Genomic DNA, 56,700 nt, shown 5'->3' with positions numbered 1-56,700 from the left:
GGTGACCCGGCCGTCGCCGCGGCGGTGGACGAGGTCATCGAATCGGCACGCGCGGCCGCCCAACGCCGGATTGCCGAGCTCAGCGACGAGCTCGAATCGGCGCGGGCAGCACTGGCTCGCCTCGAAGGACGCTGACGCCGGCAGGTCGCCTTGCTACTGTGAGCTCACCTTCGGAGGGAACAGACTTGAAAAGACTTGTATTTGTCGTGGCCACGATCGCTGCCGTGATGGCAGGCGTGGGCGTGGGGACCGCGTCGGCCGTGCCCGTGGCCGTGCTGGGGGGCGGCTCCGGAATCATGACCGCGGACTCCACCGGCAAGGGAAAGTTCGAATGCACGCTCACGACCATCGGTTACGACGCCGGTGGGCGGCTGGTCGGTTTGACGGCCGGTCACTGCGGCGTCCCCGGTGACCTCGTGGGAGCCGAGTACTCGCCCGATTCGGGCGTCGTGGGCCGCATCGTCTCGTCGGTTCCCGGCCTCGACTACGCGGTCATTCAGTTCGACCCGAGCCGCGTGGCCCCGACCAATCGGGTCGGCAACGCCACCATCACCGGTCTCGGTTCGCCCGCGACGTTCCCCGGCGTGATGTGCAAGGAAGGCCGCACCACCGGCACCACCTGCGGAATCACGTACGGACAGTTCTTCCAGAACAACAAGACGTACACGCAGATCTGCGTCGTGCAGGGCGATTCCGGTGGCCCGGTGCTGGCCGGGACCACGCTGGTCGGCATGGTCAACGCCTACCTCGGACCGTTCTCGTGCATCGGTCCCGAGGTGGGGACCGACATCGGGGCAGTTCTCGACGACATCAACCGCGGTGGCGGAGTGGGAACAGGCTTCGCGCCGATCCCGTAAGCACACGGACAGAAAGATGGCCGCCGTCCTCTCGGACGGCGGCCATTTTCGTGGGTGTGGCGTGTCAGCCCAAGCAGGCCTGCAGGGTGACGAGGCTGCCCGCGAAGCCGGGGCCGTCGCAGACGGCGCCGAGGTCGCTGATGCTCACGGTGGAGCCGGGGGCGGCGATGGCGATGGACAGGCCGGGGGCCGTGCCGGTTGCCGTGGCGACGGAGTCGATGCCGTAGGCGATCGCGGCCGGCGCTGCACCGTTGCTGCCGGTGGCGGATGCGTCGCCGCCGGTGAAGCCGAGGGCCAGGGCCAGTGCGTTCAGGTCGGCGGCGGCGTCGCCCGTTCCGTTGTATCCGTACGCTGCTGCGGCGCTGGTGGCGTCGCTGATGCTGTTGCAGCCCGAGAGGGCGTCGGTGAGCGTGCGGGCCGGAGCGCCGGCGGGGCTCAAGCAGGTGGTGGGTGCGGCCGAAGCGGCGCCGGGTGCAATCACGGCGAGTGCGATAGCCGTTCCCACTACCCCGATACCGCCGATCATTCTGGTCGAGAGAGACATCGAAGAACCTTTCGCGTGCGCTGACACGACAACAGGGCTGCTGCCGCTTCGTCGGTCGGCGTGCAGGAACCATTAAGCCTGCTGACGACCTCCTGAACGCAGTGTTCCCCGTGGAGGCGTCGAGCAACACTCGCCGAGATAACGTGAAGATCACGATAATGTCACGAAGGGGTCTCGACGGGTTTCCGGCCTCGATGGTCCGTTTTTCGGCGGAAGCGGCTCACCGCACCGTCGCTTGGGATCATCTCCACTGCGCACCAACCGTTTTGGTGGTCGAACCCAACTGCGACGGTCCGGCGTGTAACGACGGACACAAAGAATTGCAGATTGTAAAGCAGCCTTTCTAGGCTTCTCTGCACTGCTCGCGGTGTGTCGCAAGCAGTTCCAATCGGGGGGACACACATGACTCTGCTCGCGATGACGCCTGTCCAGGAAATGCCGAGGCCGTACGCGAAACGTTGGGCGGCACTGGGGGTTCTGTGCCTGAGCCTGCTCGTCGTCGTCATGGCGAACACGTCGCTGCTGGTGGCAGCGCCGGCGATGACGATGGACCTACAACTCTCGAGTGCCGATCTGCAGTGGGTCATCGACGGCTATACCGTGCCGTACGCCGCGCTGATGCTGCTGTTCGGCGTCATCGGAGACCGATACTCCCGGCGGGGCTCGCTGCTGCTGGGACTAGCGACCTTCACGGCAGGCTCGATCGCGGGTGCGATGACCGACGCCACCGTCGGCGTGATCGCGGCACGCGTGGTGATGGGGGTGGCGGCGGCAATCGTCATGCCCGCCACACTGTCGCTACTCGTCGCGACGTTCCCCAAGAACGAACGCGCCACCGCCGTCACGATCTGGGCGGCGACGTCCGGCCTCGCCATCGCTGCGGGCCCGCTGCTGGCCGGGTGGCTTCTCGAAAGCTATTGGTGGGGTTCGAGTTTCCTCATCAACGTGCCCATCACGGTCTGTGCGATCGTCGCTGCCATCGTGCTGGTGCCACCCTCGCGTGCTGCCGATCCCGGCCGGATCGACTGGCTGGGCGGGCTGCTGTCGGTCGTCGGTGTCGCATCGCTCGTCTACGCGATCATCGAAGGGATGCACTCCGGCTGGGACGACGGACCTCGATTGTTCGCGGTGGTCGGCGCCGCCGGTATCGCCGGCTTCGTCGCGTGGGAACTGTGGCATCCGTCGCCGCTTCTCGACGTGCGCGCGTTCGCCTCGCGCGTGCTGAGCGGCGCGACGCTTGCGGTGCTGTTGTTCTTCCTGGTCACGTTCGGCGCCATCTACTATGTGGCGCAATACCTTCAGTTCGTTCTCGGCTACGGCCCGGTGGCCACCGGCGTGCACCTGCTGCCGCTCGCCGGCGCGGTGTTCGTCGGCTCGGCAATGACACAGTGGCTCACCCCCAAGCTCGGTATGCGGTACACCGTCACGGCGGGCATGCTCGTGGGGACGCTCGCCGTGGCGTCGATGCTCCGAATCGACACCGGCGCAACGTTTGTCGACTTCATCCCGGCGCTGACCATGCTGGGTCTCGGAATCGGCCTTGCCGTGTCGCCGTGTACCGACGCCATCATGGGCGAGTTCCAGGAGAACAAGCTCGGCGTGGCCGGCGGGTTGAACGACACCGCGCTCGAGCTCGGCGGATCCTTCGGAATCGCCATTCTGGGTTCGGTTCTCGCGACGTCGTACCACGCCGGCATCGCAGATTTTCTGACCGGCTTTCCGGGCAGGGGTGCCGACGGTCAGCCGACGGCGCAGGCCGCCCAGGCGATCGAGGCGTCCGGCGACTCGGTGGCGGGTGCGGTGATCGTCTCGGACATCATGCGCCGGAACGGATTACTTGCCGGGTATGCGAACACCCTCGAAGCCAACGCGATCGAGGCGTTCAACCGAGCGGTCGTCCATACGTCGACCATCGCCGCGATCGTCTTCGGGGTCGGCGCGGTCGTGGTCTGGTTGCTGCTGCCCGGCCGAAAGAGAGTGTCGGACGACGCTGCCCGCGAGGTCGCCGAACTCGAGCATCTGCTCGAACAACCGTCCGCGCCCTCGACTTCCGCTGTGCTGCAGACGAGTTCGGTCACCGACTCGTCGGCGGAAGCGCGACCGAACATCTACCAGCTGGCCGCGAAGGTCTCCAAGCTGGAGGCGGCGATCGCGGAGGAAGAAGCGCTGAGCGACACAGGACAGCTGAACCTCCTCCGGCTGGCCCTGGGCGACGTGGCCCGTGCCCGACGCAAGACCGCCGAGAACGAGCTCCACGCCGTGCAGTTCCTCGCCGAACGCCCACTGCTGCGGCCGGCGCCGTGGCCGAAAGCCGTTGCGCCGCAGCCGAACATCTACCAGTTCGCCGCGGCCGGTGACCGTTCGTCCACCGAGACGGACGAACGGTCGAGCTCGGCGTGGGCCATGCCCCTGTAGAAGGCCGGTCGGTTACAGCTAGCCGCAGACGGCGCCTTGCGAGGCCGAGCCCACCAGCTTCGAGTACTTCGCCAGCACGCCGCGGGTGTAGCGCGGGGGCGCGGGTTCCCAACCCTGCTTGCGGCTCTCGAACTCCGCATCGTCGATCAGCACGTCGAGGGTGCCCTTGGCCACGTCGAGGCGAATTCGGTCGCCGTCCTTCACGAATGCGATGGGTCCGCCGTCGACCGCTTCGGGGGCGATGTGTCCCACGCAGAGGCCGGTGGTGCCGCCCGAGAAGCGTCCGTCGGTCATGAGGAGGACGTCCTTGCCCAGGCCGGCGCCCTTGATGGCGCCGGTGATGGCGAGCATCTCGCGCATACCGGGCCCGCCCTTGGGTCCCTCGTACCGGATGACGACGACGTCGCCGGCGGTGATGGTGCCGTCTTCGAGTGCGTCCATGGCGGCGCGCTCGCGCTCGAACACCCGCGCGGTGCCCTCGAAGACGTCGGAGTCGAATCCGGCGGACTTCACGACGGCGCCGCCCGGCGCGAGCGAGCCCTTCAGGATCGTGATGCCGCCGGTGGGATGGATCGGCTCCTTCATTGCGCGCAGCACCAGGCCGTCGGGGTCGGGCGGCGCGATGTCGGCGAGGTTCTCCGCCACGGTCTTGCCGGTGACGGTCAGGCAGTCGCCGTGGAGCAGGCCTGCGTCCAGCAGCGCCTTCATGATCACGGGAACGCCGCCGATGCGGTCGACGTCGGTCATGACGTGCTTGCCGAAGGGCTTGACGTCGGCGAGGTGCGGCACACGCGCCCCGACGCGGACGAAGTCGTCGAGCGTCAGTTCGACGTGGGCTTCGTAGGCGATCGCGAGCAGATGCAGCACGGCGTTGGTGGAACCGCCGAACGCCATGACGACGGCGATGGCGTTCTCGAAGGCTTCCTTCGTCATGATGTCGCGGGTGGTGATGCCCCGGCGGAGCAACTCGACGACGGCCTCGCCGCTGGCGCGCGCGAATCCGTCGCGCCGCTTGTCCGGTGCCGGCGGTGCGGCGCTACCGGGGAGCGACATTCCCATCGCTTCGGCGGCGCTGGCCATGGTGTTGGCGGTGTACATACCGCCGCAGGCGCCTTCGCCGGGACAGATGGCGCGTTCGATGGTGTCGACGTCCTCGCGGGACATCAGTCCGCGCGAGCAGGCGCCGACTGCCTCGAACGCATCGATGATCGTGACCTGGTGCTCGCTGCCGTCGGACAGAGTTGCAAATCCCGGCAGGGTCGATCCGGCGTAGAGGAAGACGCTCGCGAGGTCGAGTCGCGCCGCCGCCATCAGCATGCCGGGCAGTGACTTGTCGCAGCCCGCGAGAAGAACGGAGCCGTCGAGACGCTCCGCGCTGATGACCGTCTCGACGCTGTCGGCGATGACCTCACGCGAGACCAGCGAGAAGTGCATGCCCTCGTGGCCCATGGAGATGCCGTCGGAAACGGAGATGGTGCCGAATTCGAGCGGGTAACCACCGCCCGTGTGGACGCCTTCCTTGACCGCCTTCGCGAGACGGTCGAGGGAAAGGTTGCACGGGGTGATCTCGTTCCAGGACGACGCGACACCGATCTGCGACTTGCCCCAGTCGGCGTCGCCCATCCCGACGGCGCGAAGCATGCCGCGAGCAGCGGTTTTCTCCAGTCCGTCGGTGACGTCGCGACTGCGTGGCTTGATGTCGTTCTCTGCACCTTCGCTCATGGGAGAAAACCCTAGACCGGTTCCGGGCGACCCCTGTCGGCGTGGTCCGGCGAATCGACTGAGGTCCGAAAACCTCGTTACCAATCCGTTATCCACCAGTGACCGTATCGCGACACAGGCGATGCGGTACCGACGGGTAGCGCTGGCACGATCGGGTAATCGACCAATACATCAGTAGGGTCGTGAATCGAGGTACCTGCTATGAATTCGTCACTCGCACAACGTGACTCGACCATCGATGGTCGAATGCAGTACTCCGTGGCCGAACTGTCCAGTCTGCTCGAAGCTATCGGGCGCGGTGACCGTGAGGCCTTTGCTCAGTTCTACGACGCCACCTCCTCCCGCGTCTACGGCGCGGTTCTCCGCGTTCTGCGTGATCGCGGGTTCACGGAGGAGTGCGTCCAGGACGTCTACCTCGAGGTCTGGCAGAAGGCGCCGTCGTTCTCACGCGCCAGTGGGTCTCCCAGTGCGTGGCTGATCACCATGGCGCATCGCCGGGCCATCGACCGAGTTCGGTCCGAACAGTCTCGGTCCGACCGTGAATCCCGGTACGCCATGCTCGACGACGCGCTGGGTGCACCGAACGACGCGTCGGCGAATTTCCTGGACCGGCGACCGGTCATGAGTGCGCTCAGCGGTCTGTCGCTCCGGCAGCGGGAATGCCTGTTCATGGCCTTCTTCGAAGGGCTCACCTACGCCGAGGCCGCCGATCGCATGGGAATTCCGGTGTCCACCATGAAGTCACGCATTCGCAGTGCTCTGGCGAATCTTCGGGCGGATCCAGGAATTGTCTGTCTCGCAGAGTGAGCATCGTCCGTCTCGCAGAGTGATCAGCGGGTGAGTGGTGGCCCGCCCACGTCGCAATGGGCCCCCGACGCGGTAACCGGTCGCGGCGATCGAATCATGATCGCTGCGATCGCGGCCCCGATCAGCAGCAACCCCGCACAGATCAGCATCGACACGGTGAAGCCGGCGTCGAACACGTTCGGCCGGTCGTAGTCGGCCCCGGCGATCCCTGCCAGAGCCGGCAACGCCGCGACGGCCAGCAGCTGTGACGTGCGGGCGACGGCGTTGTTGACCCCGGACGCTGTTCCGGCGTGCTCGGCCGGTGCTGCCGCGAGTACCGCGGTGGTCAGCGGGGCGACGAGGATCGACAGCCCCAGACCGAAGACGACCACAGCGGGCAGGACCGTGCCGATGTACGACCCGCCCGACCCGATACGCGTCATCAGCACGAGTCCCACCGCGGCGACCAGTGGCCCGATGGTCAACGGAAGCCGCGGTCCGATCCGCGACGCAATGGCGCCGGCGCGAGAGGACAGCACCAGCATCAACGCGGTGATCGGCAACGTCGACAATCCTGCCGCGAGCGGCGAGAAGCCGACCACGATCTGCAACTGCAGAAGCAGCAGGAAGAACACCCCGCCGAGCGCCGCGTACACCGCGAACGTCACGAGATTGGCGGCCACGAACACACGGGACGAGAAGAGCGTCGGCGGCACGAGTGGATGGTCGCTGCGGCGCTCGAGCCAGACGAACAGAACCAGGGCAATCAGGCCGACCACGGCCGGGGCGAGCAATGTTTCGATCAGCCCGTACGTCAGACCCGCAAGGGCCACCGCGCCGACGGCGGCGCCCGCGAAGTCGAGCTTGCGCGGTGCGTGCGGGTCGAGACTCTCCGGAACGTGACGTGCGGCGACGAACACCACCGCGATCGCGAGCGGAACGTTGATCAGAAACACCGTTCGCCACCCGGCGATCTCGACGAGCCACCCACCGAGCAGCGGGCCGGCCGCCGACGCGACGCCGCCGAGGCCGGACCACAGGCCGATCGCCGCTCCTCGATCCTCGGGATCGATGGACGCCGAGATCAGCGCCAGGCTTCCCGGCGTGAGGAGCGCAGCGCCGACGCCCTGCAGGACGCGGGCAGCGATCAGGATGTCGATGTCCGGAGCGAGCCCGCACAGCAGAGACGCGGCCGTGAACCACACCGTTCCGAGCACGAATATGCGTCGACGACCGAACCGGTCACCCAGCGATCCGCCGAGAAGGATGAACGCGGCGAGCGTCAGCGTGTATCCGCTCAGCGTCCACTGCAGACCCTGTACCTGCGCGTCGAGGTCGGTCCCGATGTCGGGCAGCGCAATGTTGACGACGGTGGCGTCGAGCATCGCGAGCGAGGATCCGAGGACCGTGGCGGCGACGATCCAGCGGCCGCGCGCGGTCTTCAGAGGAACGGTCACAACTCCTCGACGCACACCACGAAGTTGCGCTCGTCGTGCGTGTACCCGGAGTTGGCGGGGTCTGGACACGCGTCCACATCGGACGTGCCCTGCAGAACGTCGATGACCTTGACGGGCTCGATCCCGCTCTCGGTGCAGTCGATGCGGGTGGGGTCCGGGGTTCCCATATCCATGCATCCACCGACGACGAAGTCGATGTCGAGGCACAGAGCGCCCTGCTCGACGCCGCGGAGCGTCTCGTAGTAGTACTGGTCGACGTCGGACCCGCACAGATCGCCGGACGGCACCTTCGCGACGACCCTGTAGTTGGACTGCTGGGACCCACACTCGGCGTTGTCGATGGTCGCGTCCTGGACGGTGCCGCCCAGCTCGACGCAGTCACCGATCTCGACGTCGATGTCCACGTCACCGCCCTCGTCGACTCCGGTCAGCGGCGGCATCGTGGTCCGCGGTTCGGACGTGCTGCTCGGCGAACTCTCGGTCGCCGGAACGGTGCCGGACTGGGCGACCGGGTTTCCCTCGATCGTCGACCCACACCCCGCCAGGAGAAAGACGAACGCGACGGCGACCACCGCACGCGTCGGTCGGAACGAAAAGCTCATCGCGCACTCCATGTTCTTCGGCAGGGCAGTCGGTTCGAATTATGAGGTATGCCGCCGTTCTCCGGTACCGGTACATCCGCGACGTGACAGAATTGCACGGTGGATCTACCTGTGATGCCGCCCCTGCAGCCCATGCTCGCCAAGGCGGCGAAGGTGGTTCCGCCTCAGCCCGACACGGGTGATCCGGTGTGGTCGTACGAGCCGAAGTGGGACGGGTTCCGCACCATCGTCTTCCGCGATGGCGACGAGGTGGTTCTCGGTTCGCGCGGAGGCAAGGATCTGGCGCGCTACTTCCCGGAGATGGTCGACGCCGTCCGCGCCGAGCTGCCCGAGAGGTGCGTCGTCGACGGTGAACTGGTGGTCGCCCTGGAGAAGGACGGGTCTTCGCGCCTGGACTGGGACTCGTTGTCGGAACGAATTCACCCGGCGGACAGCCGCGTTCGTATGCTGGCGGAGAAGACCCCGGCGCAGTTCATCGGCTTCGATCTCCTCGCTCTCGGCGACGACGACTACACCTCGCGCCCGTTCGAGGAGCGTCGTGCGGCACTGCTGGACATCGTCGGTCGGAATGCGGCGGGCAGGCCGGAGGCCGGTCGGAATGGGGCGGGCAGGCCGGAGGCCGGTCGGAATGGGGCGGGCAGGCCGGAGGCCGGTCGGAAACTGATGTGTCATGTCACGACGGCCACGGCTGATGCGGCGGTGGCCACCGACTGGTTCGAGCGGTTCGAAGGCGCAGGCCTCGACGGTGTCGTCGCAAAGCGTCTCGACGGAACATACCTGCCGAACAAACGCGAGATGGTCAAGGTCAAGCACGCCAGGACCGCCGACTGCGTCCTGATCGGCTATCGAATTCACAAGTCCGGCAACGGCATCGGATCGATGTTGCTGGGGCTGTATCAGGGAGACGATCTCCAGTTCATCGGCGGAGCGTCGGCGTTCACCGACGCGAAACGGCTGGAGTACCTCGCCGAGCTCGAACCGCTGCGCGTCGGAGACGACGTGGTGGCCGACGGCGAACAGACGAGGTGGCGCAACGGAATCGACCGCACCTGGATCCCTCTTCGGCCCGAGCGTGTGGTGGAGGTGGCCTACGACCAGATGGAGAAGCATCGGCTGCGGCACGCAGCGCGGTTCCTGCGGTGGCGTCCGGACCGAGACCCGTTGTCCTGCACCTACGATCAACTCGACGTGCCGACGAAGTACGACCTGTCCGACGTACTGGAGGGCCGATGACGCCGGCCAAGGCGATCGAGATCGCCGCGCCCACACCCGACGGGGGTGAGCGATTGGTCCGCGTGACCAATCCCGACCGTGAGATCTACCCACCGACGGATCGGACACCGTCGGTGACGAAGAAGATGGTGGCCGAATACGTTGTGGCAGTGGGTGAGCCGCTGCTGCGGATCCTCGGCAATCGGCCCACCGCGCTCGAGCGGTGGCCCGGAGGCGTCCACCCGGGCATGCATCTCGCCCTCGGGCCCGGAGACAAGGACGCCGACGGCTTCTACCAGAAGCGCATGATGAAGGGCGCTCCCGATTACGCGCGCACGGCGTCGATCACGTTCCCGTCGGGCCGCACGGCGGCCGAGCTGTGCCCCACGGAGATCGCCGTGGCCGTCTGGTGCGCCCAGATGGGAACGATCGCGTTCCACCCCTGGGCGGTGCGCAAGACGGACGATCCGGCGAGCCTGGATCAGCCGGACGAGCTACGCATCGACCTCGACCCGCAACCCGGCACCACGTTCGCCGACGTCGTCCGTGTCGCCGGTGTGGCGCGGGAACTGCTCGCTAACCTCGGAATGACGGGCTACTGCAAGACATCCGGCAATCGCGGCGTGCACGTGTACGTCCGCATCGAGCCGCGGTGGGATTTCGTCGACGTACGGCACGCGGCCATCGCGTTCGGTCGGGAACTGGAGAAGCGTGACAGCGGCACCACCACAGCGTGGTGGAAGGAAGAGCGCGGCGAGCGTGTCTTCGTCGACTACAACCAGAACTGCCGCGACCGATCGATCGCCGCGGCGTGGTCGTTGCGCGCGGTTCAGGGCGCGACGGTGTCGACACCGCTGACGTGGGCGGAATTGGCCGAAGTCGAGGACCCGCACGAGTTCAACCTGTTCACGGTGCCGGACAAGGTTGCGCGCGACGGTGATCCGTGGATCGACATGGATTCGACGTTCCACTCGATTCAGCCGCTGCTCGACCTGTGGAACGAGAACCCGATCGAGCTCAACTACCCGCCCGACTACCCGAAGATGCCGGGTGAGCCGCCGCGCGTGCAGCCGAGCAAGAAGGTGGCCGCGAACTGGGACGAGGACGGGTCGCGCGCCTGACACACGACGAAGCCGCGTCCCCGGAAGGGAACGCGGCTGTCGGTATGAATCGGAAGGTCAGGCCTTCTTGGCCGCTTCCTTCTCGCTCGTCGCGCCTGCGGTGGAGAGCTGGCCACCGGCGTTCTCGAGGTGCGCACGCACGAACCAGTGGAACAGTTCCAGCTGGCCGCTCTGGCCGATCAGCAGATCCTCGGTGACCGGGTCGACGTCGCCGGTCTCCTCGATGGCGTTGCGGTGATCGGCGATCACGCCGGTGTAGACCAGATCGAGCGCGCCGAGGTGATCGATTGCGGGCGCGCGGCCGATCGAGTAGTCGTCCCACTTGCGCTCGTTGACGATCGTGCCCGGTGTGCCCTTGGCGGATCCACCGAGGGTGGCGATGCGCTCGGCGACCTCGTCGGCGAAGCCGCGCACGGCCTCGACCTGCGGATCGAGCATCTCGTGCACCGAAATGAAGTTCGGACCGACGACGTTCCAGTGGATGTGCTTGAGCGTCAGGTGCAGGTCGTTGAGAGCGTTCAGGCGATCCTGCAGAATCGCTGCGACCTTGCTGCCGTCTTCGGTCGACATCCCGGGAACTGTGTACGAAGCTGTCGTGTTAGTCATGACGGAGGTATTGACGCAGGGGCCGAAATTCAAACAGTCGAGCACGTCACATCGGCGACCGGCGCGGTTGAATGTCGGCGGGTTGGGTATCCCGACCCGCGCACCTGCTCCGATGGGTCGGTCGTCCTTCCTCCCTCAATCTTCAAGAAAGGTCCCCACCCATGCGTGACTTCGTCTGCCGCAAGTGCGGCCAGCGACTCTCCTTCGAGAACTCGGTGTGCCTGCACTGCAACTCCCCGCTCGGCTTTCATCTCCCGTCCCGCGCGCTGCTCGTGCTCGACGACGCGTCCGAGGTCTCCGTCGACGAGACGGTGTGGCACATCTGCGCCAACCTGTCCGTCGCCGCGTGCAACTGGCTCGTCGACACCAGCACGGGCGACATCCTGTGCACCTCGTGCAAGCTGACCCGCACTCGTCCCGCCGACGACGACACCGTCGCGATGGCCGAGTACGCAGCCGCGGAGACCGCCAAGCGTCGGGTGATCCTCGAACTCGACGAGCTGGGCCTGCCGATCATCGGTCGCGACGAGCAGCCCGAGACCGGACTGGCGTTCGACCTGCTCTCCAGCGCGCAGCAGCAGGTGATGACCGGACACGACAACGGGTTGATCACCCTCGACCTCGCCGAGAGCGACGACGTGCACCGCGAGCAGCTGCGCGTGTCGATGAGCGAGCCGTACCGCACGCTCGTCGGGCACTTCCGCCACGAGATCGGGCACTTCTATCAGATGGTGTCGATCGGCACCGGTGAGTACCGCGCCGATTTCGAGGAACTGTTCGGCAACCCCGACGACGACTACCAGGCCGCGCTGGATCGCCACTACAGCGAAGGTGCGCCGGCCGGCTGGGAGCAGAACTACGTCTCGTCCTACGCGACGATGCACCCCGCCGAGGACTGGGCGGAGACGTTCGCGCACTACCTGCACATCCGGGACACCCTCGACACCGCCGCCGCCTTCGGGATGGCACCGGCCGGATCGACGATCGAGAGCCCGCTTCCCGGTGACGTCGGTTTCGATCGCCTGATCGAATGGTGGTTGCCGCTGACCTGGGCGTTGAACCAGATCAACCGATCCATGGGCCACCAGGATCTGTATCCGTTCGTGCTGCCGGACCACGTGCTGACGAAGATGCGCTTCGTGCACCGGGTCATCGAGACGGTGGACGTAGCGCTGCCGGCCTAGCCAGCTGAGTTAGCTGCCGCTTCGCTCCGGAGGTAGGCGCGAGAGCAGCGACCGGGCGCACTCGACGGTCAGGCGGGGGTCGTGCGAGAGCACGTAATCGAACCGCCTGTCCATGTCGGGGCCGGTGTCGCCCACGTCTCGCGCGGCCAGAACGGCCGAGAAGTGCGGCGTCAGAACAACGACGTCCCACTCTGCTCGGACGGGATCCTCCGGCGCCAGCGACGCGCCTCGGACCTTCGGCGCCGGCTCGGTGACCATGCCGTCGGCAAGCGCCCCGACGAGGGCGGCGTTGGTGGCCATGAGCTCCCAGCGTCGCCCCGTCAGCGGGGTGAAGTGGTACACGTCCTGGAACGTGCCGAGCATCAGGGCGGTCTGTTGACTGTCCGTCGCCATCGCTTCGAGGTTCTTGCTGATCTCGATGAGCAGGCGCTTCGACGCACGTCGCACGTCGCGCCCGGCAGCGGCCAGCTGGTACGGCGACGACATCGGGATCGCGCCCCGATCGGACGACGAGTGGAACTCCAGCGGAGACCCCACCGGACGGTCCTCGGCACCGAGGTGGGTCGTCGAGCCGAAGAGTGAACCCTCGCCGACGCGGGCGCCCATCGCCTCGGCGTTCAGACGAATACGTTCGGTGTCGATACCCTCGGCCATCACGATCGCACCGGTCCGCTCGACCTGTGCCGCAACGGCATTGACGGCGCGCGCGGTGAGACGATTGGGGCGGGTGCCGATCAGGGAACGGTCGAGTTTGACGACGTCCGGCTCGAGCAGAGGAAGCAACGCGAGCGATTCCGACCGCACTCCGACGTGGTCGACAGCGATCGCCCAGCCGAGACGGCGGACCTCGGTGACCACCCGCATCAGGTGCGCCGGCCGCCGGATCAGGGCGGTCTCGTCGAACTTCAACACTGCGCCGCCGTGTTGGTGATCGTTGAGGTCGGGGAGATCGGTGATCGAATCGGGGTCGACGGCGATGAAGACGGGGAGCTCGCGCGGGAGGGATGCAGCCGCAGCCTCGGCGAGGGCGCCGTTCCAGCGAGCGGCATCGAGATCGGCGACCATGCCCATGGCTTTGGCGGCGGAGGCGAGCGCTTCGGGATCTTCGAACGACGACCCCTCGGGCCCGCGGACCACCGCTTCGTACCCGACGACGGCGTCCGTCTGCAGGTCGGTGATCAGCTGGAAGGAAATCCGGAGGCTGTCCGGGCCGAGAAGATCACGCAGGCCGTCACCACTCGTACGCCCCGGGAATGTCGGTGATCGATCGGTCACTCCGCCTCCTTCCGTCCACACCCACTTCGGTCGTGGTCGACTTCGCCGTCACGCACCGCGGCCGGTGCGTTCGATCCCATTCGACAGCCGCCGCGTGTTGGACAGAAGTCTGAAACAGGAAGCATTACACGTCGGCCTGCAGTTCGCCACCACGGGCCCGTGATTTCGGCCCGGTGGATTCGCTTCGGACGGGCGCGTGTGTGTTAATGGCTGTGCTCGTCTCGGATGCACACACCACGAAGAAGCAGGTACAGAACCGATGTCATCGAATAGACGCGTCTCGTTGGCCGCACTGGGAGTTGTCGGTGCCGCTGCGATCGGACTCGCCGTCGCCGCCCCCGCGGGCGCGGTGCCGCTGTTCCCCGGTGGCCCCGACATCCCACTGCCTGTCATCCCACTGCCCGTGATTCCCGGGATCACCGAAACCCTGCCCGGCCAGCCGCCGGCGCCCCTGGCCCCCGCCGCGCCCAGCGCCCCGGTGGAGCTGCCGCCCGGACCGGCCAACTTCTCGGCACCGTCGATCAACCCGGCGAGCGGGGAGACCGTCGGCGTCGCGCAGCCGGTGATCATTCGCTTCGGCTCGCCCGTCACCGACCACGCGACGGCGGAACGCGCCATCAAGATCACCAACTCGGCCAACGTGCCCGGACACTTCTACTGGTTCGGTGACAAGCAGGTCCGCTGGCGCCCGGAAGCGTTCTGGCCGGCCGGAACCGACGTGAAGGTGGATGCGGGCGGCACCGTGTCGACGTTCCACATCGGCGACGCGATCGTCAGCACCGCAGACGACAACACGCACCAGATCACGATCACCCGCAACGGCGAGGTGGTGAAGACCATGCCGACTTCGATGGGCAAGCCGGGCCACGAGACGCCCAACGGCACCTACATCGTCGGTGAGCGGTTCCGCGACATGTACATGGATTCCTCCACCTACGGTGTCCCGGTCGATGCGCCGGACGGCTACCGCACCTACGTCGAGTACGCCACGCGCATCTCCAACAGCGGCATCTTCGTGCACGCGGCGCCGTGGTCCGTGGGTGCGCAGGGCAACTCGGACGTGAGCCACGGTTGCCTGAACGTCAGCACCGAGGACGGCAAGTGGTTCTTCGAGAACGCGCAGAAGGGCGATCCGGTGATCGTCGTCAACACCGCGGGCGGAACGCTGAACCCGGGCGACGGATTGGGCGACTGGAACTAGCGGAGGGCCCCACCCCCCGTGCGTGAATTAGTGCCCTGGAGGGCATGAATTCACGCACGGGGGTTTTTCCATTCACCATCTGTTCGTTCTGGCCCATCACAGTCCGGAGTGTGAGAGCCGCTCCCCAGCGGACCCTGCCGGAGCTTCCTCCCGATCAGCGTTCGTTCCTCCGACGCCCCTGGCGCGACTACGCACTGTTCTTCGTGCTCGTGGGCCCCAATCTTGTTCTCTTGGCGCTGTTCACGTATCGCCCGCTGGCCGACAACATCCGGCTGTCCTTCTTCGACTGGAACATCAGTTCGCCCACCGCGACGTTCCTGGGTCTCGCGAATTACCGGGAGTGGATCTCCCGCAGCGACACCTGGCAGATCGTCTCGAACACGGTGATCTTCACCGTCGCCGCGGTGGTGGGCAGCATGGCGCTCGGTCTGGCCTTGGCGCTGCTGCTCGACCGCAAACTCAAAGGCCGCAACATCGTCCGGTCGGCGGTCTTCGCACCCTTCGTGATCTCGGGTGCGGCGATCGGCGTCGCGTTCCAGTTCGTGTTCGATCCGAACTTCGGTCTCATCCAGGATCTGATGCGGCGCATCGGCATCACCGGTGTGCCGGACTTCTACCAGGACCCCAAGTGGGCCCTGTTCATGATCACCGTGACCTACATCTGGAAGAACCTCGGCTACGCCTTCGTCATCTATCTCGCTGCACTGCAAGGACTTCGGCAGGATCTGACCGAGGCCGCGCAGATCGACGGTGCGAGCCGGTGGACCTCCTTCACCCGCGTCGTCCTCCCGCAGCTGCGACCCACCACGTTCTTTCTGTCCATCACCGTGATGCTGAATTCGCTGCAGGTGTTCGACATCATCAACGTGATGACCCGCGGCGGCCCGCTCGGCACCGGCACCACCACGATGGTCTATCAGGTGTACGAGGAGTCGTTCCGCAACTTCCGCGCCGGATACGGGGCGACGGTCGCCACCATCATGTTCCTGGTCCTTCTCGTCGTCACCGTCGTTCAGGTACGCATCATGGATCGAGGTGACGCACGATGACGATTCTCACCAAGCCCGCAGAACCCGCAGAACCCGCTGCGAGCGAACGGGACACGGCCCAGCGCACGCGGCGCGGTGCCAACGTCTTCGGCTACCTGGCCATGGTGGTCGTGATCGTCATGGTGGGCCTGCCGCTGTTCTGGATCGTGTTGACGTCCTTCAAGGAACGACCCGACATCTACGTCCAGCCCGCCGACTGGTGGCCCGGTGTGTTCCGGCCCGAGAACTACTCGGACGCCACGTCGACGGTTCCCTTCTGGACCTTCCTGCGCAACTCGTTGGTGGTCACGAGCGTGCTCGCGGTCGTGAAGTTCGTACTCGGCGTGCTGAGCGCGTACGGCCTGGTGTTCCTGCGCTTCCCCGGCAAGAACCTCGTGTTCCTTCTGATCATCGCCGCGCTGATGGTGCCGAACCAGATCACGGTCATCTCCAACTACGCGCTGATCGCGCAATTGGGCTGGCGCAACACCTTCCAGGGAATCATCGTGCCGCTGGCCGGTGTCGCCTTCGGCACCTTCCTCATGCGGAACCACTTCCTGTCCATCCCTTCGGAGATCATCGAGGCCGCGCGGATGGACGGTGCCGGACCCTTCCGGTTGCTCACCCGCGTCGTCCTGCCCATTTCCGGGCCGACGATGGTCGCGTTCGCCACCATCACCGTGGTCAACGAGTGGAACGAGTACCTGTGGCCGTTCCTGATGGCCGACGACGCCAGCCGCGCGACACTGCCGGTCGGACTCACCCAGCTGCAGAACAACGACGGCGTCACCAACTGGGGACCGGTGATGGCCGGAACCATTCTGACCATGATCCCCATCCTGATCGTCTTCCTCGCATTGCAACGTCACATGATCAAGGGCCTCACCTCCGGTGCGGTCAAAGGCTGATTCCCTCTCTATCCCCAGGAGTGTTCACATGACCGTTCTGTCTCGTCGTGGTTTCCTCGGCTTGGCCGGAACCGCCACTGCCGCTGCGGCTCTCGCCGCCTGTGCCGGTTCGGGCGGAAGTTCGGCGCCGGCCTCGAGCGGCGACACGAACACCATCACGTTCTGGTCGAGCCACCCCGGCAGTTCGACCGACGTCGAGAAAGAACTGATCTCGCGGTACGAGGCCGCCAACCCCGGCATGAAGGTCGACCTGATCGACGGCGGCAAGAACTACGAGGAGATCGCCCAGAAGTTCAACGCCGCGCTCTCGGGCGGTTCGTTGCCCGACGTCGTGGTGCTCTCGGACGTGTGGTGGTTCAACTTCGCCCTCCTCGGTGCGATCACCCCGCTCAGCGACATCTTTTCCTCGGCCGGTGTGGACACGAGCGACTACGTGGATTCGCTTCTGGCCGACTACAACTGGAACGACAAGACCTGGGCGCTTCCTTACGCCCGGTCGACGCCGCTGTTCTACTACAACAAGGCCGTCTGGTCCGCAGCCGGTCTTCCCGACCGCGGTCCCGCCACGTGGCAGGAATTCGATCAGTGGGGACCGGAGCTGCAGCGCGTCGTCGGGAACGGCAAGCTCGCGCACGGGTGGGGCAATGCCGTGGACTACCTCGGCTGGACCTTCGAGGGCCCGATCTGGACGTTCGGAGGTTCGTATTCGGACCAGTTCGACCTGAAGTTCACCGACGAGCGCACCGTCACCGCCGGCAACTTCCTGCGGGACATGATCCACACCAAGAAGTACGCGGCCGTGTCCAACGACATCGCCAACGACTTCGCCGCCGGCATCCTCGGCTCCACCATCGCCTCGACCGGTGACCTGTCCGGTATTCAGAAGAACGCGAAGTTCGACATCGGCACCGCGTTCCTCCCCGCCGTCGACGGCACACCCGGATGCCCGACGGGTGGAGCCGGTCTCGCCATTCCCGCCAACATCGCGGACGAGCGGAAGGTGAACGCGCTCAAGTTCATCGACTTCTACACCAACGCCCAGAACACGGCCTACTTCTCGCAGAACGTGGGCTACATGCCGGTGCGCAAGTCCGCACAGACCGACCCCAGCGAGGTGGCGTTCCTCGCGGCGAACCCGAACTCGAAGACGGCCGTCGACCAGCTCTCGCGTACGCGCTCGCAGGACTACGCCCGCGTGTTCGTGCCCGGCGGCGACAAGATCATCGGCACCGGCCTCGAGCAGATCGCCCTGCAGAACGCCGACGTCACCGCCACCTTCTCCAGCGTGCAGGACCAGCTGCAGCAGATCATCGACCGCCAGATCACGCCGAAGCTCCCGAAGTAATGGCGGGGGTTCGCTTCGCCGGTGTCTCCCACCGGTATCCGGGTGCGCCCGGCCTGTCGGTGAAGTCGTTGGAACTCGACATCGAGGACGGTGAGTTCATCGTTCTCGTGGGACCGTCCGGATGCGGCAAGTCGACGTCGCTGCGGATGCTCGCCGGTCTCGAAGCCGTCGAGAGCGGCCGCATCGACATCGGCGGTGTCGACGTCACGTCGCTGGCACCGAAGGAACGCGACGTCGCAATGGTGTTCCAGAACTACGCGCTGTACCCGAACATGACCGTGGCCGCCAACATGGGCTTCGCTCTGCGCAACGCGGGAATGAGCAAGGCGGACACGGACGTTCGAGTGCAGGAGGCCGCGCGCATTCTCGAGCTCGAGCCGCTCTTGGACCGCAAGCCCGGCAAGCTGTCCGGCGGACAGCGTCAGCGGGTGGCCATGGGGCGGGCAATCGTGCGTCAGCCCAAGGTGTTCTGCATGGACGAGCCGCTGTCCAACCTCGACGCCAAGCTGCGCGTGAGCACCCGGTCGCAGATCGCCGGGCTGCAGCGCCGGCTCGGCACCACCACCGTGTACGTCACCCACGATCAGGTCGAGGCCATGACGATGGGCGACCGAGTGGCCGTGCTGCTCGACGGTGAGCTGCAGCAGATCGCGGCTCCCCGCGTGCTCTACGACAACCCGGTCAACACGTTCGTCGCGTCGTTCATCGGCTCGCCCGCCATGAATCTGATCGGTGCGGACGTCGTCGACGGGGTGGCCGAAGTCGGCGAACTCCGGGTGCCGGCGCCGCGCGAGGCGACGGGGCGGGTGACCGTCGGCATTCGGCCGGAGTCGTGGAATCTGGTGTCCGCCGAATCGGCCGGCGCGCTCGAGGTGACGACGGACCTGGTCGAGGAGCTGGGCAGCGAGTCGTTCGTGTACGCGACGGGTCCGAAGGACGTGGGCAGGGTCGTCGTGCGGGTGGACCGCCGCCAGAGCTTCGCGGCGGGTGACCGGTTGTCACTGCAGCCCGTGGCGAGCGAGGTGTACTTCTTCGACGGGTCGTCGGGCGCCCGCATCTGACGGTGGGCACCCGGCCACTCTGTACCGTGTGGGCGTGACCTCAACCCGCACTCGCGCGCTCGTCGCGACGTCCACCCTGTCGCTCGCCCTCCTGCTCGGTGCCTGCAGTAGCGACTCGGACGCACCTGCCGCACCGTCGACCACGTCGTCGGCCGCCGCGGCCACCACCACCGCGGCCGCGGCCAGTACCTGCCCCAGCGCGGCGCCGGCGGCCGGTACCGCACCCGAGTGGACTCTGGCCGGCGACACCGGCAGCATCGCGGTGGTCGGATCGACCGACACCACCGCACCCGCCGTGACGGTGACGCCGCCGTTCAGTGTCGCCGAGACGCAGGTCAAGACGCTGCAGTCCGGCACCGGACCCGTCGTCGCGGACGACGCGACCGTCACCGTCTGCTACGCCGGAGTCAACGGCCGGGACGGATCGACGTTCGACAGCAGCTACGAGCGCGGCGCGCCCATCGAGTTCTCGCTCGACGGCGTCGTGGCGGGTTTCCAGAAGGCCATCGCGGGCCAGACCGCCGGGTCGACGGTGGCCGTGGCGACCAACGCCGCCGACGGATACCCGAACGGGCAACCCCGCGCGGGCATCCAGGCCGGCGACAGTCTGATCTTCGCGATCTCTATTCTGTCCGCAAGCTGAGACTCACCAGATCCGAACGCGCTCGGACGGATCGAGGAACAGCCGGTCCTCCTCGGTCAGTTCGAACGCCTCGTGGAAGCTGTCGAGGTTGCGCACCACGCCGTTGCAGCGAAACTCGGGCGGCGAGTGCGGGTCGATGGACAACCGGCGCAGCGCCTCGGCGTCGCGCGCCTTGGTACGCCACACCTGCGCCCAGCCGAAGAACACCCGCTGCAGGCCGGTGAGCCCATCGATGACGGGAGCCTCCTTGCCGTCCAACGAGATTCGGTACGCCTCGACGGCGATGGACAACCCGCCGAGATCGCCGATGTTCTCCCCGATCGTGAACTCGCCGTTGACGTGATGGCCGGGTAGCGCCTTCGGCTCGAACGAGTTGTACTGCTCGATCAGCGCAGCGGTGCGCTTGCCGAACTCGGTGCGGTCGCTGTCGGTCCACCAGTCGACGAGGTTGCCGTCGCCGTCGTACTTGGCGCCCTGATCGTCGAATCCGTGACCGATCTCGTGCCCGATGACGGCGCCGATGCCGCCGTAGTTGGCAGCGTCGTCCGCTTCCGGATCGAAGAACGGCGGCTGCAGAATGGCTGCGGGAAAGACGATTTCGTTCATCCCGGGGTTGTAGTACGCGTTCACCGTCTGCGGGGTCATGAACCATTCGGTGCGGTCCACCTCCCCACCCAGCTTGTCGAGATCGCGCTGGTACTCCGCCTCGTAGCCGGCGCGGTAGTTGCCGACGAGGTCGTCCGGGTCGATCGCGAGCGAGGAGTAGTCGCGCCAGCGGTCCGGGTAACCGATCTTGGGAGTGAACTTCTCGAGCTTCTCCATCGCCGCGGTGCGGGTCTCGGGGCTCATCCACTCCAGGTCGGTGATGTTACGACGGTATGCGGCAACGAGATTGGCCACCAGCTCCTGCATGCGCGTCTTGGAGTCGGCGGGGAAGTGCCGGTCGACGTACAGCTTTCCGACCGCCTCGCCGAGCAGGTCCTGCACGAGCGACACTCCGCGCTTCCACCGCTCTCGGTTCTCCTCGGTACCCGTCAGGGTTCTGCCGTAGAAGTCGAAGTTCTCGTCGACGATGTCGGAGGTGAGATACGGTGCGCGCGAATGGATCACCTTCCACGTCGCCCATGCCTTCCAGGCGCCCAAGTCCTCGGAGACCCACAGGCCCGCGAACGTGCGGACGAAATCCGGCTGGCGGACGACGATCTCGGCGAACTGGTCCGTCGACGACGCGCCCAGGCCGCTGAGCCACGCACCCCAGTTGAACCCGGCCATCTGCTGCACGAGGGTGTCGAAGGTCGTGAGGTTGTAGCTCAGGTCGGCGTCGCGCCGCTTGACCACGTCCCAGTGTCCCGCAGCAAGTTTCGTCTCGAGCTCGAACACCGTTCGGGCGCTGTGCGGGGCGCCGGCGAGCGCGAACATCTTCTCGATGTGCGCGACGTACTTCTCGCGGATCTCGGCGTGCGCGTCTTCGCGGTAGTACGACTCGTCCGGCAGACCGATTCCCGACTGCGAGAAGTGCACGATGTAGCGCGAGGAGTTCTTGGAGTCGGTGTCCACGTAGTGCGCGACCGCACCGCTGACCCCGGTCCGCTGCAACGAGCCCAACACCTGCGCCAACGTGACGAGGTCGGTCGCCTCCGCGATCGAGGCGAGCTCTCCGGAGATGGGCCCCAGGCCGGCCGCCTCGACGGCGTCCGAGTTCATGAAACTCGAGTACAGGTCTCCGATCTTGCGGGCGTCCGATCCGGGTGCGCTCTCGGACTCGGCCGCCTCCGTGATGATGGTCCGCACGTCCTCTTCGGCTCGGTCGTAGAGGGTGCGGAAGGCGCCGTCGACGGCTCGGTCGGCGGGGATCGTGTAGTCGGCCAGCCACTTGCCGTTGACGTGCTCGAACAGGTCGTCCTGGGGGCGGGTTCCGTCGTCGACGAAGGACAGGTCGAGACCGGACGGTGCGTCGGAAACAGAAGTCATACATCCATATTGGCACGGTGTGTCCGCTGTGATCGAACGACAACGCTGCGGTTCCAACGTGCAGCTTTCTCACCATCCACAACGGGCGAATCCGGGCGTAGCGTCCGAGCGGTGACCCGACGCATCCTTGCCGTGCTGACCAGCGCTCTCGCAGCCGCTTCCACTCTCGTGGCGATCGGGGTCGCTCCTGCCGCAGCAGCACCCGCGCCGTGCCCGGACGTGCAGATCGTGTTCGCCCGCGGGACGCTGGAAATTCCCGGTCTCGGATTGGCGGGAGGTCCCTTCGCGCAGAAGGTGGCCGCCTTGCTGCCGGGCCGATCGGTCGACGCGTACGCCGTTCGATACGAGGCCAACGTGTTGCAGACCAGTTCCGGACCGGGCGCCACCGACCTGACCCGGACGGTCACGTCGATCGCCGCTCGGTGTGCGAACACGAAGTTCGTCCTCGGCGGGTACTCGCAGGGTGCCTCGGTGGTGACGATCGCGATCGGACTCACGACGCGCACCGGCACCCCCGGCGAGGTGTTGCCGCCCGAACTCGCATCCCGCGTCGCGGCGATCGTGGTGTTCGGGAACCCGATCGGGCGCGAGGGCAGGTCGATCGAGACCGACAGCGCCCTCTACGGCCCCAAGACCAGGTCCTTCTGTGCGCCGAACGAGCCGGTGTGCAGTCCGGGGTTCGACTTCGTCGCTCACCTGGCGTATCTGGTCAACGGTGATCTCGACCGCGGAGCACGCTTCGCGGCGGACAGGGTGCTCGCGGGCTGAACCGCGCTGGACGGCCGCCCCGCCTAGAGTGGTGAACCGACGACTACTCGACAGATCGACGGGGTATTCACGCGTATGCACTTCGAATCCGACGACCGGCTCGATCGAGCATTGCTCACCTGGATCCCGCAGCAGCGGTGGTTCGGATCCAAGGGAAAGCCGATCTCGGCGGTGCGGACCCTCGTGAGCGAGACGCTGGCCGATCGCGACGACCTACGCGTCGAGCATCTGTTGGTGTCGGTCGAGTTCTCCGACCACGATCCGGAGATCTATCAGATTCCCCTCGGAATTCGGGACTCGATCACCGACGACCTCGAGCCGTGGGTCGTCTCGTCCGACGGACCCACGGTGTACGACGGAATGCGCGACCCCGAGATCATCGGCATCTACGCGGACGCGTTCGCATCCGGACAAGTCGACGGCGACATTCGATTCCGCACGATGGACGGCAGCGTCATCGAGGCGGGTATGACGGGCCGCGTCCTCGGCGCCGAGCAGTCCAACACGTCGGTGATCCTCGGAGACACCTTGCTGCTGAAGATCTTTCGGCGCGTGAATCTCGGCATCAATCCCGACGTCGAGCTTCACCGGGCGCTCGGTGAAGCGAACTGCGAGTTCGTCGCGTCGCTGCGCGGCTGGATCGACGGTGACGTCGAGGGCACCGAGACCACCCTCGCGATGGCGCAGGACTTCGCCGCCGGATCCGCCGAGGGGTGGACGACCGCGCTGGAGAGTGTGCGCGCGGCCCTCGATGCGAAGGACGTCACCGCCCACGACTTCGCCTCGGAGTCCGAGGAACTCGGCGCGGCTGTGGCAGCCGTGCACGCAGACCTCGCGTCGAGTCTGGGCAAGTCCGACGGTTCGTCGCCCGCCGGTACCGTCGCCGCGATCTCCGGCCGGGTCGAGGACGCGAGCGCCGCCGTACCCGATCTGGTGCCGTTCCTGCCCAAGATCCGAGAGCTGATCGAGCGCGCACGATCGTCGGACGCGTTCTCCGTGCAGCGAATTCACGGTGACCTGCACCTCGGTCAGGTGCTGCGCACCGCCGATCGCTGGCTGCTCATCGATTTCGAGGGTGAGCCCGCGAAGTCGTTCCGCGAGCGGCGCATTCCCGACAGTCCACTGCGGGACGTGGCGGGAATGCTCCGCTCGTTCGACTACGCGGCGCGGAACCTTCTCGTCGAGAGCAGCGATCCTGAGAGCGAGGACGTGGCCCGACAGTGGGTGAACCGCAACGTCGCCGCGTTCTGCGAGGGCTACGCGCGCGTCGCCGGCGTCGATCCGCGCGACGCGAGCGACCTGCTGCGTGCGTACGAACTCGACAAGGCCGTCTACGAAGCGGTGTACGAATTCCGCAATCGGCCCACCTGGCTGTCGATTCCGATGCACGCGATCGAGCGGTTGGTCGGGTAGAGCGTCCGATCAGCCGTAGATCGCGGGGATGGACCCCAGCTTGCCCTTCTGGTAGTCCTCGAAGGCCTGCAGCACTTCGGCCTTGGAGTTCATCACGAACGGACCGGCCATGGCGATCGGCTCACGAATCGGCTTGCCGCCCAACACGAACACCTCGAACGAGTCCGAGCGCGAGTCCTGAGCGTCCGACGCCGCGAAGGTGATCGAGTCGCCGCGACCGTAGAGCGCGGTCTGCCCCATCGTCACCGGCTTGCGTTCTGCGCCCACGGTTCCCGATCCGGCCAGCACGTAGGCCACGGCGTTGAACTCGGGGTTCCAGGGCAGAGTGACACGAGCTCCGGGCGCAACGGTGATGTGCGACAGAGCAATCGGTGTGTAGGTGGAACCGGGGCCCTGGTGGCCGTCGATCTCACCGGCGATCACGCGGACCAGTGCTCCGCCGTCCTCACTGGAGAGAAGTGCGACCTTCGATCCGGCGATGTCCTGGTAGCGGGGCGCCGCCATCTTGTTGTCGCGGGGCAGATTGACCCACAGCTGCACGCCGTGGAACAGGCCACCGGACTGCACGAGATGCTCGGGGGGAGTCTCGATGTGCAGGATGCCGCCGCCGGCGGTCATCCACTGGGTGTCGCCGCCGCCGATGGTTCCGCCGCCGCCGTTGGAGTCCTTGTGCTCCATGATCCCGTCGATCATGTAGGTGACGGTCTCGAATCCGCGGTGCGGGTGCCACGGGGTGCCCTTGGGCTCACCCGGCGCGTAGTTCACCTCGCCCATCTGGTCCATGTGGATGAACGGGTCGAGGCGGGTCAGGTCGATACCCGCGAACGCGCGGCGCACGGGAAATCCCTCACCCTCGTACCCGGTGGGCGCCGTGGTCACCGACACCACCGGTCGGTCGATCGTGGATGGATCCGGTGTGGTGATGCGGGGAAGCGCAAGGATGTTGTCGACGGTCACTGCAGGCACGATGTCCTCCTGACGAATAATGTAGTTGATGGATCAACTACCTGCACGGATCAACCGCGGACGGGCAGATCGTATTCCGCCGCTACCCTCGGCGAGCGATGAACGCTTTCTGGGATCGAGTCACCGCCGTCGCTCCACCGCCGAGTCCCACCGTGATCGCCGCGGTCGTGGTGGTCGCAGCGGCGCTCGTGCTGGCGCCGCAGGCCTGGCGACGCAGCCGCAACGTCGTCACGATCGCGCACGAGGGTGCGCATTTGCTCGTCGCGCTCCTCACCGGCCGACGGCTGCACGGCGTTCGGCTGCACTCGGACACGAGCGGCGTCGCGATCTCGTCCGGCAAGCCGACCGGCCTCGGCATGATCCTCATGACGGCGGCGGGCTACGTCGGCCCGTCGCTGCTCGGCATCGCGGCGGCCGCGACCCTGAACACGGGCCACATCGTCGCCGTCCTGTGGACGTCGGTGGCGGTGTGCGCGCTGATGCTCGTCCTGGTCCGCAACGTCTACGGCGCGTTCTCGCTGATCGTCACCGGAGGGGCGCTCTTCGCCGTCGGCTGGTGGGCCACCGACCAGGTGCAGATTGCCGCCGCCTACCTGATCGCGGTGTTTCTGCTGCTCGCCGGACCCCGACCGGTCGTGGAGCTGCAGCGCTCCCGCCGGGGCGGACGAGCCCGGACGTCCGATGCGGATCAGTTGGCCAAGCTCACCCCGTTGCCCGGGTCGCTGTGGGTGGCGGTGTTTCTCGTCGTCACCGTGGGCGCCCTGGTCGCGGGGGCGGTGATGCTGAACCCGCTATGAGCAGGACCGTCAGCGCGTCACCCCGTAGCGAAGGTGGGTGACCGACCCCCAGCTCTTGCTCTGAAGTTGGTGCAGTCGAGCCGTCACGGTCGCGGGGAGCAGCGGAACGCCGGATCCGAGAACGACCGGCGCGACGAAGAGATCCAGCTCGTCCAGTTCGTTCGATTCGGCGAGGGCAGCGATCAGCGAGAGCGACCCCCACACGAGCACACGTTGCCCGGCCTCCCGAATTCGTGACAGGCGGGCGCCGAGATCGGACTCCACCTCTGCTGGGTCGTGCTGACCCCACGGAGCTGTGTCGAGTGTGCGCGAGACGACGACTTTGGGGACCGTGTTGACCTCGGGAGCTATGTCCTCGGAAGCGGTAGGCCAGTACGCCGCGAAGGTCTCGTACGTCCGCCGCCCCAGAAGTACGACGTCCACCTCGTCGAGCAGTGCTCGGTTGTATCGCTGGCTACGTTGGTCGGCCTGTCGTCGACCGCCTTCATCACGTCCGTCTCGTCGGTCGGCCCCGATGCGAAACCGTCCAGCGAAACCCAGAGCTGCGCGATCGTCCGCGAGTCGTGGGCCACGGTCTACTTCACCTACCGCGCCACGTGCAGGTCGAACCAGTCCAGCGTCTTCGACCACGCGTCGAAGGCCGCGCGCTCGTTGTAGACGGCGGGCCGGTCGTTGCAGTGGAATCCGTGCTCGGCGTCGGGGTACCGGGCGATCCTGGTGTCGACGGACGCCGAGGCAGCCGCGACCCGCAAGTCCTCGACGTCCTCGACCGGTATGCCCTTGTCCTGGTCGCCGAAGAAGCCGTGCCACGGCGTGCGCAGATCCGGTGCCGACTCCAGAAGCGGCGGATATCCGAAGCGGCCCTCACGGACACCGCCGCCGTAGAACGTCGCCGCCGCGCCCACTGGACGCCGCACCGCCGTCGCGAACGACACCGTGCCGCCCATGCAGAACCCGACGATCGCGCATTGGCTCGGCCCGTATCCGTACGACGCCAGCTCGTCGAACGCCGCGTCGACGTCCTCGTCGATCTCGTCCGACGTCAGCTTCTTCATCAGCGGCATGGCCGTGTCCAGATCGTCGTATGCGACGACCGGGTCGCCGCTGCGGTGGAACAGATGCGGGGCGGTCGCCACCCAGCCGGCCGCGGCGAATCGTCGGCAGACGTCGGCGATGTGGTCGGTGACGCCGAACGCCTCCTGCACGACGACGACACCGCCGCGGGCCGTTCCGTCCGGGGCAAAGGTGGTCAAGGGAGTGGTCATCTTTCGATCACATCACAGGCCGTCCGGTGATAGATGTGTGGATGTGCACATTGCTGGGAATACCCCCCGGCAGCAACTGTCACGAGGGAGGACAACCGTGGTGTCTACAGAGCAACGACAAGGGACGCCGCCGCTCGCAGTCGGGTCGCGAGTGCGTACCAAGTTCTCGACCGATCGCACCGCCGATCCGTCGACCTGGGGGTACGAGTCCGGTGAGATCGTGCAGGACTTCGCCGAGAATCTCGACGGATCGATCGGTCGCGAGTGGGCTCCGGCGCACCGGTGGGGAATCGCCCTGGACAACGGGTGTCTGGTGTTCCGCGACAACGACGACGTGACCGCCGAGGCTTAAGCGGTCACCAGCACCACCACGTCGACGGCTGCGATGCCGATGGCCGCGTAGAACGGCGTCTTCGATCGTCCGACGCACGCCACCACGCCCAGAACCATGGCCACGACGAGCGCGAGCCATCCGAATCTCGACGAACTTCCCACGACTCCGATCACTGACGCGAGAACGAGTGCGCCGGCCGCGATCGGCGCGACGGCCCGCCGCGGGAGTCGGTGCGGAAACCCGCGGACGCCGGTCGCGTCGTCGTCGTCGAGGTCGGGGAGCACGTTCACCAGGTGCGCGCCGAATCCGAGCAACGCACCCACCGCGACAGTCCACGTCGGCGGCGCGGCGCAGGGTCCGGTGGACAGGTAGACCACGACCGGCAGCGTGCCGAAAGCGATCGTGTACGGCAGCCAGGACAGGGCGGTCGACTTCAGAACGACGTTGTAGGCCAGCGCGGAACCGACCCCGAACACAAGGTGGAGAAGCCCGGGCGCCCATCCGCAGGCCAACGAGGCGACCACGCAGACCGCGAACGTTGCACCCGCCCAGCGCCGAACCAGCACCGGACGGACCGTTCCCATCGCGATGGGCTTGTCCGTCCGGTGGGTCGTCGCGTCGCGCTCTTCGTCGAGTAGATCGTTCGTCCATCCGACCACCATCTGACCGGTGAACACGGCGACGACGATCGGCACGAGCCGCAGCGTGAATCCGCCGACACCGACGGCGAGGACCGCGGTGAGGGCGGTGACCGCGATACCCGGCATCGGGTGGGCGCTGCGTACGAGCGCGCCGAAGGTCGTCACCCGGTCGACACTAGGCGCGCGGAGGTCTCCCTGTACGACGGACGAAACTAGGTGGCTAGGTGGCTAGGTGGCTAGGTGGCGACCTGCAGAACGACCACGTCGTCGACGAACTGGTACGTGTTCGGAAGATTGTTGGATCCGGTGACGGTGGCGACGGTCGGATCGACGGCGGTGTTCGAGAGTTCGATGTCGGTGAACCCTGCGGACTGGAAGGCCTGTTCGGCTGCGGCGACGGTGTCTCCCGAGACGTCGGGCACCACGGCGGTACGTTCGACGGCCGCGTTGGCGATTCCCGCTCCCGCACCGACGAGGGCTCCTGTGACGAGTGTCGTGGCGGCGATACGACGCAAGGTTGTCTTACGCAGGCTTGTCGTACCCACAGTTGTCTTCATGGCGGAATCCTTCTGTCGTGGTTTCGTTTTCTCCAGCGACTTCCACAGTCGCCCCGAATCTCGAGGGTTCGCTGGCAGCGTCCTGTAAGTACGCTCATCGTTCATGGAGCGCCCCGCGGTCACCCTCGGCAACAGCGACGCCGTCTACGACTTCTATCTCGCCCATCAGCAGAATCGCCGGATGGCCCGTGTCGCCTACCAAGTGCTCGCCCGACGCTTTCGTCCCCGCGTTCGCTACGCGGACACTGCTCGCGAGCGCCTTCGCGCACTGGTCTACGACGAGCGCCGGTTGCTGATCGCCGTCAACCACGTCAGCGAAACCGACCCGTACACCCTCGCCGCCACGGCCTGGGCCAGTCCGCTCCGGCCGATCATCGGGAGAACGCGGGTGCTGGCCAAGGACGAGCTCTTTCAAGATCAGAAGCAGCGGAGGCGCATCGAGATGATGGGCAGCATCCCGGTCTTCCGCGGCAAGAACCACGGGATGCGCGCGGTGAGCGCGGCCGGCAACCGCATGATGGACGTCTGCGCGGAGCGGATGCGCCGCGGCGACGACCTGGCCGTGTTTCCCGAAGGGACGTGCAACGACGGCGATCCACGCCTCCTTCAGCCGGTGAGCAGCGGGATCGGGCACATCGCGGTGCGTGCCCGTGCGCTGGGCGTCGACCCCGCCCTCGTGGTGATCGGGTTCCACTACGGACCCGACGCCGGCACGCTCAAGTCGGCGAGCGTGTACATCGATGTTCCCGAGGAACCGTTGCCGGAGAAGCCGATTCAGATTTCCCGGCTCGTCGCCGAGAAGCTGCAGGGTGCGGTGGATCGATCGGTGGAACTGTATTGAGCATCACTTGATACAAATGAGTTTCGACGAAAGTCCCTTTACGGAAGGTCAGTTGTGAGCGATCAGATCAAGACAGCCATCGTCACCGGCAGCGCCCGAGGCATCGGAGCCGCGGTGGCGCAGCGACTTGCGGCCGACGGTTTCGGGATCGCCGTCGTCGACCTCGACGAAGCGGCCTGCGCCGGCACCGTCGAGAAAATCACGGCGGCCGGTGGCCAGGCCATCGCAGTCGGTGCGAACGTCTCCGACGAGGATTCGGTGAACGCGGCCGTCGACCGCATCGCCTCGGAATTCGGCGCGCCCACCGTTCTCATCAACAACGCCGGCATCACCCGCGACAACCTGCTGTTCAAGATGACGACCACCGACTGGGATTCCGTTCTCGGCGTTCACCTTCGGGGATCGTTCCTCATGTCGAAGGCCGCGTCCAAGCACATGGTCGACGCCAAGTGGGGCCGCATCGTGAACCTGTCGAGTACCTCGGCGCTCGGCAACCGCGGCCAGGCCAACTATGCCGCCGCCAAGGCCGGAATGCAGGGCTTCACCAAGACCCTCGCCATCGAGCTGGGCCGCTACAACGTCACCGTCAACGCCATCGCCCCCGGCTTCATCGAGACCGAGATGACCGCCGCCACCGCCGAGCGCGTGGGAGTTCCGTTCGAGGACTTCAAGAAGGGCGCGGCGTCGCAGATTCCGGTGCAGCGCGTCGGCCAGCCGGAGGACATCGCCCACACCGCGTCGTTCTTCGTCAGCGAAGGCGCGTCGTTCGTCTCCGGCCAGGTCGTCTACGTCGCAGGCGGGCCGAAGGACTGACCGTGAAGGTCCTGCTCCTCGCCGACACCCATCTCCCCACCCGCGCAAAGGATCTGCCCGCGCGGGTGTGGGAGGAGGTCAACGACGCCGACTTGGTGATCCACGCCGGCGACTGGATGACACCGGACCTGCTCGACGCCCTCGAAGCGCGGTCGTCGGACCTCCTCGGTTGCTGGGGCAACAACGACGGTGACGAACTGCGATCCCGGCTTCCGGAGGTCGCCCGCCGAACGGTCGAGGGCGTACGCGTCGCCGTCACGCACGAGACGGGCGGAAAGGTGGGGCGGGAGAAGCGGATGGCGGCGGCATTCCCGGACGTCGATCTGCTGGTCTTCGGGCACAGTCACATACCGTGGGACACGGTGTGTGAGAACGGGTTACGGTTACTCAATCCCGGTTCGCCCACCGACCGTCGACGCCAACCGCACTGCACATACATGACGTTGACACTCGCCGACGGCGCCGTCGGCGATGTCGAGCTGGTGTCGTTGTGACGCGCGTCGACGCCTGGACCTGGTCCGTACGGCTGTTCAAGACTCGATCCGCCGCAGCGGCCGCGTGCCGTGGTGGTCACGTGCGGATCAACGGTGTCACCGCCAAACCCGCGCAGACCGTGGTGCCCGGCGACGAGGTGCGAGTTTGGAGTGCGGGGCGCGAACGGATCGTGGAAGTGGTGCAGTTGCTGAGCAAACGCGTCGGCCCCAGCGTTGCCGCGACGGCCATGATCGACCGCAGCCCGCCCCCACCGCCGAAAGAACTGTTTGCCGCCGTCCCGGTTCGAGACCGCGGGGCTGGGCGGCCGACGAAGCGGGACCGGCGGGAGATGGAGAAGTTGAGAGGGTCCCCGCCGCCGTGAAGTGAGGGGGCCCGCCCCCTGTGAGCGATTTCCGCCCCTGAAGGGCACTAATTCGCGCACAGGGGGGAGCGCAGCCGCCTACCGCAGCAGCGCCCGCGACATCACGACGCGCTGAATCTGGTTGGTGCCCTCGTAGATCTGCGTGATCTTGGCGTCGCGCATCATGCGCTCGACCGGGAAGTCGCGGGTGTAGCCGGCGCCACCGAAGAGCTGAACCGCGTCGGTGGTGACCTGCATTGCGACGTCGGAGGCGAAGCACTTGGAGGCGGCCGAGATGAAGCCCAGGTTCTTCTCGCCGCGCTCGGCGCGGGCCGCCGCGGTGTAGACCATCAGACGTGCGGCCTCGATCTTCATGGCCATGTCGGCGAGCATGAACTCGACGCCCTGGAACGAGCTGATCGCCTTGCCGAACTGCTTGCGGTCCTTGGTGTAGGCGATCGACGCGTCGAGCGCACCCTGCGCGATGCCCACGGCCTGTGCGCCGATGGTGGGGCGAGTGTGATCGAGAGTGGCGAGCGCCGTCTTGAATCCGGTGCCGGGCTCGCCGACCATGCGGTCTCCCGGAACGCGGCAGTTCTCGAAGTACAGCTCACGGGTGGGGCTGCCCTTGATGCCGAGCTTGCGCTCCTTCGGCCCGACGGAGAAGCCTTCGTCCTCCTTGTGCACCATGAACGCGGAGATGCCGTTGGCGCCCTTGTCGGGGTCGGTGACGGCCATGACGGTGTACCAGGTGGACTGGCCGGCGTTGGTGATCCACGCCTTGGCGCCGTTCAGGATCCAGTCGTCGCCGTCGGCCTTGGCGCGGGTGCGCATGGCGGCTGCGTCGCTGCCTGCCTCGCGCTCGGAGAGGCCGTAGGACGCCATCTCGCCATCGGCGATGGACGGCAGCACCTGCTTCTTGAGCTCCTCGCTTCCGCTGAGGATGAGGCCCATGGTGCCCAGCTTGTTGACGGCGGGGATCAGCGAAGAGGAACCGCAGACGCGAGCAACCTCTTCGATCACCATGCAGGCCGCGACGGAGTCGGCGCCCTGGCCGCCGTATTCCTCGGGGATGTGGACCGCGTTGAAGCCCGAAGCGTTGAGTGCTTTCAGTGCTTCCTCGGGGAAGCGCTCCTGCTCGTCGACCTCGGTCGCATACGGCGCGATCTCCTTTTCGGAGAGCGAGCGGATGGCTTCGCGAAGTTCGTTGTGCTCGTCGGCGAGCTGGAAGAGGTCGAAGCTGGGATTGCCGGCCATGAGGGGTGCTCCTTCGAGTGTGTGGCACCGAGTGCCGTGTTAACTCGATGGTATCAGCGTTCCGACTGCCTTGACAACGCCGAAATGGCACGCGATGCCACGACGGTCGATTCAATTCGACTATCGATCGATGCCCAGAAGGTGTTGGACAGGTATCGACGTAAGCTGGTTCAGTGCCGTGTGGGACCGGTCACCGCGACCGCCCGATGTTGCACACTTCACGAACCGGTCTCAGCCGGACGTCTCGATCGGAGCTCCATGTCCATCGCCACTCCTACGACCCCGGCACTGGACGCCGCCGTCGGCAAGATCTTCCGCCGCGTCGTGCCGTTGTTCGTCGTGATGCTGATCTGCAATCAGCTCAATCGCTCGAACATCGGTTACGCACGCGAACACCTCGAGGCCGACGTGGGCATCGGTGCCGCCGCGTACGGGTTCGGCGCCGGCGTCTTCTTCATCGCGTACGCCATCTTCGAGTTGCCCAGCAACGTGATGATGGAGAAGTTCGGCGCGAAGATCTGGCTGACCCGCATCATGCTCAGCTGGGGCGCCGTGTCGTTCGCGATGGCGTTCGTCACCGGTCCGACGATGTTCTACGTGCTGCGATTCCTCCTCGGAATGGCGGAGGCGGGATTCTTCCCGGCGATCATCTTCTACTTCGCCAAGTGGCTGCCCAACAGTCATCGTGGCCGCGCCACGGCGCTGTTCGTCGCCGGCTCGTCGATCGCGGCGGCAATTTCCGGTCCGCTGTCAGGGCCGCTGCTCTCGATGCACGGACTCTTCGGCGTCCGCGGGTGGCAGTACCTGTTCGGTATCGAGGGTCTGCTCACGATCACCGTCGGCATCATCGCGTACTTCCTGATCGACTCGCACGTGAAGGACGCCCGCTGGCTGAGCGACGAGGAGAAGCGTGACCTGACCGACGCCATAGCCCGCGAGGAAGCGGAGAAGGCCGCGAAGTCCGGCATGGCCGACGGCCGTTCGCGGTGGCGCATGCTGCTAGACCCCAAGCTGATGCTGTTCGTGTGGATCTACTTCGCCATCCAGCTCTCGATTTACGCCAACACCTTCTGGCTCCCGTCGATCGTGCGCCGCATCGAGGGAACGAACGACATCACCGTCGGACTCCTGTCCTCGTTGCCGTGGATCTGCGCCATCTTCGCGATGTACTACTCGTCCAAGTTGGGCGACAAGACCGGCAACCGCCGCCCGCTGCTCATCGCCGCATTGCTCACTGCGGCCGTCGGAACCTTCCTGGCGGCGATCGCGACGCCGTGGATCGCGCTGATCTTCCTGTGTGTCGCGGCAATGGGCTTCAAGAGCGCCAGCCCGCTCTTCTGGTCCATCCCGCAGTCGACGCTGCACCCGATGGTGCTGGCCGCGGCTATCGCGGTGATCAACTCGGTCGGCAACCTCGGCGGCTTCGTCGCACCGTTCTCGTTCGGTCTGATTCAGGAAGCCACGGGCTCGGTCACCTGGGGCCTCTACGCGCTGGCGGCATGCTCGGCGATCGCAGCGGCCACCGTGCTTCTGATCCGTCGCCCGGCGGAGTCGGAGACGAAGACATCTGTCGACGTACCTGCTGAGAACTCGGCCGACCGGACTGTCAGCCGGTAGAGCCGAAGTGACGGGCCAGCACGGCCGTCACCTCCTGCGGCGACGTGCCCGCGGGGAGGACCGCCACGGTGGGTCCGACCTGCGGGTTCGACGCGCGATCACCGAAACGCTCCTGGACGGCGGCGAGGGCCACGACGACGTCGTCGCGAGTGACCGCATCGGGATCGCGCAGCCATCGCCGCAGGAGGTAGTTGTGGGTTGCGGTCACCGCGGCGGCGAACTGCACGGTGGTGAGCGGGTCGGCGTCGGGCGTGCGCTCACGCAACGTGCCGACGAAGAGCTGCTCGTACCGCAGCACCATCACCAACTCGCGTTCCCGCAAGGTCGGGACGGCCTGCACGACGCGATACCGGCGCCGCGTCGTGTCCGGCGTCCCGGCGAATCGCTCGTACACCTGCAACGCTGCACTGCACACCGCGTCCCGAGGCGCGACGTCGGTGCGATCGAGCGATTCGCGGATCCGGGCGAGCAGAACGTCGTGGTCGACGAAGACCACATCGTCCTTGGACCCGAACTGACGGAAGAACGTACGACGGGAGATGCCGGCCCGGTCGGCGATCTGGTCGACCGTCGTCGCGTCGTATCCCTGCGTCTCGAACAGCTCGAGAGCCGCGCGCATGACGCCCAGACGGAAGGAGTCCTGCGGTTCGTCCCGGGCTGCCATGGCATCACGGTAGCGTGAATGCATGGCGTTGGTGATGGGTGTCGATTCGTCCACCCAATCCTGCAAAGTCGTTGTTCGAGATGCCGATTCCGGTCTTCTGGTTCGAAGTGGCCGAGCGTCGCATCCGGACGGTACCGAGATCGACCCGCAGCGGTGGCTCGACGCTCTGAAAACCGCGATCGACGATGCCGGCGGTATGGACGGCGTCGCGGCGGTGGCCGTGGGAGCTCAGCAACACGGACTTCTCTGCCTCGACGACTCCGGAGCCGTCGTGCGACCGGCATTGCTGTGGAACGACAACCGGTCGTCCTCGTCCGCGGACGACTTGATTTCCGATCTCGGCGGCGCGCAGCAGTGGGCCGACGCGGTGGGCGTCGTTCCGGTCGCGTCCATCACGGCGTCCAAGCTGCGATGGGTGGCGGACAACGAACCGAAGAACGCGGATCGCACTGCGGCGGTGTGCCTTCCGCACGACTTCCTGAGCTGGCACCTCGGCGGCGCGACCGATCTGTCGGCGCTCGCCACCGACCGGGGCGACGCCAGCGGCACGGGCTGGTTCTCGGCGCGCGACAACGAGTATCGCGTCGACCTGCTCGAATTGTCTTCTCGGGGGCGGCGACCCGACCTGCCCCGCGTCGCCGACCCGTCCGAGGCGATCGGCACCACGTCGTCGGGCGCGACGATCGGTCCCGGCACGGGTGACAACGCGGCCGCGGCTCTCGCACTCGGTGCGCGTGAAGGTGATCTGGTGGTGTCCATCGGAACGTCCGGTGTGGTGTCGGCGGTATCGGCGGTGGCGCCGCGCGATGCGTCCGGCCTGGTCGCGGGATTCGCCGACGCAACCGGTCGCCACCTGCCACTTGTGTGCACGCTCAACGCCGCTCGCGTTCTCGACGCGACCGCCCGGCTTCTCGGCGTCGACCACGACGAGCTGTCGCGACTTGCGTTGTCCACTGCCAGTGAGGGATTGGTCATGGTGCCCTACCTCGAGGGCGAGCGCACCCCCAACCGGCCCGAGGCTACCGGCGCGGTGCACGGGCTGCGGCTGAGCACCGCGACACCGGGCCATCTGGCCAGAGCTGCCGTCGAGGGTTTGCTGTGCAGTCTGGCCGACGGCATCGATCATCTCGTCGAGCAGGGTGCGACCGTGCGACGGGTGCTGTTGGTCGGCGGCGGCGCGAAATCCGAGGCCGTTCGCAGACTGGCTCCGGCGGTGTTCGGTGTCCCCGTCGACGTGCCGCCTCCGGGGGAGTACGTGGCCGACGGGGCCGCTCGGCAGGCCGCGTGGGTGGCGTCCGGTAAGGATCAGCCGCCCGACTGGGAGCTCGCCGACGTGCAGCGGTTCGAGGCGGATCCGACGCCGGCGGTGCGGGAGCGCTACGCCGAGGTGCGGGATCTGACGGACGGAATTTCTGGTTAGCCGTACCACTATTTCGAAAAGATGTTGTCCGGATCACATTGCGGGTTATGTTGTCGCTCGCAACTAAAGCCGCCTCGTCGGGGCCGGCTGAACCGGAAGGACATGTCTCGAGATGCAGAACAAGAAGATCGCCGTCGCCGTGGCCGGTGTGGGACTCATGCTCGCCGTCAGTGCGTGCGGCAGCAACAGCAGTGGCGGCGGCAGCGGATCGTCCGACAGCGGCGGCAGCAGCAACGGCGGAACCAAAGTCGGCGTCATCCTGCCCGACACCAAGTCGTCCGCACGGTACGAGTCCCAGGACCGCCCGCTTCTGCAGAAGGCGCTGTCCGACGCCGGCCTGGACCCGATCATCCAGAACGCCGAGGGTGACACCACCAAGTTCTCCTCCATCGCCGACTCGATGATCAGCCAGGGCGCCAAGGTGATCCTGATGAGCAACCTGTCGTCCGAATCCGGTGCGGCAGTGCAGAAGAAGGCCAAGGAAGCCGGCGTCGCCACCATCGACTACGACCGCCTCACCCTCGGCGGCTCGGCCGACTACTACGTCTCCTTCGACTCGACGACGGTCGGAAATCTGCAGGGACAGGGTCTCGTCGACTGTGTCGGCGACATGCCCGGAGCCCAGATCATCCAGATCGACGGTTCGCCCACCGACAACAACGCGACCCTCTTCAAGGCCGGTGCACTGCAGGTGCTCCAGCCGAAGTACGACTCGGGCGCACTGCGTCTCGTCGGCGACCAGGCAATTCCCGAGTGGGACAACCAGGTCGGCGGCACCACCTTCGAGCAGCTGCTCACCGCCAACGGAGGCAAGGTCGACGGCGTTCTCGCCGCGAACGACGGTCTCGCCGGCGCGGTCATCACGGTGCTGCAGAAGAACGGTCTCAACGGCCAGGTTCCCGTCACGGGACAGGACGCCACCGAGGACGGCCTCAAGGCAGTGCTCCGCGGCGATCAGTGCATGACCGTGTTCAAGGACGTCGCGCAGGAAGCAGCGGCTGCCGCCGAACTCGCGATCGATCTCGCCAAGGGTGACACCTCGGCTGCCGACGCCAAAGCGTCTGCCACGTCCGAAGATCCGACCGGCAACCGCCAGGTCAAGTCCGTGCTCCTCACCCCGGTCACCATCACCAAGGACAACGTCAAGGTGGCAGTGGACGGCGGTGCGGTGTCGGCGAGCGATCTCTGCGCGGGTGACATGGCTGCGGCATGCGCCACCGCCGGCATCTCCTGATCCGCCGATGACGGAAACGATCCTGCAACTGCGGGGAATCAACAAGAGTTTCGGGCCGGTGCACGTGCTGCACGACGTCGACCTCACCATCAAAGCAGGTGAGGTGACGGCGCTCGTCGGTGACAACGGCGCCGGCAAGTCGACGCTCGTCAAGTGCATCGCCGGCATCCACAGCACGGACTCCGGCGAGACGCTCTTCGCCGACAAGCCCGTCACCGTGGGCAGCCCGAAAGATGCTGCGGCGCTGGGTATCGAGGTCGTGTACCAGGACCTCGCGCTGTGCGACAACCTCGACATCGTGCAGAACATGTTCCTCGGCCGTGAGCGCACGTCCAAGGGCCTGCTCGACGAGGGATCGATGGAGCAGGCGGCGCGGGACACCCTCGCGTCGCTGTCGGTGCGGACGGTCAAGTCCGTCCGCACACCCGTCGCCGCTTTGTCCGGTGGACAGCGGCAGACGGTGGCCATCGCGAAATCCGTTCTGTGGCAGAGCAAGGTGGTGCTGCTCGACGAGCCGACCGCCGCGCTCGGTGTCGCCCAGACGAGGCAGGTGCTCGATCTCGTTCGGCGCCTTGCCGATTCCGGTGTCGGCGTGCTGCTCATCAGCCACAACATGAACGACGTCAAGGAGGTCTCCGACTCGGTGGCCGCACTCTTCCTGGGCCGCATGGCCGCTCAGGTGCGTGCGGAGGACGTGAGCGTCGGCCAGATCGTCGAACTCATCACCACCGGTCGGTCCGGCGACATCGGGCTGGCCAAGGCAGAAGCGAAAGCGGTGACCATATGACGGCCGAGGTGGGAACGACCGACGATTCCGGCCGGCCTCCGGCCTCCCCGCAGGGCCAGGCAGGCAGCGACTTCTCGATCGACACCAAGCAGCAGTCCTTCTCGGGAGCGGGCCGTGATTATGTGGCCCGCTTGCGGGGCGGTGAGCTGGGTGCGCTGCCGGCGCTGGCCGGTCTCGTCGTTCTTCTCATCGTGTTCACGGCGCTGTCCGATCAGTTCCTCACGCTGAACAACCTGTCCAACCTGCTCACGCAGGGTGCGGCCACTGCGCTCATCGGCATGGGACTGGTGTTCGTTCTCCTCCTCGGGGAGATCGACCTGTCGGCCGGTACCGGGTCTGGTGTCGCGGCGGCTGTTCTCGCGCTGCACTACACGCAGGGCGGAAATCTGCTGGGCGGCATGGGAACCGGCGTCTTCGTCGTGTTCTGCATCGTGCTGCTCCTCGGTGGTGTGCTGGCGGCGATCACCAAGCTGTGGGCGGGCACCGCGCTCGCGGCGATCGCTCTGCTCATCGCCCTGATCGGCGTACCGGCCAATCCGTGGATCGAGATCCTTCTCGCGGTGTGCGTCGGCGGCACCATCGGATGTCTCACCGGCTTCCTCGTGTCCCGCGTCGGCATTCCGTCGTTCGTCGTGACACTGGCACTGTTCCTCGCGTGGGGTGGCGTCGTTCTCCAGCTGATCGGTGAGGGCGGCACTCTCGGCCTCTCCGACAACACGGTCCTGTTCGCGATCGCGAACCGCAGCCTGCCGGTATGGGCCAGCTGGGTGTTGTTCGCCGTCGTGGTCGGTGGCTATGCCGTGGTGAATCTCGCCCGGCAGCGAAGCCGAATCAGCAAGGGCCTGATCGCACCTCCCACCGCGCTGCTCGCGCTCAAGATCGGAGCCCTCGTGGTCTTCGGCGCGCTGGCAACGTGGGCGATGACGGTGAACCGGAGCCCGAACCCGGCTCTGCTCACCATCTCCGGCATCCCGTACGTGGTTCCGATCGTCGTCGCGATTCTGGTGGTCGCAACGTTCGTTCTGGACCGCACCTCGTACGGGCGGCACGTCTATTCGGTGGGTGGCAACGCGGAAGCCTCTCGCCGAGCCGGTATCGACGTGCGGCGTATTCGGATGAGCGTCTTCATCGTCTCGTCGACCATCGCGGCGGTGGGAGCCATCGTCGCCGCCTCGAAGGTGGGTTCGGTGGATCCGCAAGCGGGAGGCGGCAATACGCTGCTCTTCGCCGTGGGCGCCGCCGTGATCGGTGGAACGTCGCTGTTCGGTGGACGCGGGCGAGTCCGGGACGCGGTGATCGGCGCTGCCGTCATCGCGATCATCGACAACGGGCTCAGGCTGCAAGGGCAGTCGGCAGCGGTGGTCTCCATCGTCACCGGACTGGTGCTGCTGCTCGCCGCCAGTGTGGACGCTCTGTCGCGTCGCAGGTCACCTGTTGCACGATGAGTCCGCGACGAGTTGCCCGCGAGGACACGGGAACTCGACCCGACGGAATCCGTCGCGCCAACCGGACTGCCGTGTTGCGGAGCCTTCACCTCGGCGGTGAACGCACCCGTACCGACCTGGCGGATCGGTTGGAGCTCAACCGGAGCACGATCAAGGCCGTCGTCGACGAACTCGTCGGCGACGGCCTCGTGTCCGAGAACCCCGATTCCAGCGGGGGTACCGCCGGCCGTCCGTCGTTGGTCGTGGCCCCGGTCCCGTCGTCGGTGTGGGTGGTGGCGGTCGACGCCGCCATCGACTGGTTGACGGTAGCCGCCGTCGGGCTCGGCGGTTCCGTTCTGGCGGAGGAACGCGTCGAACCTCCCGTGGGAGAGTTCGATCCGCAGGTGCTGGTGCGACTTCTGGGTGACGCCGTCACCGATCTCGGCGGGAGATTCGACCGTCCGCCGAGTGCAGTGGGCGTGGCCGTTCCCGGCCTGGTGCGCTCGTCCGACAACCTGGTGCGCTCGGCACCGAATCTCGGATGGGTCGACGTACCCCTCGGCGAGATGCTTGCGACCGAGACCGGGATCGATGTGTTCGTGGGCAACGAGTCCAATCTGGGCGCCCTCGCCGAGCACGTCCGCGGCGCCGCGCAGGACGTCGACGACGTGGTCTACTTGATGGCCGACGTGGGTGTCGGCGGCGGAGTCATCAGCGGCGGAGTCACCGTGGTCGGCGCCGGCGGATACGCAGTCGAACTGGGCCACACGGGAATCAACGGTCGACGCCGCTGCGGTTGTGGGTCGCTCGGCTGCTGGGAAACCGAGGTGGGGCGCTTCGCCATGCAGCGCGCCGTCGGCCTCCCGGAAGACGCCACCATCGACGAGTTGTGCGAACGGCTGAGAGCCTGCACTCCCGGCGACCCCGTGCTGGACGAGTACGTCGAGTGGCTTGCGCTGGGCCTGCGCAACGTCGTCGCGATGTTCGACCCACGCGTCGTCGTGTTCGGAGGCCTCTTCGCCGATCTGCTTCCCGCGGTGCAGGATCGTCTCACGACGGCGTTGAGCGAGTCACTCGTGGTGCGGCAGTTCGGCGTACACCTGCGTCATGCGGCGCTGGGGTCGAGGGCCTCGCTGGTGGGGGCGGCCGAAGTCGCCTTCGCGACGGTGTTGGACCGGGTGTGAGGGCGAGGTGTGTAGGCGGGGCCCTACCGTCCCTCCATCAGCCCCTCCAACGTCGCCCGCGCCCCACGCGTGTGCAGCGACTCGAGCATTGCGGAGTACGCCTCCACGAACCGCGCGTCGTCCGCCAGGTCTCCGAAAAGCCTCCGGTTCTCGACGAAGGCAGTGCCGCCCTCACGGGCCAGCGGGACCAGGGACTCCTTCAACTGATCCACGATCTCGATCGGCTGACCGTCCTCGTCCGTGCCCTCCGCGTACCGGGCCCAGGATGCGACGACGGCCGCGGACAGGGTGACCGGTCGATCGGCGGCGAGGTTCGACGTGATCACCGGGACCAGCCACGTCGGGATGCGGTCGGAGGATTCCGCGCACAGCCGCGCCACCGTGTCGCGGATCTCGGGATTGGAAAAGCGTTCCACCAGAGTGTGTTTGTACTCGGTCAGGTCGATGCCGGGGACGGGTTGGAGGGTGGGCGTGGCCTCGTCGTCCATGTAGGCGAGGAGGAAGCGCTGCCACAGGGGATCCTGTGCCACCTCGTGGACCAAGCGATATCCGGCGAGGTAGCCGAAGTAGCAGAGGGCCTGGTGGCTTGCGTTCAGGAGCCTGAGCTTCATGAGTTCGTACGGGGTGACGTCGTCGACGAGCTGCACACCGACGTCCTCGAATGGGGGCCGTCCCATCGAAAAGCTGTCCTCGAGAACCCATTGTGTGAATGGCTCGCCTGCGACGGGCCAGCCGTCGTCGATGCCGAAGCGCTCGCCGATCTGCTCCACGACGTCGGGCGTGGTGGCCGGGGTGATGCGGTCCACCATCGAATTGGGAAAGCGCACATGATCTTCCATCCACTGCGCCAGATCGGGATCCTTCAGGCGGGCAAAGGCGGTGAACGTGGACCGGGCCATGTGGCCGTTCTCGGGGATGTTGTCGCACGACATCACGGTGAACGGTTCGATGCCCCGCTCGCGCCGCCGCGCCAACGCCTCCACGACGAGACCGAAAGTCGTCGAGGGGAGTGCGCCCGGCTCGAGATCCCGCTGCACAGCGGGATTGGCGGCGTCGAACTCACCGGTGGTCGGGGAGAAGTTGTATCCGCCCTCGGTCACCGTCAACGAGACGATGCGGGTGGTCTCGGCAGCGAGCCTCTCGACCACGGCATCCGGATCGTCGGGTGCGAAGAGGTACTCCACGATGGACCCGATGACGCGCGTGTCCCAGGTTCCGTCGGCGTGCTTCAGAGCGAGGGTGTAGAGGCAGTCCTGAGAGTCCATGACCTCCTTCATCTTCCGGTCGCCGGGCAGAACTCCGACGCCGCAGATTCCCCACTCGGTTCCCTTTCCTTCGGTCAGCAGGCGGTCGACGTACATGGCTTGGTGCGCCCGGTGGAAACCGCCGACACCGAAGTGGACGATCCCGGCGGTGACCGTCGACCGGTCGTAGGTGGGTACGGCCACCGACGGGTCGATACTCGCCAGCGCCGCCGCATCGAGTTTCACGAGTGGTCCTCCTGTGTCGGGGTGAGGGTGACGACGGCCTTGATGCTGCCCGGTTCGCGGTCGGCGTTCAGCGCCTTCTCCACGTCGGCCAGGGCGAATCGAGCGGTCACCATGGAGTCCAGATCGACTGCGCCGCTACGCACCAGCGACAGCGCGGCCGGCCAGGTGTTGGCGTAGCGAAAGACGCCGGTCAGCACCAGCTCTCGGTTCTGAATGGTGGAGACCGGCAGCGAATACTCGTCGCCGCCCATCCCGACGAGCACGACGGTGCCGGCGGGGGCCACGGCGTGGATGCCGTCGACGACGGCGCGCGGGGCGCCCGACGCGTCGACGAACGCGTCGACACGCAGCGATCGAACGTCCTCTGCGGCAGGGTCGACGACGCGAGTAGCGCCGAACTTCAGTGCGTTGGCGCGCCGACCTTCCGCGATGTCGGACACGATCACCTCGGTTGCACCGAACGCGCGGGCGACCTGTGCGGTGACGAGGCCGACAGGTCCGGCGCCGGCGATCAGGACCGAGGAGCCGCCGCTGATCCGCGCTTTCCGGGCAGACGCAATTCCGACCGACAGTGGCTCGAACAGCGCGGCGGCGTCGTCGGAAATGTCGTCGGAGACGGTGTGCGCGAACGAGGATTGGATGCGCACGTACTCGCACAGCGCTCCGTCGATGGGCGGCGTCGCGTAGAACTCCATGTGCGGGCAGAGGTTGTAGAGGCCGCGCCGGGACTCGTCGCTCGTGGGGTCGGGGCGCTGGGGCTCGATCGAGACCCGCTGTCCGACGCGGTCGGGTGAGACGTCGTCACCGACGGCCACGATCACCCCGGACGCCTCGTGCCCCAACACGATCGGCTTCTCGACGACGAAGTCGCCGATCCGGCCCTCGCGGTAGTAATGCGCGTCCGATCCGCAGACGCCCACCGACGCAACGCGGACCAGGACTTCGTCGGGCGCCGGGGTGGGGACGGGCCGCTCCTGCACCTCGATGACGCCGGGCCTGGTCAGCACGCTGGCTCGCATGGACTGGGGGACTTTCCCAGAAACTGTTGTGTGGATCACACCTGAATGTTAGCTTAGTGAGCAGATGAACACCACGTGAGCATTTGCTCACACCAGGAGGCGGAGATGACCGGAGTCGCGATCAACACCGACGACCTTCGCCTCGCCCTGCGCGCCGCCACGATGTACCACCTCGACGGAGCAACCCAGGCCGAGATCGCCGCGAAGCTCGGCGTCTCCCGCCCGACCGCCGGCCGATTGGTCGCCCGTGCCCGCGCACAAGGGTTGGTACGCATCGAGGTTCGTGTCCCCGAGGCATTGGCCGGGTCCGTCTACCCCGACATCGAACGCTCCATCGAGCAGAAGTACGGCATCGACGAGGTCCTGGTCGTGAACAGCAACGTCGACGACAACGACGGCCGCTACGACGCACTGGGCCGCGCCGCAGCGTCGGTTCTCGTGCGACGGACCCAGCCGGGCGCCACCGTCGGATTCACGTGGGGCCCCGAGACTGTCGCCGTCGCGCAGGGTCTCGCGGGCCGCACCGGCCGGTGCGCGCGGGTGGTGCAGATGGACGGCTCGATGAGTGCCGCATCGGACTACCAGACCGGTGTCGACTACGTACTCGGGCAGTGCGCCGAGCAGATGCAGGCCTCCACCATGCGCCTCAACGCGCCCCTCTACGCCGACCCCGCCACCGTGACTGCGCTGCAGCGGGATTCGGTGATGTCCAAGGCTCTGGATGCGGGGCGCACCGCCGACGTCATGTTCTTCGGACTCGGCCCGGTGTCCACGTCGACCACGCTGTTCGAAGGCAGCTTCATCGACTCGGACGTTCTGAGCGAACTCGACGAACTCGGAGCCGTCGGAGAAGTGGGTGGACGGTTCTTCACCCGCGACGGCAGGGACGTCGGCGGGTCGTTGCCGGCGCGCACGCTCTCGGTCCCGTTGGGCGACATCAGAGCCTGCGCTCACACGATTCTCATCTCGGGTGGGGCGCGAAAACACGAGGCCATCCTCGGTGCGCTCCGCGGCGGTCTGGCCAAGGTCCTCGTGACCGACATCGCCTGTGCACACATGCTCGAGGACAGTTGGAAGGAAACGGTATGAAGAAACTGATAGCGCTGGTCGCGGCGACGGCTCTCGTCGCGACAGGGTGCGCGGGAGCCGGGTCGTTCGGAGGTGAGAGCGGGGGCAAGACCATCACCGTTGCCATCGTGTCGAATTCGCAGATGGCGGACGCGATTTCGCTCTCACCCGAGTTCGAGGCCGAGAACCCCGGCATCAATCTCAAGTTCGTGTCGCTCTCGGAGAACGAGGCCCGCGCCAAGATCACCGCATCGGTGGCCACCGGTGGCGGCGAGTTCGACGTGGTGATGATCAGCAACTTCGAGACCCCGCAGTGGGCCGAGAACGGTTGGCTCACCAATCTGTCCGAGTACGCCGACGCCACACCGGGATACGACGAGAACGACTTCATCCCGACGCTGAAGGAGTCGTTGTCCTACGAGGGCAGCATGTACTCGGTGCCGTTCTACGGCGAGTCGTCGTTCCTGATGTACCGCAAGGACCTCATGGAGGCGGCCGGTATCACCATGCCGGCCGAACCCACCTGGGATCAGGTCGCCGACGCTGCCGCCAAGCTCGATCAGCCCGGCATGTCGGGCATCTGTCTGCGCGGCAAGCCCGGTTGGGGTGAGGTTCTCGCCCCCCTCGACACGGTCATCAACGCCTTCGGCGGCCGGTGGTACGACGAGAACTGGAACGCGCAGCTCACCAGTCCCGAAGTGGTGAAGGCCGTTCAGTTCTACGTCGACCTCGTGCGCACCCACGGACAGGCCGGCGCGGCGACGAGCGGCTTCAGCGAGTGCGGAACGCAGTTGGCGCAGGGGCAGACGGCCATGTGGTACGACGCCACCTCGGCGGTGTCGGTGCTCGAAGACCCCACGTCCAGCACCGTCGTAGGCAAGATCGGCTACGCAAAGGCACCCTCGGCGGCCAAGGGCGACAACGGCTGGCTCTACTCGTGGGCACTCGGCATTCCGAAGACCTCCGAGAACCCGGACGACGCATGGAAGTTCGTCTCGTGGATGACGAACAAGGAGTACCTGAAGAAGGTCGGTACCGAGCTCGGATGGTCACGCGTTCCTCCGGGAAGTCGCCTGTCCACCTACGAGATTCCCGAGTACAAGGAAGCCTCGGCGGCCTTCGGTCAGGTGACCCTCGATTCGATCGACAGTGCCGACCCGAACAAACCCACCGTGCAACCGGTGCCGTACACGGGCGTGCAGTTCCTGACCATTCCCGAGTTCCAGGACCTGGGAACACGAGTCAGTCAACAGATCAGTGCCGCGGTGGCAGGGCAGAAGAGCGTCCAGGACGCGCTGGAACAAGCGCAGCAATACGCCGAAGTGGTCGGTAAGACCTACCAGGAGGGCCAGGGATGACCACGACCGAAGTCGAATCGGCACAGGCCGATTCGCAGCGATTCGAACCGCGTCCGCGGACGATCTCGAAAGCGGAAGGGTGGCGCCGCCGCGGGCCGCTGCTGCCGGCCATGGTCTTCGCGATCATCGTCACCCAGGTTCCGTTCCTGTTCACGCTGTACTACTCGACGCAGTCCTGGAACCTCGTGCGCCCCGGCTCCCGACAGTTCAACTGGCTCAACAACTACGTGGACGTGTTCCGGGACAGCCAGTTCCGTCAGGTCGCGTTCAACACGGTGATCATGATCGTCGGCACGGTCATCATCTCGGTGGTGCTCGGCCTGCTGCTCGCGCTGCTGCTGGACCGGAAATTCATCGGCCGCAGCCTGGTTCGCACGCTGCTGATCACCCCGTTCCTGATCACCCCCGTCGCCGGCGCTCTGATCTGGAAGACCACGATGTTCGATCCGGTCTTCGGGTTGATCAACTTCGTGCTCGGCCCGTTCGGAGTGGACCAGATCGACTGGGTGTCACGCTTTCCGCTCGCCTCGGTGATGGTGAACCTGATCTGGCAGTGGACGCCGTTCATGATGCTGCTGATCCTCGCGGGACTGCAGTCGATGCCCAAGGACATCGCCGAAGCAGCCCGCGTGGACGGGGCGGGACCGTTCGAGCTCTTCCGTGAACTCACCCTGCCGCATCTGCGCCGCTTCATCGAGCTCGGCGCGGTACTCGGTGCGATCTACCTGATCAACACCTTCGACGCCGTCTACATGATGACGTCCGGTGGACCGGGCGTCGCGTCGTCGAACCTGCCCTTCTACATCTACCAACGTGCCTTCCTGGGATTCGACATCGGGCAGGCAGCGGCCATGGGCGTCGTCACCGTGGTCGCCACCATCATCGTCAGCACCCTGGCGCTGAGACTGATCTTCAAGAGCTTCAGCGGAACCGAGGAGGCTGCGTGATGAGTACCGCTACCGACAGGCGAACGACGGAAAAGGGCAAGGACACAGCCGTTCCCCTGAAGCGGAAGGGCAAGTGGGGGACCGGGTCGATCTGGTCGGTCGTGGCCTGGGTTGCCGGCATCGTGTTCTTCTTCCCGGTGCTGTGGATGGTGATCACCGGCTTCAAGCAGGAAGCCGACGCCTACACGGCCACGCCCAAGATCTTCTTCGCCCCCACGCTCGACCAGTACCGCGGTGTGCTGGACAGCGGCATCGGAACCACGCTGCTGAACTCCGCGTTCGCGACGATCGTCTCGACGGCTCTCGTTCTGCTGCTGGGTGTTCCGGCCGCGTTCGCGCTCTCGCTGCGCCCCGTCAAGAAGACCCAGGACGTCCTGTTCTTCTTCATCTCGACCAAGATGCTGCCGGTCGTGGCGGCCATCGTGCCGCTGTACGTCATCGTCGGCGACATCGGAATGCTCGACAACATCTGGACCCTGGTGATCCTCTACACAGCGATGAATCTGCCGATCGCGGTGTGGATGATGCGCTCGTTCTTCCTCGAAGTGCCGAGCGAACTGCTCGAAGCAGCGAGCATGGACGGTGCGTCGCTGTGGACGTCGGTGCGCGAGGTCATCCTGCCTCTCGTCTCGCCCGGCATCGCGGCGACCTCGCTCATCTGCGTGATCTTCTCGTGGAACGAGTTCTTCTTCGCCGTCAACCTCACTGCTGTTCAGGCTCAGACCATTCCGGTGTACCTCGTCGGCTTCATCACCGGTCAGGGTCTGTACTGGGCCCAGCTCTCCGCCGCTGCGACGTTCGCAGCCCTCCCCGTCGTCCTCGCCGGATGGTTTGCGCAGAACAAGCTCGTGCGCGGCCTGTCCTTCGGCGCCATCAAATAGGAGAAATCATGGCTGCAATCGCGTACAAGCAAGCATCGTGCATCTACGAGGGCGCTGACAAGCTCGCCGTCGACTCGCTCGATCTCGACATCCAGGACGGCGAGTTCATCGTCCTGGTCGGACCGTCCGGGTCCGGCAAGTCCACCGCCCTCCGGATGCTGGCCGGACTCGAGGAGATCGACGGCGGCGCAATCGAAATCGGCGGCAAGAACATGGTCGGCGTGCCCTCGAAGGACCGCGACATTGCGATGGTCTTCCAGAACTACGCGCTCTACCCCAACAAGACCGTCGGGGAGAACATGGGATTCGCGCTCAAGATGCGTGGGGTCAGCCTCGAGAAGCGTCAGGCCCGCGTGGCGGAGGCCGCCCGGCTGCTCGACCTCACCGAGTACCTCGACCGCAAGCCCGGCAAGCTCTCCGGTGGACAGCGTCAGCGAGTTGCCATGGGGCGCGCCATCGTTCGTGAACCGCAGGTCTTCTGCATGGACGAGCCGCTGTCGAACCTCGACGCCAAGCTACGTGTGCAGACGCGTACGCAGATCGCGGCTTTGCAGCGCCGGCTCGGCACCACGACGGTCTACGTCACGCACGATCAGGTCGAGGCGATGACCATGGGTGATCGAGTGGCGATCCTCAAAGACGGCAAGCTGCAGCAGTTCGCGGCGCCCACCGAGCTGTACGACCACCCGGTCAACGCATTCGTCGCCGGCTTCATCGGCTCGCCCGCGATGAATCTGTTCACGGTGCCGGTGGTCTCGGGCGGGGTGAAGATCGGCAACTCCACCCTTCCGCTCGAACGCGCGCAGCTGACGGCGCTGGCGTCGACCGGTGTCGACACCGTGACGGTCGGTTTGCGACCCGAGCAGCTCGCCATCGGTGAGTCGACCGGTGACGGCCTGTCGGTGGTCGTCGACCTCGTGGAAGAGCTGGGCAACGAGTCCTACCTGTACGCGCACTTCGCTTCCGGAGACATCCGCGGCCTGGACGGAACGCCCGCGTCCATCGTCGCTCGCTCTCCGCATCGCGCGCCGGCCCGTATCGGGGATACGATCACCCTGAACAAGCGGGACGGGCAGGTGTACCTGTTCCACCCCGAGACCGGCGCAAAGATCTAGCGCCCCCCGAACTCGGGTGCGGCAACGTGAATCGAATCCGTTGCCGCACCCGATCAGAGCACCAGAACTACAGGCGAAATGCGCTCCCGCTGTTCTCGAACGGGTTGTCGTGCACCATGTAGGTCCACGTCGAGGACGGCCGCCGAACACCCGCGCCGACGAGATCCAGTCCGTCCTCCGTCACCGCCGCCGTCAGGAACACCTGGTCGGACTTCTCGAGTGCCCGTGCCTCCAGAGTGCGGAACGCGTCGATCGCAATCCGGTGGTACTCGTCGAGGGGATTCTCGCGGCCCAGTGCTCGCAGGTGGATCGACTCGCGGACGTCGGCGAGGTAGGCCAGGTAGTCCGACCACGCACTGTCCAGATTGTGCAGAACGATCTGTCGCGCAACGCGTTCGAGCGTCGGCAGCTCGAACGTCTCCTGCAGTTCCTCGGCACGCTCGGTGTTTCTCCCGGACAGCAGAACCCACGCTTCGTCCGTCGTGAGCAGGGAGTGGCGACGCGCGTCGACGATCGACCGGTGTTGCGCGGTGAGCTGGTTGTATCTCCACGTCAGCGAGTGGGCCGACAGCATTTCCCCCTCGGCGATCCGCTGCGCGTGATCGATTCGCTTTGCTGCAGCGGATGATTCGATGTAGCCGTCGTCGTTGGACGTGCCGGGGCGGTCGCCGGGGGGGAGATGGGACCGCACCAGGCGGTCGTCCCAACTGGCGAAGAAGACCGAGCGCCCCGGATCACCCTGTCGCCCTGCGCGTCCGCGCAACTGGTTGTCGAGACGCTCGGTGACGTAGCGCTCGGTACCGACCACCAGGAGTCCGCCGAGGTCGGCCACACCGTCACCGAGCCGGATGTCGGTTCCGCGGCCGGCGATCTGCGTCGAGACGGTCACCGCGCCGAGTTGACCTGCGCGGGCGACGATCTCCGCTTCCTCCGCGTCGTTCTTGGCGTTGAGTACCACCGCGGGAACGCCTCGGTCGACGAGCCGCTGCGCCAATGCTTCCGACTCCGCGACGTCGTGGGTTCCGATGAGAACCGGCTGTCCGGTCTCGTGGACCTCCACGATCTCGTCGACCAGCGCCGCGTTCTTTTCTTCGGCGGTCGTGTACACCCGATCTGCCTCGTCCACACGGATGTTCGGCTCGTTGGGCTCGATCACCGACACGCCGAGGTCGTAGAACTTGCGCAACTGCTCGCCGGCGGCCAGTGCAGTTCCCGTCATGCCGCACACCGTGGCGTAGCGGCCGATCAGCGCCTGCACGGTGATCGTGTCCAACACTTCTCCGGTTTCGGTGCGCGACAAGCCTTCCTTGGCCTCGACCGCCGCCTGGAGACCGTCCGGCCAGCGCTGCAACTCCGCCACCCGGCCCCGAGATGCGTTGACCAGCTGCACCTGTCCGCCGCGGACGATGTAGTCGACGTCCTTGCGCACGAGAACCAACGCGTGCAGGGCGACGTTGATCTGCACCAGCGTGGTGGCGACGTGTTCTTCCGAATACAGATCGATGTCGCCGAGCTTCTTCTCGAGCGCCTCCGCGCCCTCGTCGGTGAGGAAGACGTTGCGCTTCTCCGGGTCCGTGTCGTAGTGGACACCGGCTTCGAGGTCGCTGATGGCGTCGAACACCTCGGCCGTCGGCACGTCCGAGCTCGACGAACCGGCCAGAATCAGAGGCACCAGCGCCTCGTCGACGAGCACGGAATCGGCTTCGTCGACGATCGCGACGTCGGGAGTCGGGGACACCAGGTCGGCCACGTCGAACACGAGGTGATCGCGCAGGACGTCGAATCCGATCTCGTTGATCGAGGCGTACGTGACGTCGCAGTCGTAGGCGGCTCGACGCTGATCCGCCGTCGACGAGGCGTCGATCCACCCGACGGTGAGGCCCAACGCGGTGTAGAAGGGTTCCATCCACTCGGCGTCGCGCCGCGCCAGGAAGTCGTTGACGGAGATGACGTGCACGTCACGACCCCGCAGAACGTATCCGGCGGCGGCGATCGCACCGGCCAGCGTCTTGCCCTCACCCGTCGCCATTTCCACGACGTCGCCCTCGAGGAGACGGACCGCGCCGACGAGCTGGGTGTCGAACGGCCGGAGCTCGAGCGACGCGTCGGCGGTGTGGCGAGCCAGAGCCAGGAACTTGGGCAGATCGCGCAACGCGTCGCCGCGCAGTTCGGCCGCCGCGGCGCTCGGGTCGGCGTCCTCGGCCCAGGCGTCGTGCGCGCCGGACCGGGCCACCGCGTCGCGGGTGCGTGCGTGTCCCTTCGCCACCGATCGGCCGAGAATTTTCCAGAAGCGATCAGCCATGCGTCGACAGTAGAGCGGCCTTCACCAAGTTCACCGCCTCGGGTGCCGCAACGGTGGTGCTGTGGTCGTACCCGCGAATCACGTGCAGGGCGGCGCCCGGTATCAGTGCTGCCGCGCGGCGAGTGTCGTCGATGCGATCGACGTCCTCCGAGCCCACGAACATCGTCGTGGGAACGGACATCGAGGTCAGCGCCTCGTCCGGCAACCCGGGGTCGGCGTCGGACGCTCGGAAGTACGCGGCCAGGGCCAACGCGTCGTTCCGCATGAACGCCGCGCGAGTCCCGGAGTCGACCGGAAAGATGCGGCGCGTGCTCCACTCCTCGATGAACGCCTCCATACCGCGCTCTTCGAGCACGTCGGCACTGTTCGGAAAGAACAGGCCGTCGAGTGCGCCCTTCTGCGGCGCCGCGCTGGCCCCGCCCGCGATCAGGGAGCGCATGCGGTGCGGCGCACGCGCCGCGAGATGCAGTCCGGTTCGACCGCCGAACGAGTAGCCGACGTAGTCGACCGTCTCGGTCTCGGTCGCATCGAGCACCGCGAGGAGGTCGCCGGTGATCAGGTCCATCGAATACGCGGCGCTCTCGCGCGGCTTGTCGCTTCGTCCGTGCCCGCGCTGATCGACGAGTATCAGGCGGTGGCTGTCCCGGAGCGCGCGAACGTATCCGAACGTGCGCCAGATCTGGTGACTGAGCAGGCTGCCGTGGACGAGGAGAACGGGTGGGCCCGTGTCGGCGCCCGTCGACGTGAAAAAGATGCGGGTGCCGTCGACGGGGTTGGTTGCGAAGTCCACTCCTGCATTATTGCGGACTGTCGACGATCCCCGATTCGGTCAGCGACCAGCGTCGGGTGATACCGAGTTCCTCCAGAAAGGACTCGTCGTGGCTGACCACGACCATGGATCCGCGAAACGACGACAGTGCCTCTGTCACGTGGTCGATGCTGCTGACGTCCAGGCTGTTCGTCGGTTCGTCGAGCAGCAGCAGTCGAGGTGCCGGGTCCGACAACAGGACCGTCGCGAGCGCCGCCCGCAATCGCTCACCACCGGAGAGGGTGCCGGCCGGCGCGTCGGCGGCGTTGCCGCGGAACAGGAATCGCGCGAGGTGCGCTCGGAGATCGGTGACAGGGACGTGCGGCGCACCGGCAGCAACGTTGTCGATCACCGATGCGCTCTCGTCGAGAGTCGTCACGTTCTGGCGCAGGTACGCCCACGGAACGAGCGGTGTCAGCGCGTCGAGCAAGGTCGTCTTTCCGACGCCGTTGTCACCGACCAGTGCGATGCGTTCCGGCCCGTCGATCGTGAGATGTGTTGTGCCGTAGCCGGACAGGAGTGTCACCTCCTGGTCGACGACGCGTTGCCCCGGTCGGACCTCGGTGTTCGGCAGGTCGATCCGAATCGTTTTCTCGTCCCGAATCGAATCTTCGGCGGCGGTGAGTTTCGCTCGCGCATCGTCCAGATGGCCCTCGTGTTCGATGCGCAGCTTGCCCGCCGATTGCTGGGCGGCACGTTTTCGTGCGCCCATCACTATCTTCGGTTCCCGCTTGTTCTCGTTCATCTTTCGCCCGTACCGTGCGCGTCGGGCGAGCTTGATCTGGGTGTCTACCAGCTCGGCGCTCTGCTTGTTCACCTCGTTCTTCGCGTCTCGCAGCGCCGACCTCGCGGCCTCCTGCTCGGCGTCGACGGTGTCGGTGTAGAACGTCCAGTTGCCACCGAACTCCCGCAGCTCGACCGATGACCCTCGTACGGAACGCAATTCGACCGTCGTGTCGACGGTGTCCAGGAGACCGCGGTCGTGACCGACCACGATCGCGGCCCCGGAGAAGGCGTCCAGTGCCGCCTCGAGCACGCCCCGTGCGCGGGCGTCAAGATTGTTGGTCGGCTCGTCGAGCAGCAACACGGCCGGGTCGCCCAGCAGGCGGGCGGCAAGGCTCAGCAAGGTGAGCTCGCCGCCCGAGAGCGTCCCCACCGTCCGGTCGAGTTGGTCTGGGCGAGTGGCGATTCGATGCAATCCGAGGCGCCCCAGCAGCGCGATCGCCCGTTCGTCGATGTCCCAGTATCCGTCGACCAGGTCGAAGTCGATGTCGGATGCCGAGCCGGACTCGATGCGTCGCAACGCCGTTCGAATGCCGGCGATACCCAGGACCGACGCGACGGTGTCGGTCGGCGACGCAGTCAGGTTCTGTGGGAGATAGCCGACGGAGCCGTCGACGGTGATCGATCCGGAGTCGGGGTCGAGTTCGCCGGCGATGAGCTTCAGTAGCGTCGACTTGCCGGTTCCGTTGTTGGCGACGAGACCGATTCTGCCCGTACCGAATACGACGTTCAGGCGATCGAAGAGTCGCCGTCCGTCGGGGAATGTGAAGGACAGATCGGAGATGACAACCGAGGATGACATGGAGTACCTGCTCGAGGGTGTGAGGGGTCCGGAGCGCAAGTGCGCACGCGGGGCTCGGGATTCACCTCGACAGGATCATGTACCTATCGTAGAACGAATGGGCAAGCAGTGTCGAGCGATTTGATGCTCGCGAGGGGTCAGATCGTCGGGCCTTTGCTGCGCAGGTCGTCCACCTTGGACATCGCGTCGCGCAACTCGCTCAGCCATTCCTCGGTGTGCTCTCCGACGAGGCGCACGGCCCACGACAGAGCGTCGGCACGCGAGCGGGCCACGCCGGCGTCGACGAGGGTGTCGAGCACCTTGCGCTCGGGCTGACGCAGGCGCGTCATCACCGGCACCGCGAGATGGGTGAAGAGGGTGGTGTTTCCGTCTATCGTGACACCCCAGGCAACCTTGCGGCCGTAGCGCGCCTCGGCTTCGTCGGCGATCCGCATGCGGTCGTCGCGCGTGGTTTCACGGAAGCGGGCGATACGGCCCTCGAGGGCGGCGTCACTGTCGGCTTCGGGCTTCGGCAGGTCACCGACGACCACGATTTCTTCTCGGTCGACCTCGATGGTCGGTGATCCGTCGTACCACTCGCTGGGGAGGCGTCCGACGAACCACTCGGCTGCGTCGGCGGCGTCGGGAACGTCGGCCTGTTGCCATCCGCCCGGCCGGCCGAACTTGCGTCCGCCGGGTCCGCCGCGTCCGCGGCCTCGACCGTGGCCTTCGGGGCCGCGTCCGTTGGGTGTGCGGGCCCAGCCCGGGTGTTCTCTGTTCTGTTCGGCGCCGTCGAAGCGCCCTCGGCCGTGGCCGGGTCCATGTTCGTGTCTCATGGATTTTCCTTTCGATGTCCTGTTGCCAGATGCAACAGTGATTACATGATTACACAATTACGTTGATGCCGGCAAGGTGTGGGGCATGATCGTCCTCGTGCGTACGTCTCTCACTGCCCTTCTCGTTGCGACCGCGTTGGTGGCCTCCGCCTGTGGCGACAGCGCTCCACCCCAGCCGCGCACCGTGGCCGACGCCTTCGCCGCCGCGTTGAGCAGTGGAGATGTGGCAGCAGCCGCGGCCGAGACATCGGACCCTGCCGGAGCGAGCACCGTCCTCACCCAGCTCTACGACGGGCTGCGCGGTGGCGGGACGGTGGACGCGACCCCCACCTTCACCGTCACGACGGCGGACGAGGACGCGAAGTCGTTCACGATGTCGGGGTCGTGGTCCTTCACACCGCCGGCGGGCAGCACTACTCCGAGCGCAACTCCGACGACCACTGCGACCACCACGCCCCAGGCGTCTCCCGCCGAGCGCATCTGGAGCTACTCGACGTCCGGTACCGCCGCCGAGACCGACCAGGGATGGAAGATCGACTGGGACCCGGCGGCCGTGGTTCCGGGTCTCACGAACGGCTCGACGGTCCGCTACACCCCGACGTCCGCGGAGAACGCGCCGCGCGTTCTCGACGCCAACGGCGCCGAACTCATGTCGCGCCAGGTCGTGACCCTGGTGAACATCGACGCCACAGCCGACCCGTCCGCGGTCGCCGCCCTCGTCTCTCCTGTCGCGTCGACGGTGACCGCCCGGTCGCTCGCCGCCGACCTGGCCGCGTCGACCACCGGGGCCACGACCGCGGTGACGTTGCGACAGTCCGACCTCGACCCGATCCGGGACCGACTCGCGGCCCTGCCCGGAGTGACGCTGGCGCCGCAGACGCGGTTGCTCACCACCGACCGCGCCGTCGCGTCACCCGCCCTGAACGGCGTCGCCGACCTCTGGCAGGACGCCGAAACGGCCGGCGCCGGATGGGCGGTACAACTCGTCGGTCCCGATGGAACGGTGACACGGCAACTGGCCGGTCAGGATCCCGTCGTCGGCCCCGACATCACCACCACACTCGACACGTCGCTGCAGCTCAAAGCGGAGAATGCGCTGGCGTCCCTGCCGAACCAGTCGGCCATCGTCGCCATTCGGCCGTCGACCGGCGGTGTGGTCGCCGTCGCGCAGAACGCCGCGGCGGACGCGCAGGGGCCGATCGCGCTCACCGGCCTGTACCCACCGGGATCGACGTTCAAGACGGTGACCACCTCGGCTGCTCTGCAGGCCGGGACCGCGAACCCCGACACCGTCCTTCCCTGCCCGGGCACGGACAACATCGAGGGGCGACAGATACCGAACGACGACAACTTCGACCTGGGATCGGTGCCGCTGCACACCGCGTTCGCGCGGTCGTGCAACACCACGATGGCCCGCCTCGCGGTGGCGCTGCCCGCCGACGCGCTGCAGAAGGCGGCGCTGCAGTTCGGGCTGGGCGTCGACTACGTGACACCTGGTCTGACCACGGTCACGGGCAGCGTCCCGCCCGCAGCGACACCGGCGGAGCGCGTCGAGTCGGGAATCGGCCAGGGAGCCGTCACCGCGACACCGTTCGGCATGGCGATGGTGGCCGCGTCGATCGCGCGCGGCTCGACACCGCTGCCGATGATCGTCCAAGGTCGGCCCGCGACCGCCGATCAGACGCCTGCCCCCGCGCCGACGCAGGTCACCGACCAGCTGAAAACCATGATGCGCGAGACGATCACCGACGGAACCGCGACCGTGCTGCGGGACATCCCCGGTCTCGTCGGCAAGACCGGAACTGCCGAAGTAGCGAACGCCCCTGCTCACGGGTGGTTCGTCGGGATTCAAGGCGATCTGGCGTTTGCGGTTTTCGTGGCGGGTGCGGATTCGTCGGGGCCGGCGCTGACGGCGGCGGGGGCGTTCCTGCGGTAGGCGAGGCGCCCCAGGGGGGTGGGCCGAGGCCCAATCGTGATCCTTACGTGTGCTCACCGTGCTCTGTTACAGAAGTTACTCGAGTGACAATTGATGCATGTTCTCCGTTCTGCCTGCGCCGGTGTCCTCGCGCACCCCGCTCCCGCTCCGGCGACGCTCGATCCGCCCCCGCTACGTCATCGCCCTCCTCGCCGCGTTCGCGGTGATGGCGGCCATGGCGACGGCGATCGTGAGCAAGCCGCGCAGTGAAGCGGCGATCATGGTGGAGAACTTCACCCACGCACTCGACGAGCGCAACGTGGCCGCGGCCGCTGCGCTCACGTCCTACCCCAACGCCGCGGCCCAAACGATCACCCAGATGTTCGACGGTCTGGGTCCCGCCGGCACGTCCTCGACCCGCATGTCGCAGTACATCGGGCTCGACGAGACGTCCGGCTTCTTCACCCTCGACACCACGTGGACGTTCGGCGAACCTCGCGGCGCGGACACGAGGCAATGGCACTTCACGACCCAGGGCAGCACCCGCAAGCTCGCGGTCGGATGGAAGATTTCGTGGGCGCCGGAAATTCTGGCTCCCGACCTCGGGAACGGCCGCACGGTGGCGTACACCCGTACCGATGC

At 66.6% G+C, this 56,700-nt stretch carries 54 protein-coding genes (2 of these 54 running past the window's edge); 34 read left to right on the top strand and 20 right to left on the bottom strand.

Annotated features, from left to right (window positions below; all coding sequences use genetic code 11):
- Both AC59JP_RS21345 and AC59JP_RS21340 read left to right on the top strand, forming a co-directional pair.
- Positions 1–135, top strand: partial view of a DUF6319 family protein gene (locus AC59JP_RS21345; protein ID WP_497327835.1) — the end only. It extends 573 nt beyond the left edge of the window; the window shows 135 of its 708 coding nt (coding positions 574–708); its start codon lies beyond the left edge, outside the window; it ends in the stop codon at positions 133–135.
- Between the two features lie 92 nt (positions 136–227).
- Positions 228–857, top strand: coding sequence for a chymotrypsin family serine protease (locus AC59JP_RS21340; RefSeq protein ID WP_497327930.1), 630 nt, complete (start codon positions 228–230; stop codon positions 855–857).
- A gap of 64 nt (positions 858–921) precedes the next feature.
- Here AC59JP_RS21340 and AC59JP_RS21335 read toward each other — a convergent pair whose 3' ends face one another.
- On the bottom strand, positions 922–1,401 hold the full coding sequence (locus AC59JP_RS21335; RefSeq protein ID WP_497327834.1) for a DUF6764 family protein: 480 nt from the start codon (positions 1,399–1,401) through the stop codon (positions 922–924).
- A 402-nt stretch (positions 1,402–1,803) separates the two neighbouring features.
- On the opposite strand from AC59JP_RS21335, the gene AC59JP_RS21330 reads away from it, so the two are divergent.
- Complete coding sequence (locus AC59JP_RS21330) at positions 1,804–3,816, top strand: MFS transporter (protein ID WP_497327833.1); 2,013 nt, start codon at positions 1,804–1,806, stop codon at positions 3,814–3,816.
- A gap of 18 nt (positions 3,817–3,834) precedes the next feature.
- On the opposite strand, the gene ilvD is transcribed toward AC59JP_RS21330, so the two are convergent.
- The gene (gene ilvD / locus AC59JP_RS21325; protein WP_497327832.1) at positions 3,835–5,538 is read right to left on the bottom strand and encodes a dihydroxy-acid dehydratase; all 1,704 of its coding nucleotides are present in this window, start codon (positions 5,536–5,538) and stop codon (positions 3,835–3,837) included.
- Positions 5,539–5,739: 201 nt separating this feature from the next.
- Between ilvD and AC59JP_RS21320 the strand changes: the two genes are divergently transcribed.
- Complete coding sequence (locus AC59JP_RS21320; protein ID WP_497327831.1) at positions 5,740–6,345, top strand: sigma-70 family RNA polymerase sigma factor; 606 nt, start codon at positions 5,740–5,742, stop codon at positions 6,343–6,345.
- Between the two features lie 23 nt (positions 6,346–6,368).
- Here AC59JP_RS21320 and AC59JP_RS21315 read toward each other — a convergent pair whose 3' ends face one another.
- Together AC59JP_RS21315 and lppU are read right to left on the bottom strand one after the other, a co-directional pair.
- Positions 6,369–7,781, bottom strand: a complete 1,413-nt coding sequence (locus AC59JP_RS21315; protein WP_497327830.1) for an MFS transporter — start codon at positions 7,779–7,781, stop codon at positions 6,369–6,371.
- Positions 7,778–8,383, bottom strand: coding sequence for an LppU family putative lipoprotein (lppU, locus tag AC59JP_RS21310; RefSeq protein ID WP_497327829.1), 606 nt, complete (start codon positions 8,381–8,383; stop codon positions 7,778–7,780). The genes AC59JP_RS21315 and lppU overlap by 4 nt, the downstream gene beginning before the upstream one ends.
- Before the next feature lie 99 nt (positions 8,384–8,482).
- Here lppU and AC59JP_RS21305 point away from each other — a divergent pair, with 99 nt between their 5' ends.
- Both AC59JP_RS21305 and AC59JP_RS21300 read left to right on the top strand, forming a co-directional pair.
- Positions 8,483–9,616, top strand: coding sequence for an ATP-dependent DNA ligase (locus tag AC59JP_RS21305; protein ID WP_497327828.1), 1,134 nt, complete (start codon positions 8,483–8,485; stop codon positions 9,614–9,616).
- Positions 9,613–10,716, top strand: coding sequence for a DNA polymerase domain-containing protein (locus AC59JP_RS21300; RefSeq protein WP_497327827.1), 1,104 nt, complete (start codon positions 9,613–9,615; stop codon positions 10,714–10,716). Before AC59JP_RS21305 ends, AC59JP_RS21300 begins: the two co-directional genes overlap by 4 nt.
- A gap of 57 nt (positions 10,717–10,773) precedes the next feature.
- On the opposite strand, the gene AC59JP_RS21295 is transcribed toward AC59JP_RS21300, so the two are convergent.
- Entirely contained in the window at positions 10,774–11,322 is a 549-nt protein-coding gene (locus AC59JP_RS21295) for a Dps family protein (RefSeq protein ID WP_497327826.1), read from the bottom strand.
- Positions 11,323–11,483: 161 nt separating this feature from the next.
- Between AC59JP_RS21295 and AC59JP_RS21290 the strand changes: the two genes are divergently transcribed.
- Positions 11,484–12,506 (top strand): zinc-binding metallopeptidase family protein, encoded by a 1,023-nt coding sequence (locus tag AC59JP_RS21290; protein WP_497327825.1) that lies wholly within the window; start codon positions 11,484–11,486, stop codon positions 12,504–12,506.
- 9 nt (positions 12,507–12,515) lie between these two features.
- Here the strand turns inward: AC59JP_RS21290 and AC59JP_RS21285 are convergent, their stop codons facing one another.
- Positions 12,516–13,781 carry an EAL domain-containing protein gene (locus tag AC59JP_RS21285; RefSeq protein WP_497327824.1) on the bottom strand — a complete coding sequence of 422 codons (1,266 nt, stop codon included), beginning with the start codon at positions 13,779–13,781 and terminating at the stop codon, positions 12,516–12,518.
- A 259-nt stretch (positions 13,782–14,040) separates the two neighbouring features.
- Between AC59JP_RS21285 and AC59JP_RS21280 the strand changes: the two genes are divergently transcribed.
- The 6 genes from AC59JP_RS21280 (at position 14,041) to AC59JP_RS21255 (ending at position 19,967) form a co-directional block, all read left to right on the top strand.
- Positions 14,041–14,982: a L,D-transpeptidase gene (locus tag AC59JP_RS21280; protein ID WP_497327823.1), complete on the top strand. Its 942-nt coding sequence runs from the start codon at positions 14,041–14,043 to the stop codon at positions 14,980–14,982.
- Between the two features lie 110 nt (positions 14,983–15,092).
- On the top strand, positions 15,093–16,031 hold the full coding sequence (locus AC59JP_RS21275; RefSeq protein WP_497327822.1) for a carbohydrate ABC transporter permease: 939 nt from the start codon (positions 15,093–15,095) through the stop codon (positions 16,029–16,031).
- Positions 16,028–16,918: a carbohydrate ABC transporter permease gene (locus AC59JP_RS21270; RefSeq protein WP_497327821.1), complete on the top strand. Its 891-nt coding sequence runs from the start codon at positions 16,028–16,030 to the stop codon at positions 16,916–16,918. Before AC59JP_RS21275 ends, AC59JP_RS21270 begins: the two co-directional genes overlap by 4 nt.
- Before the next feature lie 28 nt (positions 16,919–16,946).
- The gene (locus AC59JP_RS21265; RefSeq protein ID WP_497327820.1) at positions 16,947–18,263 is read left to right on the top strand and encodes an ABC transporter substrate-binding protein; all 1,317 of its coding nucleotides are present in this window, start codon (positions 16,947–16,949) and stop codon (positions 18,261–18,263) included.
- A complete protein-coding gene (locus AC59JP_RS21260) occupies positions 18,263–19,324 on the top strand; it encodes an ABC transporter ATP-binding protein (RefSeq protein WP_497327819.1) in 1,062 nt (353 codons plus the stop codon). Before AC59JP_RS21265 ends, AC59JP_RS21260 begins: the two co-directional genes overlap by 1 nt.
- Before the next feature lie 34 nt (positions 19,325–19,358).
- The gene (locus tag AC59JP_RS21255) at positions 19,359–19,967 is read left to right on the top strand and encodes an FKBP-type peptidyl-prolyl cis-trans isomerase (protein ID WP_497327818.1); all 609 of its coding nucleotides are present in this window, start codon (positions 19,359–19,361) and stop codon (positions 19,965–19,967) included.
- A 3-nt stretch (positions 19,968–19,970) separates the two neighbouring features.
- Here the strand turns inward: AC59JP_RS21255 and AC59JP_RS21250 are convergent, their stop codons facing one another.
- Positions 19,971–21,938 (bottom strand): M13 family metallopeptidase, encoded by a 1,968-nt coding sequence (locus AC59JP_RS21250; RefSeq protein ID WP_497327817.1) that lies wholly within the window; start codon positions 21,936–21,938, stop codon positions 19,971–19,973.
- 111 nt (positions 21,939–22,049) lie between these two features.
- Between AC59JP_RS21250 and AC59JP_RS21245 the strand changes: the two genes are divergently transcribed.
- Entirely contained in the window at positions 22,050–22,706 is a 657-nt protein-coding gene (locus AC59JP_RS21245) for a cutinase family protein (protein ID WP_497327816.1), read from the top strand.
- 75 nt (positions 22,707–22,781) lie between these two features.
- Positions 22,782–24,119, top strand: a complete 1,338-nt coding sequence (locus AC59JP_RS21240) for a maltokinase N-terminal cap-like domain-containing protein (RefSeq protein WP_497327815.1) — start codon at positions 22,782–22,784, stop codon at positions 24,117–24,119.
- Positions 24,120–24,128: 9 nt separating this feature from the next.
- On the opposite strand, the gene AC59JP_RS21235 is transcribed toward AC59JP_RS21240, so the two are convergent.
- The gene (locus AC59JP_RS21235; protein WP_497327814.1) at positions 24,129–25,085 is read right to left on the bottom strand and encodes a pirin family protein; all 957 of its coding nucleotides are present in this window, start codon (positions 25,083–25,085) and stop codon (positions 24,129–24,131) included.
- A gap of 98 nt (positions 25,086–25,183) precedes the next feature.
- On the opposite strand from AC59JP_RS21235, the gene AC59JP_RS21230 reads away from it, so the two are divergent.
- Positions 25,184–25,882, top strand: coding sequence for a M50 family metallopeptidase (locus tag AC59JP_RS21230; RefSeq protein ID WP_497327813.1), 699 nt, complete (start codon positions 25,184–25,186; stop codon positions 25,880–25,882).
- 9 nt (positions 25,883–25,891) lie between these two features.
- Here AC59JP_RS21230 and AC59JP_RS21225 read toward each other — a convergent pair whose 3' ends face one another.
- Both AC59JP_RS21225 and AC59JP_RS21220 read right to left on the bottom strand, forming a co-directional pair.
- Positions 25,892–26,512, bottom strand: a complete 621-nt coding sequence (locus tag AC59JP_RS21225) for a dihydrofolate reductase family protein (RefSeq protein ID WP_497327812.1) — start codon at positions 26,510–26,512, stop codon at positions 25,892–25,894.
- Complete coding sequence (locus AC59JP_RS21220; protein ID WP_497327811.1) at positions 26,467–27,147, bottom strand: dienelactone hydrolase family protein; 681 nt, start codon at positions 27,145–27,147, stop codon at positions 26,467–26,469. Before AC59JP_RS21220 ends, AC59JP_RS21225 begins: the two co-directional genes overlap by 46 nt.
- Before the next feature lie 97 nt (positions 27,148–27,244).
- On the opposite strand from AC59JP_RS21220, the gene AC59JP_RS21215 reads away from it, so the two are divergent.
- Entirely contained in the window at positions 27,245–27,499 is a 255-nt protein-coding gene (locus tag AC59JP_RS21215) for a hypothetical protein (protein WP_497327810.1), read from the top strand.
- On the opposite strand, the gene AC59JP_RS21210 is transcribed toward AC59JP_RS21215, so the two are convergent.
- Entirely contained in the window at positions 27,496–28,287 is a 792-nt protein-coding gene (locus AC59JP_RS21210) for a UbiA family prenyltransferase (RefSeq protein ID WP_497327809.1), read from the bottom strand. The two genes, AC59JP_RS21215 and AC59JP_RS21210, sit on opposite strands and share 4 nt — an antisense overlap.
- A 71-nt stretch (positions 28,288–28,358) precedes the next feature.
- Complete coding sequence (locus AC59JP_RS21205) at positions 28,359–28,679, bottom strand: hypothetical protein (protein WP_497327808.1); 321 nt, start codon at positions 28,677–28,679, stop codon at positions 28,359–28,361.
- A 103-nt stretch (positions 28,680–28,782) separates the two neighbouring features.
- On the opposite strand from AC59JP_RS21205, the gene AC59JP_RS21200 reads away from it, so the two are divergent.
- Genes AC59JP_RS21200 through AC59JP_RS21185 form a run of 4 tightly spaced genes read left to right on the top strand, consistent with a single transcriptional unit; the run spans position 28,783 to position 31,189 of the window.
- Complete coding sequence (locus AC59JP_RS21200) at positions 28,783–29,520, top strand: lysophospholipid acyltransferase family protein (protein ID WP_497327807.1); 738 nt, start codon at positions 28,783–28,785, stop codon at positions 29,518–29,520.
- A 54-nt stretch (positions 29,521–29,574) separates the two neighbouring features.
- Positions 29,575–30,333, top strand: coding sequence for a 3-oxoacyl-ACP reductase FabG (gene fabG, locus AC59JP_RS21195; RefSeq protein ID WP_497327806.1), 759 nt, complete (start codon positions 29,575–29,577; stop codon positions 30,331–30,333).
- Positions 30,334–30,335: 2 nt separating this feature from the next.
- A complete protein-coding gene (locus AC59JP_RS21190) occupies positions 30,336–30,827 on the top strand; it encodes a metallophosphoesterase family protein (RefSeq protein ID WP_497327805.1) in 492 nt (163 codons plus the stop codon).
- Entirely contained in the window at positions 30,824–31,189 is a 366-nt protein-coding gene (locus AC59JP_RS21185) for an RNA-binding S4 domain-containing protein (RefSeq protein WP_497327804.1), read from the top strand. The genes AC59JP_RS21190 and AC59JP_RS21185 overlap by 4 nt, the downstream gene beginning before the upstream one ends.
- Positions 31,190–31,267: 78 nt before the next feature.
- Here the strand turns inward: AC59JP_RS21185 and AC59JP_RS21180 are convergent, their stop codons facing one another.
- Positions 31,268–32,425, bottom strand: a complete 1,158-nt coding sequence (locus AC59JP_RS21180) for an acyl-CoA dehydrogenase (protein ID WP_497327803.1) — start codon at positions 32,423–32,425, stop codon at positions 31,268–31,270.
- A 258-nt stretch (positions 32,426–32,683) separates the two neighbouring features.
- On the opposite strand from AC59JP_RS21180, the gene AC59JP_RS21175 reads away from it, so the two are divergent.
- Complete coding sequence (locus AC59JP_RS21175) at positions 32,684–34,042, top strand: MFS transporter (protein ID WP_497327802.1); 1,359 nt, start codon at positions 32,684–32,686, stop codon at positions 34,040–34,042.
- Here the strand turns inward: AC59JP_RS21175 and AC59JP_RS21170 are convergent.
- Positions 34,032–34,706 (bottom strand): TetR family transcriptional regulator, encoded by a 675-nt coding sequence (locus AC59JP_RS21170; protein ID WP_497327801.1) that lies wholly within the window; start codon positions 34,704–34,706, stop codon positions 34,032–34,034. The genes AC59JP_RS21175 and AC59JP_RS21170 overlap by 11 nt on opposite strands.
- Before the next feature lie 22 nt (positions 34,707–34,728).
- Between AC59JP_RS21170 and AC59JP_RS21165 the strand changes: the two genes are divergently transcribed.
- From AC59JP_RS21165 to AC59JP_RS21145, 5 genes are all read left to right on the top strand, one after another.
- Positions 34,729–36,126 carry a xylulokinase gene (locus AC59JP_RS21165; protein WP_497327800.1) on the top strand — a complete coding sequence of 466 codons (1,398 nt, stop codon included), beginning with the start codon at positions 34,729–34,731 and terminating at the stop codon, positions 36,124–36,126.
- 112 nt (positions 36,127–36,238) lie between these two features.
- On the top strand, positions 36,239–37,360 hold the full coding sequence (locus AC59JP_RS21160; RefSeq protein ID WP_497327799.1) for a sugar ABC transporter substrate-binding protein: 1,122 nt from the start codon (positions 36,239–36,241) through the stop codon (positions 37,358–37,360).
- A gap of 7 nt (positions 37,361–37,367) precedes the next feature.
- Positions 37,368–38,147 carry an ATP-binding cassette domain-containing protein gene (locus AC59JP_RS21155; RefSeq protein WP_497327798.1) on the top strand — a complete coding sequence of 260 codons (780 nt, stop codon included), beginning with the start codon at positions 37,368–37,370 and terminating at the stop codon, positions 38,145–38,147.
- A complete protein-coding gene (locus AC59JP_RS21150; protein WP_497327797.1) occupies positions 38,144–39,592 on the top strand; it encodes a sugar ABC transporter permease in 1,449 nt (482 codons plus the stop codon). The genes AC59JP_RS21155 and AC59JP_RS21150 overlap by 4 nt, the downstream gene beginning before the upstream one ends.
- Entirely contained in the window at positions 39,589–40,755 is a 1,167-nt protein-coding gene (locus AC59JP_RS21145) for an ROK family transcriptional regulator (RefSeq protein ID WP_497327796.1), read from the top strand. Before AC59JP_RS21150 ends, AC59JP_RS21145 begins: the two co-directional genes overlap by 4 nt.
- A gap of 23 nt (positions 40,756–40,778) precedes the next feature.
- Here AC59JP_RS21145 and AC59JP_RS21140 read toward each other — a convergent pair whose 3' ends face one another.
- On the bottom strand, positions 40,779–42,245 hold the full coding sequence (locus AC59JP_RS21140; RefSeq protein WP_497327795.1) for a mannitol dehydrogenase family protein: 1,467 nt from the start codon (positions 42,243–42,245) through the stop codon (positions 40,779–40,781).
- Positions 42,242–43,264: an NAD(P)-dependent alcohol dehydrogenase gene (locus AC59JP_RS21135; RefSeq protein WP_497327794.1), complete on the bottom strand. Its 1,023-nt coding sequence runs from the start codon at positions 43,262–43,264 to the stop codon at positions 42,242–42,244. Before AC59JP_RS21135 ends, AC59JP_RS21140 begins: the two co-directional genes overlap by 4 nt.
- A gap of 105 nt (positions 43,265–43,369) precedes the next feature.
- Between AC59JP_RS21135 and AC59JP_RS21130 the strand changes: the two genes are divergently transcribed.
- The 5 genes from AC59JP_RS21130 to AC59JP_RS21110 are packed head-to-tail and all read left to right on the top strand — an operon-like array spanning position 43,370 to position 48,633.
- Entirely contained in the window at positions 43,370–44,353 is a 984-nt protein-coding gene (locus tag AC59JP_RS21130) for a sugar-binding transcriptional regulator (protein ID WP_497327793.1), read from the top strand.
- Positions 44,350–45,690, top strand: a complete 1,341-nt coding sequence (locus tag AC59JP_RS21125) for an ABC transporter substrate-binding protein (protein ID WP_497327792.1) — start codon at positions 44,350–44,352, stop codon at positions 45,688–45,690. The genes AC59JP_RS21130 and AC59JP_RS21125 overlap by 4 nt, the downstream gene beginning before the upstream one ends.
- The gene (locus tag AC59JP_RS21120) at positions 45,687–46,637 is read left to right on the top strand and encodes a carbohydrate ABC transporter permease (protein ID WP_497327791.1); all 951 of its coding nucleotides are present in this window, start codon (positions 45,687–45,689) and stop codon (positions 46,635–46,637) included. Before AC59JP_RS21125 ends, AC59JP_RS21120 begins: the two co-directional genes overlap by 4 nt.
- A complete protein-coding gene (locus tag AC59JP_RS21115; RefSeq protein ID WP_497327790.1) occupies positions 46,637–47,518 on the top strand; it encodes a carbohydrate ABC transporter permease in 882 nt (293 codons plus the stop codon). Before AC59JP_RS21120 ends, AC59JP_RS21115 begins: the two co-directional genes overlap by 1 nt.
- 8 nt (positions 47,519–47,526) lie before the next feature.
- Positions 47,527–48,633 carry an ABC transporter ATP-binding protein gene (locus tag AC59JP_RS21110; RefSeq protein ID WP_497327789.1) on the top strand — a complete coding sequence of 369 codons (1,107 nt, stop codon included), beginning with the start codon at positions 47,527–47,529 and terminating at the stop codon, positions 48,631–48,633.
- Positions 48,634–48,700: 67 nt separating this feature from the next.
- On the opposite strand, the gene secA2 is transcribed toward AC59JP_RS21110, so the two are convergent.
- The 4 genes from secA2 to abmR all read right to left on the bottom strand — a co-directional run bounded on the left by secA2 (position 48,701) and on the right by abmR (position 54,143).
- On the bottom strand, positions 48,701–50,935 hold the full coding sequence (gene secA2, locus AC59JP_RS21105; protein ID WP_497327788.1) for an accessory Sec system translocase SecA2: 2,235 nt from the start codon (positions 50,933–50,935) through the stop codon (positions 48,701–48,703).
- On the bottom strand, positions 50,928–51,725 hold the full coding sequence (locus AC59JP_RS21100) for an alpha/beta fold hydrolase (protein WP_497327787.1): 798 nt from the start codon (positions 51,723–51,725) through the stop codon (positions 50,928–50,930). The genes secA2 and AC59JP_RS21100 overlap by 8 nt, the downstream gene beginning before the upstream one ends.
- 7 nt (positions 51,726–51,732) lie before the next feature.
- Positions 51,733–53,328 carry an ABC-F family ATP-binding cassette domain-containing protein gene (locus tag AC59JP_RS21095; protein WP_497327786.1) on the bottom strand — a complete coding sequence of 532 codons (1,596 nt, stop codon included), beginning with the start codon at positions 53,326–53,328 and terminating at the stop codon, positions 51,733–51,735.
- 137 nt (positions 53,329–53,465) lie between these two features.
- The gene (abmR, locus tag AC59JP_RS21090; RefSeq protein WP_497327785.1) at positions 53,466–54,143 is read right to left on the bottom strand and encodes an ATP-binding transcription factor AbmR; all 678 of its coding nucleotides are present in this window, start codon (positions 54,141–54,143) and stop codon (positions 53,466–53,468) included.
- 85 nt (positions 54,144–54,228) lie between these two features.
- Between abmR and AC59JP_RS21085 the strand changes: the two genes are divergently transcribed.
- A complete protein-coding gene (locus AC59JP_RS21085) occupies positions 54,229–56,079 on the top strand; it encodes a penicillin-binding transpeptidase domain-containing protein (RefSeq protein WP_497327784.1) in 1,851 nt (616 codons plus the stop codon).
- 97 nt (positions 56,080–56,176) lie between these two features.
- Positions 56,177–56,700, top strand: partial view of a penicillin-binding protein 2 gene (locus AC59JP_RS21080; protein WP_497327783.1) — the 5' portion only. Its footprint extends 1,162 nt past the window's final position; the window shows 524 of its 1,686 coding nt (coding positions 1–524); it begins with the start codon at positions 56,177–56,179; the stop codon falls past the right edge of the window.

It is taken from the genome of Rhodococcus sp. 320_ES, assembly GCF_059691855.1.
Note: the sequence above shows the minus strand (reverse complement) of the source record. Positions and strands in the feature narration are given on the sequence as shown.

Bases quoted from the DNA above. Each gene is read 5' to 3' on its own strand.
- AC59JP_RS21160 (WP_497327799.1), top strand. From the start codon at position 36,239: ATGCAGAACAAGAAGATCGCCGTCGCCGTGGCCGGTGTGGGACTCATG.
- AC59JP_RS21320 (WP_497327831.1), top strand. From the start codon at position 5,740: ATGAATTCGTCACTCGCACAACGTGACTCGACCATCGATGGTCGAATG.
- AC59JP_RS21330 (WP_497327833.1), top strand. From the start codon at position 1,804: ATGACTCTGCTCGCGATGACGCCTGTCCAGGAAATGCCGAGGCCGTAC.
- AC59JP_RS21260 (WP_497327819.1), top strand. From the start codon at position 18,263: ATGGCGGGGGTTCGCTTCGCCGGTGTCTCCCACCGGTATCCGGGTGCG.
- AC59JP_RS21130 (WP_497327793.1), top strand. From the start codon at position 43,370: ATGACCGGAGTCGCGATCAACACCGACGACCTTCGCCTCGCCCTGCGC.
- AC59JP_RS21095 (WP_497327786.1), bottom strand. From the start codon at position 53,328: ATGTCATCCTCGGTTGTCATCTCCGATCTGTCCTTCACATTCCCCGAC.
- lppU (WP_497327829.1), bottom strand. From the start codon at position 8,383: ATGAGCTTTTCGTTCCGACCGACGCGTGCGGTGGTCGCCGTCGCGTTC.
- AC59JP_RS21340 (WP_497327930.1), top strand. From the start codon at position 228: ATGGCAGGCGTGGGCGTGGGGACCGCGTCGGCCGTGCCCGTGGCCGTG.
- AC59JP_RS21220 (WP_497327811.1), bottom strand. From the start codon at position 27,147: ATGACCACTCCCTTGACCACCTTTGCCCCGGACGGAACGGCCCGCGGC.
- AC59JP_RS21335 (WP_497327834.1), bottom strand. From the start codon at position 1,401: ATGTCTCTCTCGACCAGAATGATCGGCGGTATCGGGGTAGTGGGAACG.
- AC59JP_RS21170 (WP_497327801.1), bottom strand. From the start codon at position 34,706: ATGGCAGCCCGGGACGAACCGCAGGACTCCTTCCGTCTGGGCGTCATG.
- AC59JP_RS21085 (WP_497327784.1), top strand. From the start codon at position 54,229: ATGATCGTCCTCGTGCGTACGTCTCTCACTGCCCTTCTCGTTGCGACC.
- AC59JP_RS21120 (WP_497327791.1), top strand. From the start codon at position 45,687: ATGACCACGACCGAAGTCGAATCGGCACAGGCCGATTCGCAGCGATTC.
- AC59JP_RS21250 (WP_497327817.1), bottom strand. From the start codon at position 21,938: ATGACTTCTGTTTCCGACGCACCGTCCGGTCTCGACCTGTCCTTCGTC.
- abmR (WP_497327785.1), bottom strand. From the start codon at position 54,143: ATGAGACACGAACATGGACCCGGCCACGGCCGAGGGCGCTTCGACGGC.
- ilvD (WP_497327832.1), bottom strand. From the start codon at position 5,538: ATGAGCGAAGGTGCAGAGAACGACATCAAGCCACGCAGTCGCGACGTC.
- AC59JP_RS21280 (WP_497327823.1), top strand. From the start codon at position 14,041: ATGTCATCGAATAGACGCGTCTCGTTGGCCGCACTGGGAGTTGTCGGT.
- AC59JP_RS21230 (WP_497327813.1), top strand. From the start codon at position 25,184: ATGAACGCTTTCTGGGATCGAGTCACCGCCGTCGCTCCACCGCCGAGT.
- secA2 (WP_497327788.1), bottom strand. From the start codon at position 50,935: ATGGCTGATCGCTTCTGGAAAATTCTCGGCCGATCGGTGGCGAAGGGA.
- AC59JP_RS21265 (WP_497327820.1), top strand. From the start codon at position 16,947: ATGACCGTTCTGTCTCGTCGTGGTTTCCTCGGCTTGGCCGGAACCGCC.
- AC59JP_RS21150 (WP_497327797.1), top strand. From the start codon at position 38,144: ATGACGGCCGAGGTGGGAACGACCGACGATTCCGGCCGGCCTCCGGCC.
- AC59JP_RS21205 (WP_497327808.1), bottom strand. From the start codon at position 28,679: ATGAAGACAACTGTGGGTACGACAAGCCTGCGTAAGACAACCTTGCGT.
- AC59JP_RS21180 (WP_497327803.1), bottom strand. From the start codon at position 32,425: ATGGCCGGCAATCCCAGCTTCGACCTCTTCCAGCTCGCCGACGAGCAC.
- AC59JP_RS21145 (WP_497327796.1), top strand. From the start codon at position 39,589: ATGAGTCCGCGACGAGTTGCCCGCGAGGACACGGGAACTCGACCCGAC.
- AC59JP_RS21240 (WP_497327815.1), top strand. From the start codon at position 22,782: ATGCACTTCGAATCCGACGACCGGCTCGATCGAGCATTGCTCACCTGG.
- AC59JP_RS21135 (WP_497327794.1), bottom strand. From the start codon at position 43,264: ATGCGAGCCAGCGTGCTGACCAGGCCCGGCGTCATCGAGGTGCAGGAG.
- AC59JP_RS21270 (WP_497327821.1), top strand. From the start codon at position 16,028: ATGACGATTCTCACCAAGCCCGCAGAACCCGCAGAACCCGCTGCGAGC.
- AC59JP_RS21290 (WP_497327825.1), top strand. From the start codon at position 11,484: ATGCGTGACTTCGTCTGCCGCAAGTGCGGCCAGCGACTCTCCTTCGAG.
- AC59JP_RS21200 (WP_497327807.1), top strand. From the start codon at position 28,783: ATGGAGCGCCCCGCGGTCACCCTCGGCAACAGCGACGCCGTCTACGAC.
- AC59JP_RS21300 (WP_497327827.1), top strand. From the start codon at position 9,613: ATGACGCCGGCCAAGGCGATCGAGATCGCCGCGCCCACACCCGACGGG.
- AC59JP_RS21175 (WP_497327802.1), top strand. From the start codon at position 32,684: ATGTCCATCGCCACTCCTACGACCCCGGCACTGGACGCCGCCGTCGGC.
- AC59JP_RS21155 (WP_497327798.1), top strand. From the start codon at position 37,368: ATGACGGAAACGATCCTGCAACTGCGGGGAATCAACAAGAGTTTCGGG.
- AC59JP_RS21295 (WP_497327826.1), bottom strand. From the start codon at position 11,322: ATGACTAACACGACAGCTTCGTACACAGTTCCCGGGATGTCGACCGAA.
- AC59JP_RS21110 (WP_497327789.1), top strand. From the start codon at position 47,527: ATGGCTGCAATCGCGTACAAGCAAGCATCGTGCATCTACGAGGGCGCT.
- AC59JP_RS21125 (WP_497327792.1), top strand. From the start codon at position 44,350: ATGAAGAAACTGATAGCGCTGGTCGCGGCGACGGCTCTCGTCGCGACA.
- AC59JP_RS21115 (WP_497327790.1), top strand. From the start codon at position 46,637: ATGAGTACCGCTACCGACAGGCGAACGACGGAAAAGGGCAAGGACACA.
- AC59JP_RS21165 (WP_497327800.1), top strand. From the start codon at position 34,729: ATGGCGTTGGTGATGGGTGTCGATTCGTCCACCCAATCCTGCAAAGTC.